Below are 56,629 nucleotides of genomic sequence, written 5' to 3' on the forward strand. Positions count from 1 at the left end.
CATTCTGGCCGAACTGGCCGGCGTCGGCTTGTCGGCGGATGCGTCCGATATCGTGGCCCCCACCGTCGAGGGTCCGGCCGCAGCCATGACCTCCTGTTTGCGCGATGCCGGTCTGGCGCCGGAAGACATCGATTATCTCAACGCCCACGGCACCGGCACATCAGCCAACGACCAGATCGAAACAACAGCGATCAAGCGCGTATTCGCAAACGCGGCCGCTGCCTTGTCCGTCTCGTCCACCAAATCCATGCACGGCCATGCGCTGGGCGCTTCCGGTGCCCTGGAAATGCTGGCCTGCGTGATGGCGATCCGCGAAAGCATCGTTCCGCCCACGATCAACTACCGCGAAGCCGATCCCGCCTGCGATCTCGACGTCACCCCCAATGTCGCCAGGGAACGTCGCGTGCGCGCCGCCCTGTCCAACGCCTTTGCCTTTGGCGGCACCAACGCCGTGGTCGCGGTGAAGGCGGTCTGAGCGCATCTGTCAAACGGCTCCGGTGAATCCTATGTCGGTGTTATTGCCGATCTCAAAAGGATTACCGATGACCGATCTGTCTGATTTTCCCGTTGCGAAGCGCTGGCCTGCCCAGCACCCCGACCGTATCCAGCTTTATTCCTTTCCCACGCCCAACGGCGTGAAGGTCTCCATCGCGCTCGAGGAACTCGATCTGCCTTACGAGGCGCATACGGTCGACATCACGAAGAATGAAACCTGGGGACCGGAATTCCTGGCGCTCAACCCCAATGGCAAGATCCCCTCGATCATCGACCCGAACGGACCGGGCGGCAAGCCGCTCGAACTGTTCGAATCCGGCGCGATCCTGACCTACCTCGCCGAAAAGACCGGCAAGCTCCTGCCGGCCGATCCCGCTTTGCGCTACCAGACGCTGCAATGGACGTTTTTCCAGGTCGGCCATATCGGACCGATGTTCGGCCAGTTCGGCTATTTCTTCGCCCATGCCGGCAAGGCAATCGAGGACAAGCGGCCGATGCATCGCTATCGCGACGAAACCAAGCGCCTCCTCGGCGTGCTGGAACAGCGCCTGGAAGGTCGCCAGTGGCTGATGGGCGATGACTACACGATCGCCGACATCGCGATCTTCCCATGGGTGCGCGGTTTGACCGTGTTCTACAAGGCCGGTGACGAGTTGGGCTTCGGCTCGCTTCGCAACGTTCAGGACTGGGTCGCGCGCGCCGAAGAACGCCCGGCAAGCCAGAAGGGCCTGAACATTCCCGCGCGAGGCTGAGCCTCAAGCCAAGGCTGGCGATAACCCGTGTTCCGCATTACCTTGATGCGGAACACGGAGGCTGCGATGTCGGAAATTGTAAGAGAAGATGGTCTGGTCCGCCTGCCCGAAGCCGTGCGCAAACAGCTCGGCATCACGCCGGGCATGGCAGTGGATTTCGAAACCGATGCCGGCGGCAAGGTGACTTTGGTGCGGTCCGAGGAGGCACCAGAAGCCGATCCCCTCGCCAAATGGATTGGCTATCTTCGTGATGGGCCGACGACGGATGAAATCATGGAGATGTCTCGAGGCGAAGTGTGACGGCTACACTGGTCGATACCAACATCTTCCTCGATGTGTTGAAGGGTGATGCTTGGGCGCAATGGTCGTTTGAGGCTCTTGCCGAAGCACGATCGCGAGGTCGGCTCCTTATCATCGACGTGGTTTACTCCGAACTTTCCGTCGGTTTTGCCAGTCGAGAGGATCTCGACGCTTTTCTAGCAGATGCAGGACCTCTGGTTCAGCCGCTTTCTCGACCAGCCCTCTTTCTCGCCGGCAAGGCGTTTCAGACCTATCGCAAGCGTGGTGGCACACGAACCGGCGTTTTGCCGGACTTCTTCATCGGCGCCCATGCTGCAATCGAGGGGCTGCCGCTGCTGACGCGCGATCCGCGCCACTACCGGACCTATTTTCCGGATGTCGAGCTCATCGCTCCGTAGGAAGCATCCTCACACTTTCACCACCTTCGCGGCGCGATCCTGTGTGCCGAACAGCTTGAGATAGCGCTCGATTTCCGCCGGCTCGCCGGTGGCCTTGTTGGGATTGTCGGACAGTTTCACGGCCGGACGCCCATTGGCCTGCGTGACCTTGCACACCAGCGAAATCGGATCGAGCCGGTCGCTGTCGACGGGCAGACAGCCTTCGAAGTCGTTGGTGAGATTGGTGCCCCAGCCAAACGACATGCGCACGCGTCCCTGGAAATGCTTGTAGGTGTCGATGATCGTGTCAACATCGAGCCCGTCGGAAAAGATCAGCAGCTTTTCGCGTGGATCGCGGCCGCGCTCCTTCCACCAGGTCAGGATCTTTTCGCCGCCCTCGATCGGCGGGGCGCTGTCGGGGCGAAAGCCGGTCCAGTCCGCCAGCCAGTCTGGCGCGTTGCGCAGAAAGGCTGTTGTGCCATAGGCGTCGGGCAGAACGATCAGCAGGTTGCCGCCATAAAGCGTGTTCCAGTCCTGCAGCACCTTGTAGGGCGCGGCTTTCAGCGCTTCGTCGCTGGTGGCAAGGGCTGACGCCACCATCGGCAGTTCATGCGCGTTGGTGCCGAGCGCTTCCAGATCGGTATCCATGGCCAGCAACACGTTGGACGTGCCGGTAAAAGCATCGCCGATGCCTTCCTTCAGCGCTTCCACGCACCAGCGCTGCCACAGAAAGGAATGGCGGCGGCGGGTGCCGAAGTCGGAAATGCGAAGATCGGGAAAGCTGCGCAGCCGCTCGACCTTGTCCCAGGTCTTGGCCTTGGCGCGGGCGTAAAGCACATCGAGGGCGAACGGTCCCATCGAGCGGATCGCGGCGCGCGACCGCAGCTCGTTGATGATCGCGAGGGCCGGGATCTCCCACAGCGTCGTTTCCTTCCATTTGCCGTGGAAGGTCAGCTCGTATTGACCGTCGCTGGAGCGCGCCAGCTCGTAGTCGGGCAGCCGGAAATCGGCGAGCCATGCCAGAAATTCCGGCTGGAAGATCTGCTTGCGGCCATAAAACGTATTACCGGCGAGCCAGATCAGCTCCTTTTTCGAGAGCGTGCGGGTGCGGGCATGGTCAAGCTGTTCGCGCAACTCGCCTTCGTCGATCACCTCGGCCAACCGCACCTTCTTGGTGCGGTTGATCAGCGAAAAGGTCGCATCCACGTCCGGATAAAGCGACCAGATCATCTGCAGCATCAGGAGCTTGTAGAAGTCGGTATCGAGCAGGCTGCGGATGATCGGGTCGACTTTCCAGGTGTGATTGTAGACCCGGCGCGCAATATCCGTTCGTGCCATGATGGCGTGTCTCCCCGCAGTTGCGTGCCGTGTTTAAGCCCGACCTTGCGGAAAGGAAAGAAGCTGGCCAAACCGCTTGCCCGCGTTGGTCCACAAAGGCTGGGCTAAAGGGGGCTACACCAGCAGAACACCGCCCCCGCGCATCTCGTCCATCATGAAGTCCAGCGAGCCGTCTAGATCGATGCCGCGGCAGGCGTCGAGCTTTACCTTGACGGCAAAACCCTGCTTCACCGCATCGATCGCGGAAAACGCCACGCAGAAATCCGTCGCCAACCCGCAAAGCGTGAGGCTGGAAAGCCCGCGCTCGCGCAGATAGCCGGCAAGGCCGGTTGGCGTCGTGCGATCGTTCTCGAAAAAAGCGGAATAGCTGTCGACCGTGGGGCGAAAGCCCTTGCGGATCACCAGTTCGGCCTTCGTCCAGTCGAGATCGGGATGAAAGGCGGCGCCTTTGCTGCCCTGAACGCAATGATCCGGCCACAGCGTTTGCCGCCCATAAGGCATCTGGACCGTGTCGAACGGCGCCCGGCCTTCATGCGACGAAGCAAAGGAGGAATGGCCCGCCGGATGCCAGTCCTGCGTCAGCACGACATGATCGGCTTCGGCGATCATCGTGTTCACCAGGGGAACGATGCCGTCGCCATCGGAAACCGCCAGCGCGCCGCCGGGGCAGAAGTCGTTTTGCAGATCAACGACGATCAGAACCTCGTTTGTCATAACAGTCTCCTTGTTCCGAAGCGGAAGGTGCAGGACGCGTTTGTTGATCGCAAGGCGCGGTGGGGCGATTTCGGATGTTTGCAGCCTCCGCCTCGTTATTCTCCCCGGCGCAGACGGCGCTGAACAATCCTTCGTGTTGGAAGGTCAGATTTCAGCGCCGCAAAAGGTGCAAATCTTGCTCCGGCCCCTATCTTCATCTAATCACGCCGCAAGCAAAGAGGCGGCGGTCTGGCCGCCGTTTTCGCGCAATGCGCGACCCGACCAGCAACTGGATGGATGCATGCAGAACGCAGCCCTGGCGCTCGACGCCAAAAGCACGGACTTCCCGATCCCCGCGAATGTTTACGCAGAGCGCGTCACGTCGGTCACCCATTACACCGACAGCCTGTTCTCGTTCCGCATGACGCGGCCGGCCACGTTCCGTTTCCGCTCCGGCGAATTCGCGATGATCGGTCTTCCCAACGCCGCCAAGCCGGTATTCCGCGCTTATTCGGTTGCGAGCCCCGCATGGGACGAAGAGCTGGAATTCTATTCGATCAAGGTGCCGGATGGTCCGCTGACCCAGCACCTCCAGAAGATCCAGCCGGGCGACACGGTGTTGCTGCGCCAGAAGTCGACGGGCACGCTGGTTCTCGATGCGCTGACGCCGGGCAAGCGCCTTTACATGATCGCCACCGGCACCGGCTTCGCACCTTTCGCCAGCCTGCTGCGCGATCCCGAAACCTATGAGAAGTTCGACGAGGTCATCGTCACCAACACCTGCCGCGACGTGGCCGATCTCAGATACTGCAACGAGCTGGTTTCCGGCGTGCGTGAAGATCCGCTGATCGGCGAACTGGTGGAAGGGCGCGTGCGCTATTACGCCACCACCACGCGCGAAACCTCGCCGCGCATGGGTCGCATCACCAAGCTGATCACCGAAGGCACGCTGTTCACCGATCTCGGCGTTCCGCCGCTCGATCGCGCCACCGACCGCATCATGATCTGCGGTTCGATGGCGATGTTGAACGACGTCAAGGATATCGCGGAAGCCGCCGGCTTCGTGGAAGGCTCCAACGCCGCTCCGGCCGACTTCGTGGTGGAACGCGCGTTCGTCGGCTAAACGAGCTTTAGCCTACAGGCCTCGGCTACAGGCCCCGCCTTATAGGCTGCGAAAGAACGCCACAACATCATCCAGCGCCGGCGCCTTGTTCCGCAAGGGCCGGCTCAGCGCCAGCACCAGTCCGGCATGGCCAAGATCGGGATAGATCTTGGTTTGAACCGAATGGCCATGCGCGCGAAGAACCTCGGCGAGCTGTTCCGTGTTGCGCGGGCGCACGGTTGTGTCGTCGGCGCCGGTGGCGAGAAAGGCAGGTGGCGCATAGGTGTCGCTCGCGATCCGGTTGATAGGCTGGCTCAAGCGCAAGTCATCCGGGCTTAGATGCCCGAAGGCGGCGATGCTGGCATCCACGTCGAGCGGCAGGAAGTCATACGGACCGGCAAGCCCGGCAAAGCCCTTCACCACATCCGGCGAAACACCGTCCGCCTGCAGGAAGTTCGGCGCGAAGGCCACCATCGCGGCATTATAAGCGCCGGCGGAATGGCCCACGAGAAAGATGCGGTTCGGATCGCCGCCGAAGCGCGCAGCGTTGCGATGCGCCCAGGCGACAACCGATGCCGTGTCCTGAACGAAGTCGGGGTAGGGGTGATCGGGCACCAGCCGGTAATCGCCGATCACCGTCACGAAGCCCTTGCTGGCAAAGGCCCGGCCGGCAAAGGAATAGTTGCTGCGCGAGCCGTTGTCCCACGAGCCGCCATACACGAACACCACGACGTCGCGCTTGCCCGTGGCCGCTTCGTTTGTCGGTGCATACACATCCAGCTTCTGGCGCGGATCGCTTCCGTAGGCGACATCAGAAGCGACCTGGCTCGAACCGGCATCCTTGGGAAGAACGGCGTTGAGCACGCCAAGCGATGAACAGCCGGACAGGCCGAGCAGGGCGGGCAGCAACACGAACAGCACTTTGGCGCGAGACAACAAGAACATGGCGGCTCCGGATTGAACGGAAAAGAAGTGCCGCTTTTTTGTCTTTCGACAACACCGCGCTTCAGCGCTCAACAACGAAAAACGGCGCGGCAAAGTTGCGCGCGCCGTTCATCATCTGCGCAAACGCTGCGTCAGCGGTTCTTCAGAACCGGGATCGTCACGTTCTGGCTGCCATTGGGCGGCGGCGGTGCCGAGATCCCGCGGATCGCTTGAACCACGGCCGCGTCGATATCCGGATTGCCGGAAGATTGGGCGACGCGAACATTGCTGACCCCGCCCGAGCTGCCGACCGAAAACGAGATCAACACCGTACCGGTGCCGCGAATGCGCCGGATGGCGCGCTGGGCGGAGCGCTGCACGAGGCGGGCAACCTGCGAATTCCAGCGGGCCGGCGACACCCTTGGCGCAGACGACGCGCGCTGCTGCGTGGATGCCTGGCTGCGCGGCTGCGGCCGGGCTTCCTGCGTGGCACGGCGTTGCGGCTGGCGCGGTTTTTCACGGCGCGGCTGTTCGCGAACCGGTTCGCGTGCCGGCTGACGGCGCACGGGCCGTTCGCGCACGGGTTCCCGAGGCGGTTCGGGACGGCTCACCGGCATCGGGATATCCGTGTCGGGCAAGGCCACCGTCGGTTCCTCGACCGCTTCCTGCGTCACTACATCGGGCTCGACAGGTTCAGGCTCAACCGTTTCCCGCTCGGCCGGCTCCGGTTCAACCGGCGTCGCATCCTCGGCGACCAACTCTTCCGGCGTCGTTTCTTCCACAACGGGGGCCTGGTCTTCCGGCTGAACGACCTCCTGCGCATCCGGTGCGGTCGCCTCGACCGGTTCTTCGGCCGCCGCCATTTCGGTCGGCTCTTCTTCGCTCAGCGTTTCGCTTTCCACCGCTTCCGGCGTGGTTTCCAGCATCGGCGTGAGGTCGACCATCATGGCTTCTTCGACGGCCGCCGGCTCTTGCTGCACGTCGAGCGTGCGCGCCAGATACCAGCCGCCGCCGGCGTGAACCGCCAGCACGACAAGGGCCGCCGAGCTCCACAGAACGAGTTCGCGCTTGAACGGTAAGCCGCTCGCTCCCGTGGTGATATCGACGGCAGACCTCATTGCGCGGCCGGAGCGCTTCCTGCTGCGGATGCGGACGATGCGCCGTCGAGGCCAACCAGCGCGACCTTCAGATAGCCGGACGAGCGCAGAAGGTTCATGACCTCCATGACCTGGCCGTAATCCACGGCGCGGTCGGCGCGCAGATAAACGCGCGTGTCCTTGTTGCCCTCGGTCAGCCGGTCGATGGTCGCACCGAAGCTGGCGCGCTGAACGGGATCGTTGCCGACGGCGAGCGAAAGATCGCGCTTGAGCGTCAGAAACAGTGGCTCGTCCGGGCGCGGCGTCGCGCTTGCGGTTGAACCCGGCAGATCGACATTGATGTCCACGGTGGCAAGCGGCGCGGCCACCATGAAGATGATCAAAAGAACCAGCATCACGTCGATAAAGGGCGTGACGTTGATTTCGTGGTTTTCCTGAAGGTCGTCGCCGCCGCTTTCGCGAATGCCGCCAGCCATGAGCTCAGTCCCTTATTCTGCTGCCACCGCAAAGGGGCGCGCGCGGAAGTCGAGGTCGCGCGACACAAGGCGTTCCACGCCCGCCGCCGCATCGGCCAGCACCTGGCGATAGCCGGTGATGGACCGGGCAAACACGTTGTAGATCACCACGGCGGGAATGGCCGCCACGAGGCCGATCGCGGTGGCAAGAAGCGCTTCGGCGATGCCCGGCGCCACGATGGCGAGATTGGTGGTCTGCGATTCACTGATCGAAATAAACGAGTTCATGATGCCCCAGACCGTGCCGAACAAACCGACAAAGGGTGCGGTGGAGCCGATCGTGGCGAGCACGCCGGTGCCGCGCGACATGCGCCGTCCCGCCTGCGCTTCGAGGCGTCCGAGCGTCGAGGCGACGCGCTCCTTCAGGCCTTCGCCGTGGTTGACGGTGCCTGCGTCGGAAGACACCGCCACTTCCTGACGCGCGGCATGCACGAAGATAGCGGCCGGGCCCTTGCCCTCGGGCAAAGCGCTAGCGGCATCTTCCAGCGTGCGGGCGTTGCGGATCGCCTTCACGGCCTTCTGCGCACGCACACGAGCGCCGGCAAGTTCGAGCGACTTGGCGATCCACACCGTCCAGGTCACCAGCGAAGCAAAGGCCAGACCAACCATCACCGCCTTCACGACGATGTCGGCCGCCATGAACATGCCCCAAGGCGACAGATTGTGCGGAATGGTGCGCGATGCCTCCGTTGCTTGCGGAGCCGCGGCCTCGTCTGCGGGCGCGAAGGGAACGGCGTTCTGGTCGACCGGCGCGGTCTCAGGCACGGATGGCTGGGCAGCCGCCGGTTCGGAAGAAGCGGGCGCGGCAGGCGCGGGCGTCTGGACCGCAGGCGCGGTTGGCGTGGCCGGTTCGCTCGTTTCCTGAGCAAAGCCAGGCGATGCCGTGGCGGACAGAACCAGCCCCAAGGCTGAAACGAAAAGCAATCTGCGCAACCGAACCCCCGGAGATCCAAGGTGAAAAACACAACAACTGCGGCTCACTAACGCAGGATCGCGGCAAGCGCGACCCCTTTCTTGAGCTAAATTGTCATATTTTGGCTGCGGGCAAGTCCCTTACTCGAAAACGATCGCCGGAGCGGCACTTTGCGTGGCCGTGCTGGCTTCCATCTGGGCGAGCACCTTGGCGGCAATGGCACGATAGGCCTCGGCCTGCGGGCCGTTCGGTTCGGCTACCGTGATCGGCGTTCCGGCATCCGACAATTCGCGGATCGCCATCACCAGCGGCACTTCGCCGAGGAAAGGCACGCCGAGACGGTTGGCCTCGCGCTGTGCGCCGCCATGACCGAAGATGTCGTAGCGCGTGCCGGTATCGGGGGCGATGAAATAGCTCATATTCTCGATGATGCCGAGCAGCGGCACGTCCACCTTCTTGAACATGTTCAGGCCCTTGCGCGCATCGATCAGCGCCAGATCCTGCGGCGTCGAAACGATCACGGCACCGGCCAGCGGCACCTGCTGCGCCATGGTCAGCTGCGCATCGCCCGTTCCGGGCGGCATGTCCACCACGAGCACGTCGAGCTCGCCCCAGGCCACTTCGCGCAGCATCTGGGTCAAGGCCGACATCACCATGGGACCGCGCCAGATCATCGGCGTTTCTTCTTCCACGAGGAAGCCGATCGACATGACCTTGAGGCCATGGCCTTCCAGCGGCTTCATCGTGCGGCCATCCACCGTTTCCGGCTTGCCGGTGAGGCCGAGAAGACGCGGCATGGAGGGGCCATAGATATCGGCATCGAGCACGCCGACCTTGAGGCCCTGCGCCTGCAGGCCGAGCGCGAGATTGACAGCCGTGGTCGACTTGCCGACGCCGCCCTTGCCCGACGCAACGGCGATGATCGAGCGAATGCCGGGCACATCGCGGCGACCGGGCTGCTGGCCCGATGGCGCATGGGGGCGCGCGGGCGCTGCCGGTTGCGGCCGGGGCGGTGCGGCGGGACGTGCCGGTGGCGGCCCGTTTTCCATGCCGCCCCCCTTCTTTTCGGCCGTCAGCACGACAACGGCGGAAGCCACGCCTGGAATGGTTTTCACCGCGCGCTCGGCTGCGGTGCGCAGCGGCTCGAGTTCCTTGGCGCGTGCGGCCGGAACGGTGATCGAGAAGAACACCTTGGCATCGGCAATGAAGATCTCGGATACGAGACCGAGCGAAACAAGATCGCCTTCAAAGTCCGGACCTTTCACGGTGCGGAGCACATCGATGACCTGTTGCTCTGTAACGGACATGATTGGCAGCCTTGCTGAAAAGGAAAGCGACGGTGTTGATCGCCGCCATAAAACAGATCGCGCCGGGAACAAACAATCCGGCGCGATCCCAACCTGCTACGAAAGCGCGCGGCGCATGGTCTGCAGGCCGTCGGCCCAGATTGCCAGCTCGTCCAGCATCGGCTTCACGCCCTGCACAATCGGCTCGGTCGGGCGGAAAACGCCGTCATCGCCGATCATCGTGCCAAACAGCGGCACCGGCAGCGCCTGCGGGATCGGCATCATGTTGAGCGTGGCAAGCAGCGGACGCAGCGCTTCGGTTGCGCGCAGACCACCGGAAATGCCGCCATAAGACACAACGGCAGCCGGCTTGCGGCCCCATTCCAGCACGAGATAATCGAGCGCGTTGATCAGCGAGGACGGCGGATAATAATTGTATTCCGGCGTCACGAACACGAAGGCATCCGCAGGCTCGATCGCCGCGCTCCACTTCTTGGTGTGCTCATGCTGGTAATCGCGCGCACGCGGATGCTTGGGCTCGTCGAACACCGGCAGGTTGAAATCAACGAGATCGAGCAGTTCGACCTCGAACTTGCCGTGTTCGCGCGCAGCCCCTTCGAACCAGGTGGCGACCTTCGGTCCAAGGCGCGTGGGACGCGTGCTGCCGATGATGATCTTGAGCTTCAATGTCATGGAGTATCCTTTGATCCTGCAAAGACCTTGAGGTAGGCGCCTCGGGCTTGCTCGGCAAGCGCTTCGGCTGAACGGATTGTCGTGATCGCGCGATGAGCCTGTTTTCGGCGAACCCGCGCTCGGCTACGGTGCCTGCATGATCGACAAGCTCGAATTCTTCATCATGCTGGCGCGCCACCAGCATTTCGGCCGCGCGGCGGAAGAAGCGGGCGTGACGCAGCCCACTTTGTCGGCGGCGATCAAGCAGCTGGAAGAACAGCTCGGTGTCAGCCTGGTGCAGCGCGGCTCGCGCTTCCAGGGCCTGACGCCGGAAGGCCAGCGCGTGCTCGATTGGGCGCGCCGCATCGTCGGTGACGCGCGAACCATGCGCGAGGAAATGCGCGTGGCACGGCGTGGCCTGTCCGGCACCTTGCGCATATCCGCCATTCCCACGGCGCTGGCGATGGTGGCGCGGCTGACGACGCCGTTTCGCGAGCGCCATCCCGACGTCACCTTCTCCATCCTGTCGCGCACCTCGGTGGAAGTGCTGGCCGATCTCGATCATCTCGAAGCCGATGCCGGCCTGACCTATGTCGACAACGAGCCGCTCGGCCGCGTCACTATCCTGCCGCTTTATTCCGAGCGCTACCAGCTCATCACCGCCTTCGGAACGCCGTTTGCAGACCGCGACAGCGTCAGCTGGGCGGAGGTCGCGACCCTGCCGCTGTGCCTGATGACGCCCGAAATGCAGAACCGGCGCATCATCAACAAGCATCTCCTGGCAGCCGGCGTTCAACCATCCGCCACGATGGAATCCAACTCCACTATCGCCCTTCTGTCGCATGTGCTGACCGGCAAATGGGCGTCGATCATGCCGTTCGATCTGGCCCTGCTCGGCCTGTCGGCGACGCTGCGCGCCATTCCGATCACCGAGCCCGATGTCAGCCACCGCATCGGCCTCGTGGTGCCAAAGCGCGAGCCGCACACGCCGCTGGTCGCCGCCCTGCTTCAGGAAGCGCGGCTTCTGGCTGCGGAAACGGCCGGTTCGTGATAGATTTGTTCTATCGCGTAACGGCAGCGGCTTATTGAATAAAGCCGGCTGATCTGTTTCTTCGCTGGGAAGAGGACACTGGGAGGGCGCTGCACATGATGCAGGCGGCAGGTACCGAAGTGATGCAGCGCATAACCGACGTGGTGGACGCGCTGAAGGAAAAGGACGGCGCGCTGCTGCCGATCCTGCATGGCATCCAGGACGAGTTCGGCTATGTGCCCGACGAAAGCGTGCCGGTGATTGCCGATGCGCTCAACCTGTCGCGCGCCGATGTTCATGGCGTCGTCACCTTCTACCACGATTACCGCAAGCATCCGGCCGGCCGGCACGTCCTCAAGATCTGCCGCGCCGAAGCCTGTCAGGCGCTGGGCGGCCAGGCTCTGGCCGAGCGTGCGATGGCCTTGCTCGGCATCGGCTTTCACGAAACCACGACCGACAATGCCTTCACGCTGGAACCCACCTTCTGCCTCGGCCTGTGCGCCTGCGCGCCCGCCGCCATGCTCGACAACCAGCTCATCGCCCGCTTCGACGAAACCAAGCTTGCCGAGATCGTCAAGGAGATCCGGTCATGAGCCAGCGCATCTATGTGCCACGTGATTCCTTTGCGCTCGCCCTTGGCGCCGACAAGATCGCCGCCGTTATCCAAAACGAGATCGCCGCGCGCGGTCTCGATGCGCTCGTCGTGCGCAACGGTTCGCGCGGCATGGCCTGGCTCGAGCCGATGGTTGAAGTCGAGACCGCCGGCGGGCGGATCGCTTATGGTCCCGTCACCCCCGCCGATGTCGCATCCCTGTTTGCTGCCGGATTGCTCGAAGGCGGCGATCATCCGCTTTCCCTTGGTGATCCCGAACAGATCCCGTTCCTGAAGCGTCAGCAGCGGCTGACCTTTGCCCGCTGCGGCATCATCGATCCCCTGTCGCTCGAGGACTACGAAGCCCATGGCGGCCTCGCCGGTTTGCGCAACGCGCTCGCCATGCCGCCGCTCGAAATCGTCAAGCAGGTCACCGAATCCGGTTTGCGCGGGCGCGGCGGCGCAGGCTTCCCGACCGGCATCAAGTGGCAAACGGTGCATGATGCCAAAGCCACGCAGAAATACATCGTCTGCAACGCCGACGAAGGCGATTCAGGCACCTTTGCCGATCGCATGATCATGGAAGGCGATCCCTTCGTTCTGATCGAAGGCATGATCATCGCCGGCATCGCGACTGGCGCGACCCATGGTTATGTGTATATCCGCTCGGAATATCCCGAAGCGATCAAGGTGATGGAAGAAGCCATCGGGATCGCGCGGCACGCCGGTCTGCTCGGCTGGAACGTGCTCGGCTCGCCCAACCTGTTCGACATGGAAGTCCGCGTCGGCGCCGGTGCCTATGTCTGCGGCGAGGAAACCGCTCTGCTGAACAGCCTGGAAGGCAAGCGCGGCGTGGTGCGCGCCAAGCCGCCGCTGCCGGCGATCGAGGGCCTGTTCGGGAAGCCGACCGTGATCAACAACCTGATCTCGCTCGCTTCAGTGCCGATCATCTTGGACAAGGGTGGCGCCTATTACCGCGACTTCGGCATGGGCCGTTCGCGCGGCACGATCCCCATCCAGATCGCCGGCAATGTGCGTTATGGCGGATTGTTCGAGGCAGCCTTCGGTTTGACCTTGGGCGAAATCGTCAACGACATCGGCGGCGGCACGGCCACGGGCCGGCCGATCAAGGCGGTTCAGGTCGGCGGCCCGCTCGGCGCGTATTTCCCTGAAAAGCTGTTCGACACCCAGTTCGACTATGAAGCCTTCACGGCGGTCGGCGGCTTGATCGGCCATGCCGGCATCGTGGTGTTCGACGACACCGCCGACATGCTCCATATGGCGCGCTTTGCCATGGAATTCTGCGCAATCGAAAGCTGCGGCAAGTGCACGCCATGCCGCATCGGATCCACACGCGGCGTGGAGGTGCTCGACAAGGTCCGCGCCGGCATCGAGCCCGAGCGCAACCTCGCTTTGGTCACAGATCTCTGCAACACCATGAAGTTCGGATCGCTTTGCGCGCTGGGCGGCTTCACGCCCTATCCCGTGATGAGCGCGCTGACGCATTTTCCCGATGATTTCCGGCCGCAGGTGCTGCCGGTCGCGGCCGAGTGAGGAGGAGGAACGATTATGGGCCTGATCCACGAAATCGACTTCGGCACCCCCGCCGCCCTTTCCGACAAGACGATCACGCTGACCATCGACGGCCGCGAAATCACCGTGCCGGAAGGCACCTCGATCATGCGCGCTTCCACCGAGGCCGGCATTCAGGTGCCGAAGCTCTGCGCCACCGACATGGTGGATGCGTTCGGCTCCTGCCGCCTTTGCCTGGTGGAGATCGAAGGCCGCAATGGCACGCCGGCTTCCTGCACCACGCCGGCAACTGATGGCATGGTGGTTCACACCCAGACCGGGCGCTTGAAGGACATCCGGCGCGGTGTGATGGAGCTTTATATCTCCGACCATCCGCTCGACTGCCTGACCTGTGCTGCCAACGGCGATTGCGAGCTGCAGGACATGGCGGGCGCGGTCGGCCTGCGCGACGTGCGCTACGGCTATGACGGCGACAACCATGTGCGCGCCAAAAAGGACGCCGGCATCAACGCCAAGTGGATGCCGAAGGACGAGTCCAACCCCTATTTCACCTATGACCCCTCGAAATGCATCGTGTGCTCGCGCTGCGTGCGCGCCTGTCAGGAAGTGCAGGGCACCTTTGCGCTGACCATCGAGGGCCGGGGCTTCGATTCACGTGTGTCACCCAGCGCCCACGAACTGTTCGCGGATTCCGAATGCGTGTCCTGCGGCGCCTGCGTGCAGGCCTGCCCCACCGCGACGCTGACGGAAAAGTCGGTGATCGCCATCGGCCAGCCCGAACATTCCGAAGTCACGACATGCGCTTATTGCGGCGTCGGCTGCTCCTTCAAGGCCGAAATGCGCGGCGAAGAACTGGTGCGCATGGTGCCGTGGAAAGACGGCCAGGCCAATCGCGGTCATTCCTGCGTCAAGGGCCGCTTCGCCTACGGCTATTCCACCCATAAGGACCGCATCCTCAACCCGATGATCCGCGACAAGATCACCGATCCGTGGCGCGAAGTGTCGTGGGAAGAGGCGCTCGCCCACACCGCATCCGAGTTCCGCCGCCTGCAATATCAGTATGGCCGCGCGTCCGTCGGCGGCATCACCTCGTCGCGCTGCACCAACGAGGAAACCTTCCTCGTCCAGAAGCTGATCCGCGCCGGCTTCGGCAACAACAATGTCGATACCTGCGCCCGCGTCTGTCATTCGCCCACCGGCTACGGCCTCGGCCAGGCTTTCGGCACGTCCGCCGGCACGCAGAACTTCGATTCCGTTGAACACAGCGACGTTATCGTCGTGATCGGCGCCAACCCGACCGATGGCCATCCCGTGTTCGGCTCGCGGCTGAAGAAGCGGCTGCGTCAGGGTGCGCAGCTGATCGTGATCGATCCGCGCCGCATCGACCTCGTGAAGACGCCGCATGTGAAAGCAGCGCACCACCTCGCGCTCAAGCCCGGCACCAATGTCGCGGTGATGACCGCACTGGCGCATGTCATCGTCACCGAAGGTCTCGCAGACGAGCAGTTCATCCGCGAACGCTGTGACTGGTCGGAGTTCGAGGACTGGGCCGAGTTCGTGTCCGATATCCGCCACAGCCCGGAATCCACCGAAACCTCTACAGGCGTGCCGGCAGACGACCTGCGCCGCGCCGCGCGGCTGTTTGCTACCGGCGGCAATGGCGCGATCTATTACGGTCTTGGCGTCACCGAACACAGCCAGGGTTCCACCACGGTGATGGCGATCGCCAACCTCGCCATGGTCACCGGCAACATCGGTCGCCCCGGCGTCGGTGTGAACCCGCTGCGTGGCCAAAACAACGTGCAGGGCTCCTGTGATATGGGCTCCTTCCCGCACGAACTGCCGGGCTATCGCCATGTGTCGGATGAAGCCGCACGTGACGTGTTTGAAAAGATGTGGGGCGTGACGATCTCGTCCGAGCCCGGTTTGCGCATCCCCAACATGCTGGATGCCGCCGTGGAAGGCTCCTTCAAGGGCCTCTACATCCAGGGCGAGGACATCCTGCAATCCGATCCCGATACCAAGCATGTCGCGGCGGGACTGGCCGCCATGGAATGCGTGGTGGTGCAGGATCTCTTCCTCAACGAAACCGCCAACTACGCCCATGTCTTTCTGCCGGGCTCGACCTTTCTGGAAAAGGACGGCACTTTCACCAATGCCGAGCGCCGCATCAACCGCGTGCGCAAGGTCATGACGCCGAAGAACGGGTTCGCCGACTGGGAAGTCACGCAGAACCTCGCACGCGCGCTGGGCCTCGACTGGGACTACACCCACCCCTCGCAGATCATGGACGAGATCGCCGCCACGACGCCGTCCTTTGCCGGCGTCAACTATCCCTATCTCGATCAGGTCGGCTCGGTGCAGTGGCCCTGCAACGAGCACTTCCCCGTTGGTTCGCCGATCATGCATGTGGATGGCTTCGTGCGGGGGCGGGGCAAGTTCATCCGCACCGAATATGTCGCGACCGACGAGCGCACCGGTCCACGCTTCCCGCTGCTTCTCACCACCGGCCGAATCTTGAGCCAATACAATGTCGGCGCGCAAACGCGGCGCACGGACAACGTCGTCTGGCATCCCGAAGACAAGCTCGAAATCCATCCGCACGATGCCGAACAGCGCGGCATTCATGAAAACGACTGGGTCAAACTGTCGAGCCGTTCGGGCGACACGACGCTGCGCGCCACCATCACCGACCGCGTCGCGCCGGGTGTGGTCTACACTACCTTCCACCACCCCACGACGCAGGCCAACGTCATCACCACCGATTATTCGGACTGGGCCACCAACTGCCCGGAATACAAGGTGACGGCGGTGCAGATCTCGCCCTCCAACGGTCCGTCGGACTGGCAGGTCGAATATGACGAACAGGCCCGTCAGAGCCGCCGCATCGCCGGTCATCTCGAAGCGGCGGAGTAAAAACAGAGCAGGCATGACGCGTCCCCCGATCACCAGCGTTTCCCGTTATGCGCAGCGCCGCGATGGCAGTGCCCAAGCCGATCGCTTCGTGCCCGAAGAAGTGCCGATCGCACTGTCTTATGCCGGCACCACCCATGCCGTGATGATGGGCTCTCCCGCCGATCTCCATGACTTCGCGCTTGGTTTCAGCCTGACGGAAGGCATCATCGCCAGCGTCGATGAAATCGACACGATCGAGGTCGAGGATGCCGGTGCCGGCATCGACATCCAGATCCGCTTGAAGGATCAAGCCAACACCCGCTTTCAGGCCCGCCGCCGCCGTTTGGCCGGCCCGGTCGGCTGCGGATTGTGCGGTATCGAATCCATCGACGAAGCCATGCGCAGCGTGCCGCACACCCACGGCACCCTTCAGCTGTCGCCGCTCGCGATCACCGACGCCGTGCGCGCGCTGTCCGACCATCAGGCGCTGCATAAAAAGACCGGAGCGGTTCATGCCGCAGGGTTCTTTCAGCAGGCCAACGGCATCCGCGCCGCGCGCGAAGATGTCGGCCGCCACAATGCGCTGGACAAGCTCGCCGGCGCACTCGCCGCACAAGGCGTTGCGGGTAGTTCGGGCGCCGTGATCGTCACCAGTCGCGTGTCCGTTGAGATGGTGCAGAAAACCGCGGCTATCGGCGCGCCCTTCATCATCGCCGTGTCGGCCCCGACCGCGCTTGCCATTCGCACGGCAGAAGAGGCTGGCCTGACGCTGATCGCGCTGGTGCGCGGCGATGAATATGACGTCTTCACCCATCCCGAGCGCGTCGCCGAGAACGCTGCCGAACCGGTGCGAGCCTGAACCATGAATGTCGATCAGAAGCTGGTTTACATGGCCAACCAGATCGCCACCTTCTTTGAAAGCCAGCCGAAGGAGGATGGGCCGCAAGGTGTGGCGATCCACATCAACAAGTTCTGGGAACCGCGTATGCGCACCAAGCTGTTTGCGATGCTGGATGCGGGCGGCGAGGGCTTGAAGCCGCTGGTGCTCGAAGCCGCTCCTCATATCCGCCGCCCCGGTGCCGATCCCGACACATGTGCCGGCACAGGGCGCGATGCCACCGCAGGCGCACCGGAAGGCCGCGGCACGGCGGCGGGCGAAGCCAAGTCCGAGACCGACTTTCCTGAACATCCGCAAACCTGAATCCGGCTAACGATCGAGCTCGATCCACACCGGCGCATGATCGCTGGCCTCAGGCCGTCCACGCACCTCGCGATCTACGCCCGCATCGGTGAGCTGTCCGGCAAGGTCTGCCGTCAGCAGGAAATGATCGAGCCGCAAGCCGGAATCGCGCTCGTAGCGGTTCCTGAGATAGCTCCAGAACGTATAGATCCGCTGGTCGGGATAGTGCGCCCGTAACGCATCCGTCCAGCTGCGCCCGACGAGCTTGCGCCACGCAGCGCGACTTTCCGGCTGGATCAGCGCATCATCGTCCCAGGAGCGGGTGGGATAAATGTCGATGGCCGTCGGCGCCACATTGTAATCGCCCGCCAGCACCACTGGCGCACCGGATTTGCGCAAGGCGGTGGCATGGCGATGCAACCGTTCCAGCCATTGAAGCTTGTAGTCGAATTTCGGTCCCGGCTGCGGATTGCCATTCGGCGCATAGATCGACGCCACCAGCACGCCGCGCACCGCCGCTTCGATATAGCGGCTTTGCGCATCGTCCTTGTCGCCTGGCAGCTGGTCGCGCGTCATCACCGGCTCGGCGTTTCGCGCCAGGATCGCCACGCCGTTCCACGTCCGCTGCCCCTTCCACACCGCGCCGTAGCCCGCCGCCTCGATGGCCTGGAGCGGAAACGCCGTCTGCTCGGCCTTCAGCTCCTGCAGGCAAACGACATCCGGCTGCGTCTCTCCGAGCCACTGCAGCAGGTTTTCCAGCCGCTTGTTGATGTTGTTGATGTTGAAGGTAGCTAGGCGCATGATGAACTCCGCACAGTCAACGACATTCCCGGCTTGAGGTTCAACTTCACGATCTTGCTATGAAAAGGCCGATTGAAATCGATTTCATTCGCCTTTAACGTGGCTTTATCGGATGCATTCTCCTGGGAGGAACAGAATGAAGAAGACCTTTGCGCGCGCCCTTGGCGCCGTTGCCGCTCTCGCGCTCACCGCTTTCGCGGCGCAGGCGGAAGACTACAAGATCGGACTGTCCAACGGCTGGGTCGGTTCGGAATGGCGCACTCAGATGATCGAGGAAGCGCAGGCCGCAGCCGCCGCCTGGAAAGACAAGGGCGTCAATGTCGAGGTTGTCGTGCAAAGCGCCAATGTCGATGTGCCCGGCCAGATCGCGCATGTCCGCAATTTCATTTCGGAAGGCGTGGACGCCATCATCATCAACCCGAACAGCCCGACGGCCTTTGATCCGGTCTTCGCGCAGGCCAAGGAAGCCGGCATTCTGGTGATCGCCACCGACGCCGAAGTCTCGTCGCCCGACGCGCTTTATGTCGGCATCGACCAGAAGGCCTATGGCGCTGCCGGCGCCGAATGGCTGGCCAAGACGCTCGACGGCAAGGGCAACATCGTCGCCATCAACGGCGTCGCGGGTCACCCGGCCAACGAGCTGCGCGTTGCCGGTTACAAGGAAGTGCTCGCCAAGCATCCCGACATCAAGCTCGTCAACGAAGTGAACGCCAACTGGGATCAGGCGCAGGGCCAGCAGGCCATGCAGAACCTGCTCGCCACCTATCCCGACATCAACGGCGTTCTCGTGCAGGACGGCATGGCGGCGGGCGCCTGGAAGTCGATCATGGACGCCGGCAAGACCGACCAGATCGCTGCCACCGGCGAGATCCGCAAGGACTTCATCGACCTGTGGACGAAAGACAAGCTGAACTCGGGCGCGACCGTGAACCCTCCCGGCGTGATGGCCTCGGCGCTCAACGTCGCGGTTCTGATGCTGCAGGGCAAGGAACTGAAGGAGCCGGCAACGGCGGGTCAGTACGAGAACGCGATGTATCTCGACATCCCGTTCATCGACTCGTCCAACCTGGCCGAAGCCGCCAAGCAGCTTGAAGGCAAGCCGGGCTATTATTCCTATACCGACCAGCTTTCGATCGCCGACGCGGAAGCGCTGTTCAAGTAACCGCTGCCTCAGCCACCTGAACTCCCGGCTCGCGTTCATGCGCGAGCCGGCTCTCCGCGCACGCCGTGTTTTTCGGCGCCCTGAAGGACCGTTTCCTTGGCCAGACTCGCCGCCAAAGCTGTCAGCAAGACCTATGGAGCCACAAAGGCCCTGCGCCGTGGCGACCTCGAGGTCGAGGCCGGCGAAGTGCATGTGCTGATCGGCTCGAACGGGTCCGGCAAGTCCACCTTGTGCAAGATCGTGGCCGGCAGCGTGCGGCCCGATAACGGCGAGCTCCTGTTTGAAGGCCACCCGATGGTGGTGTCCGGACCAAACGCCGCGCGCAAGATCGGCATCGGCATTTTCTACCAGGAACTCAGCCTCGCGCCGCATCGCACGGTGGCCGAAAACATCCTCCTGTCGGACCTGCCGGGCGGTGTGTTCGTGGACCGCAAGGCGTTGAACACCAAGGCGCAGCGCTATATCGACCTGTTCAAGAACGTGACCGGCGATAACTTCCATGCCGGGGCGATCGTGGAAACGCTGCGGCCCGACCAGCGCCAGCTGGTCGAGATCATGAAGGCGCTGTCTTCGGAAGCGCCGATCCTGATCTTCGACGAACCGACCTCGGCGCTCGATCGCGCGCAGGTCGACCGCTTCTTTGAAATCCTGCGCGAGCTGAAAGACGACGGTCGCTCCATCGTCTTCATTTCGCATCGCATGGACGAGATCTTTGCGCTGGGCGACCGCGTCACCGTGATCCGCGACGGCGAAACGGTGGCCACCAAGCGCATCGCCGAGACCGATGCCGCCGAGGTGATCCGCCTGATGGTCGGCGGCGATGAAACGCTGACAGCAGCCGAGCCGCACCAGCCAACCGCAGTGGCTGCCACGGCCAAGACGGTTCTGGCGGTTGACGCGCTGTCCGGCGACGGCTTCGGCAATGTTTCCTTTAACGTCGCTGCCGGCGAGATCCTTGGCCTCGGCGGTTTGCACGGGCAGGGACAGTCGGCCGTGTTGCGCGCCCTGTTCGGCGCGACCCCGCCGACATCAGGCACGGTTCTCCTCAACGACAAAGCGCTCGCCTCCTCCAGCCCGCGCGCCACGATCAATCGCGGCCTCGCCTATATCTCCGGTGACCGCCGCCGCGACGGCGTCATTGCCGGCCGTCCGATCCTCGAAAACGTCACGCCGGTTCATGCACTGAAGCAGCGCCTGTCGCTCGCCACACCATCCTCCCTGCGCGAAAAAGCGAAGCCCGCGCTCGAAGCGCTCCGCACCAAATTCGCCGGCTTCTCGCATCCGATCGGCTCGCTTTCGGGCGGCAACCAGCAGAAGATCGTGATCGCGCGCTGGCTGATCGACCGCCCCGACGTGCTTCTGCTCGATGACCCCACCAAGGGCATCGACCTCCAGGCCAAGACCGACCTGTTCCAGCTCATCCGCAAGCTGGCGGCTGAGGGCATGGCGATCGTGCTTTATTCCTCCGAGGATGCCGAACTGCTCGGCAATGCCGACCGCATTCTCGTGTTCAACGGCGGTTCGGTCACGCGCGAACTCACCGGCGCGGACCGCACCCCCTTCAACCTTTATCAAGCCGCTTACGAGGCAGCATGACAACCGATCTCGTTGCGGCTCAGCCCGCGCGCGGCAATGCGCTGAAGCGCGCCGTCGAGCGTTTTCCCTTTCTTCCGGCCCTGATCATCCTGGTCGTGCTGCTTGTTCTGAACGGGCTTTACCAGCCGCGCAGCGTGTCCTTCATCGGCCTCACCGGCCTGATCAAGACCTATCTCGCGCTGATGCTGCTGGCGATCGCCCAGACCTATGTCGTTTACGCCGGCGACATCGACCTGTCGGCAGGCGCAATCGTGTCGCTGGTCAACGTCGCCATCATCACGGCCATGGATGCGCTGGGCGGCGGCACCGGTGCGGTTCTGGCCGGCCTCGGCATCGGTCTCCTCGTCGGGCTCGCTTGCGGCATCGTCAACGGCATCGTCGTGGCGACCCTGCGGTTGCAGGCGATCGTCGCGACCTTCGCCACCTCGATCTTCTTCACCGGCCTTGCGCTTTATGTCATGCCGGTTGCCGGCACGCCCGCGCCCACCGCTTTCTGGCGCACCTATGGCGGGCGCATCCTCGATATTCCCTTTGTGCTCTATGCCGTGATCGTGCTGGCCGTGCTGCTTCTGGTTCTCGCCCGCACCAAGCTGGCCCTGCGCCTTTTGAGCGTGGGCGACGATCAGCAGGCCGCCTTCCAGAGCGGTCTGCCCGTCACCCGCATCCGCTTGCAGGGCTATGCGCTGTGCGGATTGTTCGCCGCACTCGCAGCTTTCTGCATCACCGGCGACACCGCCAGCGGCGATCCCCTGGTTGGCGGCAAGATGACGCTGAACTCGGTGGCGGCCGTTGTTCTCGGCGGCACCGCACTCGCCGGTGGCTTCGGCACGGTTACGGGTTCGGTGATTGGCGCGCTGATCATCGGCCTGATCGGGTCGCTCGTGTTCTTTGTCGGCACCCCGTCCGAATGGCAGAACCTCGTTCAGGGCGTGGCGATCCTGCTTGCGCTGATGGCCGGCATTCTGGTGGGACGGAGGGCCAGCCGATGAGCACGATGGATCAAACGCCCCGCAGCCGTTTCTCCGTGATCGACATCGTCAAAACGCCGCTCGTCGTGGCAGTCGCGCTGATCGTCTTCCTTCTGTTTCTAGGCGAATATCTTTCGCCGGGCTTTGCCTCGGGCCAGCAGATCCTGCGCCTCCTCATCGTCGCGGCCCTCATGGGCATCGTCGCGGCCGGCCAGAACCTTGTGATCCTCGGCGGGCGCGAAGGCATCGACCTGTCCGTCGGCGGCGTCGTGTCGCTTGCCGCCATCATTGCCGGCAACCTGATGGCGGGCGAGAACTCGGGCATCGTTCTGGCGATCGTCGGCTGTCTTGCCGCCGGTGCCCTTGTCGGCCTGATCAACGGCATCGGCGTCACGCTTCTGCGCATCCCGCCTTTGGTGATGACGCTCGGCATGCTCGGCGTGTTGCAGGGTCTTCTCGTGGTGATCCGCAACGGCATCCCGTCCGGCCGTGCCGCGCCCGGCCTGTCGCAATTCGTGACGCAGCCCTTTCTGCTCGGTCTGCCCGGCATCATCTGGCTATGGATCGTGATTGGCATTTGCATGGCCTTTCTGCTTGGCCGCACCATGATCGGCTACCGCATCTATGCGATCGGCTCCAACGAACAGGCGGCCTTCATGGCCGGCATGCCGGTGAAAACCACCCGTATTCTCCTGTTCGTTCTGTCCGGCATGTTTGCGGCGGTCGCCGGCATCTGCCTGCTCGGCTATTCCGGCTCGTCCTTCGCCAATGTGGGCGAGCAATATATGCTGCCGTCGATCATCGCCGTGGTGTTCGGTGGAACGCCGCTATCGGGCGGCAAGGGCGGTTACACCGGCACGATGGCGGGCGCGATCCTGCTCACCGTGCTGCAAAGCATCCTCACCACGATCAACATCGACGAATCCGGCCGCCAGATGGTGTTCGGCGCCACGCTTCTCCTGCTCATGCTGTTTTATGGCCGGGGCAAGGCCTTGCGGGCCTGAGCTGATGGCGCCCACCGGACGCGTCAAGATCACCGACATCGCCGACAAGCTCGGCGTGTCTCCAGCCACCGTGTCGCGCGCCTTGTCGGATAGCGGTCTCGTCGCCGAACCCACTTTGTCCCGCATCCGCGAAGCAGCGGCTGCCATGAACTACCGCCCCAATGTCAGCGCCCGCAACCTGCGCACCCGCCGCTCCAAGGCGGTGCTGATGGTGGTGCGCGATGTCGGCAATCCCTTTTATCTCGACGTTCTCAAAGGCGTGGAAGCCGCTGCGCGTGAGGCTGGCTATGCCGTTCTCATGGGCAACACCGAAAACGATCCGGAGCGCGAAACCGGCTTTTTCGACATGCTGCGCGATGGTCAGGCCGATGGCATGGTCTTGATCACCGGCCAGATGCCCCAGGCCGGGCGCTACAAGGAAGGTTTGCCGGACAACCTGCCGGTAGTGGTTGCGCTCGAGATGATCGACGGAACCGGCCTGCCGCATATCCAGATCGACAACCGCGCCGCCGCAAGCGATGCCGTGCAGCACCTGATCGGCCTCGGCCATACGCGCATCGCTCATATTTCCGGCCCGCTGCCCGAGCAGATGTCCGAACTGCGCCTTCGAGGCTATCGCGATGCCATGGAACGAGCAGGACTGCCGATCCCGGAAGGTTACGAGCAGCGCGGCGATTACCGGCTCGTATCGGGCAAGCGCCTGTGTTGTGCGCTGATGGATCTGCCCCAACCGCCCACCGCGATCTTTGCGGCCAACGATGAAATGGCCTTTGGCGTCATCGCCGCCGCCCACGAACGTGGCCTCGCCGTTCCCGGCGATCTTTCGGTGATGGGCTTCGACGACATCTATCTGTCGGAAGCCTTCCAGCCGCCTTTGACCACGATCAGCCAGCCGCGCGCCGATGTCGGCCGCGCCGCCATGACCGTGCTGCTCGACATTCTGGACGGACGCGGCGCACCCGATCAGCCGATCATCCTGCCGACCACCTTGGCAGTGCGCGGCTCCACCGCCGCACCGCAAATACTGAACCAAAGAAGGAGTGCCTGATCATGACCGACCTGCCAAAACCCCGTTTGCGTGTTGGTTTCGTCGGCACCGGCTTCATCGCGCATTTCCACCTGAAGTCCCTGGTCGGAGTGCGCAATGTGGATGTCACGGGCGTTTACAGCCGCAGCGCCGATAATCGCGACCGGCTGGTCAAGGCCGTGGACGAGCTTGGGCTTGGGCTTTGCCGCTCCCATGACAGCTTGGAATCCCTGTTCCAGGCCGATGATGTCGACGCGATCTGGATCCTGTCGCCCAACTACACTCGCCTCGATGTGATGCGCGTGCTGCATGCCGAGGTCACTGCCGGCCGCTCCAAGGTGTTCGCCGTTGCCTGCGAAAAGCCGCTGGCGCGCACCGTGCGCGAAGCCCGCGAGATGCTGCGCCTGGCCGACGACGCCAGGCTCAACCACGGCTATCTCGAAAACCAGGTCTTCTGCACGCCCGTTCTGCGCGGCAAGGAAATCATCTGGCGCCGCGCCGCCTCGACCACGGGCCGTCCCTATCTCGCGCGCGCGGCGGAAGAACATTCCGGCCCGCACGAGCCCTGGTTCTGGCAGGGCGACAAACAGGGCGGCGGCGTTTTGTCGGATATGATGTGCCATTCGGTCGAAGTCGGCCGCCATCTGCTGACCGCCCCCGGCGCGCCGCGGTCCTCGCTCAAGCTGAAATCGGCCAACGGCCAGGTCGCCAACCTCAAATGGACGCGCCCCCATTACGCCGACCAGCTGCGGACCCGGTTCGGCGTCGATTACCGCAACCGCCCTTCGGAAGATTTCGCGCGGGGCACGCTGACCTTCGAAGACGAGGACGGCAACACGCTGATGGTGGAAGCCTCGACCTCCTGGGCCTATGTCGGCGCCGGTCTGCGCATCCAGCTCGAACTGCTCGGGCCCGAATACGCGATGGAGTTCAACTCGCTGTCGACCGGCCTCAAGATCTTCATGTCGCGTGAGGTGACGGGTTCGGAGGGCGAAGACCTCGTTGAAAAGCAGAATGCCGAACAAGGCCTGATGCCCGTTCTCGAAGACGAAGCCGGCGTTTACGGCTACACCGACGAGAACCGTCACATGGTGGAATGCTTCCGCACCGGCCAAACGCCGCTCGAAACCTTCGAAGACGGTCTGGGCGTCGTGGAAATGCTGATGGGCCTGTATCTCTCGGCCGAAACCGGCCGCACCGTGCATTTCCCCGAAGCCGAGCTCGAAGACTACGTCCCGGTCGTGGCACGCCCTCATGGCTGAGTTGCCCGGCCTCACCACCTTGCGCGCCGAGATGGCCCGACAGTTCAGCGATGGCCTCCAAAGTCATGCGCTGGCGCATCCGCAGGCCGTCCCCATCGCCGCGCGCATCCGCCAGACCGGCAAGCTCCTGATGCTCGGCATGGGCGCTTCGCATTGGGCAAACCGCATGGCGCTGGCCTCCTATCGCGAAGCCGGCATCGATGCCGCCGCCGAAGTCCTGTCGGAAGCCATGCGCGCGCCGCAGCCCGACCGACCGCGCGTCACGCTTCTCACCTCGCAATCCGGCAATTCGGGCGAGATCGCTGCTTATCTCGAGCGCATCCGCGATCACGCCGATCATGTCGGCCTGACGCTTAATGCGGACTCCACGCTTGGCCGTGCCGTGCCGTGCTTGATCGGGCAGGGCGGTCGCGAACAAGCCTTCGCCGCCACCCGCAGCATCCTGCTCACGCTGTGCCTCCATGCCGCGATCCTCCAGGAACTCGGCATCAACATCAGGCCGCTGCTCGATCTACTGGAAACCGCCGATCCCCTCGGCGTCGCCCCACCACCCGAAGCGATCGAGCGCCTGCGAACCTGTTCGCTTCTGGTTCTGTCCGGCCGCGCCCAGCCGCATAGCGCGCTCGAAGCGGCCGGCCTCACCTTCACCGAACTCGCCCGCACGCCGTCGCTGGCGCTTGAACTCGGCCAGCTCCTGCATGGACCGATGGAGATGCTGGGTCCGGACATGGCGCTTGTTCTCGTTCGCCCCACCGGTGGGGATACCGCCGCCGTTACGCGCGTTGCCGAAGCCGCTTTGTCTTATGGCCTGACGCCGATCCTGTTCGATCTCGGCGCGCATTCTCCGGTGAACGGCGCGATCACCATCGCCTTGCCCGACCACGCGGGCCTTTGTGCCGTCGCCACACTCCTGCCCGCCGTGCAGCGCCTGGCGATCGAAGCGGCCGCCGCCCGGATCGGCGAAGGCTTCGGGTCGCCCCTTCGGTCAACGAAGGTGACAAACGGCGAAGCGCCATGACGACGCCCGCTTTGCTTGTGCTCGGCAATGCCAATGTCGATCTCGTTTTGGGCGAGGTCGATGGCTGGCCGGCGATCGGCACGGAAGTGGTGGTGCAGCGCTCCGAACAGCGCGCCGGCGGCTCTGCCGGAAACACGGCGCTCGCGCTCACCGGCTTGCGTGTGCCGCATCGCTTCATTGCTTCCACCGGCACGGACCCCAATGGGTTGTGGCTGCGCGCGCAGTTCGATGGACAAAGCAGCGTCTGGATAAACGATGCTGCCGACACGACGTTGACGGTCGGCATCGTGCACAAGGGCGGCGACCGCGTGTTCTTCACCACGCCGGGGCATCTGCAAAGCGCCCGACTGGAGGATCTGACCGCCCACATCCCTGAAGCACCGCACAGCCAGGCCCATGCCATTCTGTCCGGCAACTTCCTCATGCCCGCCATTGCCGCCGGCACCGTTGCGCTCCTCGACCAGCTGAAAACGAAAAACTGGCGAACCGCCATCGATCCCGGCTGGCCGGTGGAAGGCTGGACCGCCGCCAATCGTGCCAGCTTCCAGACCTGGCTGCAAACAGCCGACATCGCCCTCATCAATGCGGAGGAAGCCAAGGGCTTCACCGGCCTCGATGATCTCGACGTAGCTGCCGAAACCTTGGCAAAGACCTTGCAGGCCCACCAGCGTCTCGTGATCAAGCGCGGCCCCGATGGCGCGTCCGCTTACACGCGCGACACCGTGGTCCACGTGCCCGCACCGGACGTCACCGTGATCGACACGGTGGGCGCCGGCGACACGTTCAACGCCGCTTTCCTTGCGGCTTTAAGCGAAAACAACACGATCCAGGCCGCTCTCGAACACGGCGTTGAAACGGCCGCACGCGCGATTTCCACCTTTCCGCGCCGCTACGCCTGACCGGGCTCGGGCAAAAAGGTTTCCGCCGTCAGTGTATCGCGCAAGGTGGCGGCACGGTCACGGATCTGCTGCATCTCGTGCGGATCCTTGCGCGCAAGGTTCACATAGGGCCCGCGCATGCGTGAATTGCCGGCCAAGCGTTCCTTGTGGCGATGAAGAAAATCCCAGTAAAGCGTGGTGAACGGGCAAGCCCGCTCGCCGACGCTGAGGCCGGGATCATAGCGGCAGCGCCCGCAATGATCGCTCATGCGGTCGATATAAGCGCCCGACGCCGCATAAGGTTTGGTGCCCATCACGCCGCCATCGCCATGCTGGCTCATCCCCAGCGTATTGGGCAGCGACACCCAGTCGATCGCATCCCAGAACATCGACATGTGCCAGCGATGCACGTCATAGGGCCGGACGCCGAGCAGCAAACAGAACTGCCCCAGCACCATCAGGCGCTCGATATGATGGGCATAGGCATGGTGGATCGTGTGGCCGATCGCATCCGCCAGACAGCGCATGTCGGTTTCGCCGGTCCAATAGAAGCGCGGCACGGGCAGGTCGGCATCGAGCGCGTTTCGCTGGGCGTAGTCTGGCATCAGCTGCCAATAAATGCCGCGCACCCATTCGCGCCAGCCAAGCACCTGCCTGACAAACCCTTCCACCGCATTCAACGGCGCGTTCGAGGGGTTGGCGAGCACCGCATCGATCACTTCGCGCGGGTTCAGGAGATGCAGGTTCAAGGGGCCGGACAGAACCGAGTGAAACAAAAAGGGCTGTCCGCCCGCCATCGCGTCCTGATAGCGGCCGAAGTCCGGCAGGCGATAGCGCACGAAATCCTCCAGCGCCTGCAACGCGTGGTCGCGCGTCACCGGCAGGTCGAAGCGCGCGAGCGATCCGGGATTGTCTGGAAAACAGCGCTCCACCAGCGCCAGCACGTCTTCGGTGGTTTCGTCCGGCTTGAAGATGGGCTTCGGCGGCAGAAGCGGCGGCCCGTTGCGGCCAAAGCTCTTGCGATTGTCCTTGTCGAAATTCCACTGCCCGCCGACCGGCTTGCCGTCCTTCATCAGGATATCGTGCTTCACCCGCATGGCGCGGTAGAAGTCTTCGAGGATCATCGTCGGCTGGTCTTCGCGCATGGCAGCGAAGGCATCGCGCGAACACAGGAAGTGCCGGTCCTCGCGAAACTGAACCGGCAGTCCTGACGCTTGCAGGCTTTCGCGCACCCGGTCATCGCCGGGTTCGAGCACGATCACCGCGCCATCCGGCTTGATCTGTTCGAAGCGCCGCTGCAACTCGCCAACAAAACTGCCGGCATTGCCGGGTTCGTCCAGCTCCGAATAAAACACCGTTCTGCCCAGCGCCCGCTGTTCGGCGCAGAAGTGGCGCATGGCCGCGAAGAAGAAGGCGATGCGCCTTTTGTTCTGCGGGATCGTGTCGGCTTCTTCGCGCAGCTCCATCATCAAAACGATGTCGTTCACCGGATCGAAGCCGTCGAAAGCCGCGGACGCACCATCCAGCTGGTCACCCATGACCAGAACGAGATTGCGCGGCGGCCTGACTTTCTTTCGGATCAAGGAGCGTCCTCGGATGATGACGATGCGCGTTTAAGATGGCAGAGGGCGACGTGGTTCCGGGCTGACGCGACTCTCTTGCCAGTACCCGCTTTGTTCACATAAGGCACGCGAAGGAGGACTGCCATGCGCGAAAACAATCATCATCGACTGGATGTCGCCGGCGTCAGCCTGGTGCTCGACCTCACCAACGGCCACATCGCCGCACTGGATGTGGAAGCGGAGGGCCGGGTGCTTCATCCGCTGCATCGCGCGCCCTGGATCGACAGCGGCGAAAACCTGCCGGAAAACACCCCGAGCGGCCTTGCGCGGCTATCCGGCGATTTCTTCTGCGCGCCGTTTGGGCGCAACGATGTGGAAGACGCACCGGGCCACGGCTGGACCGCCAACGCACCGTGGTCGCTTCTGTCCGACGAACGGATCGACGGCGGTCGTGTTGCCACCTTCCGGCTAAGCCGCCCGGTATTCGGCGCCACCGTCGAAAAGCGCATCACCCTGCGAGACAATCACCCCTTCATCTACCAGGAACACCGCTTGATCGGCGGGCAGGGCGGTGTTTCCGTTTCGCACCACCTGATGACCCACATGCAGGCCGGTGGTTTGCTCGGCTTTTCGCCCAAGCGCTTCGCGCTGACGCCCGACACCTCCCTGGAGCCTGACCCGGCGCGCGGCCGCTTCGTCCTGGCCTATCCCGCACAAGCCGATCTTACCGCCTTTCCGCTTGAACGTGGCGGCACGACCGATCTGCGCATCTATCCGCCCGCCGAACGCCACGAAGACTTCCTCACGCTCGCGGAAGCGGAAGGCGCGTCGCTCGGCTGGACCACGATCAGCCGCCATGCCGAAAGGGACATGCTGATCGTTTTGAAACAACCGGATGTCTTGCCGGTCACCATGCTCTGGATGTCGAATGGCGGCCGCGATTATGCGCCCTGGAACAGCCGACACATCGGCGTGCTCGGCATCGAAGACGCCCGCGCCAGCGCCTCCGGCCATGCGGCGTCGCTCGGCGAAAACGCCCTGACACAACAAGGCATCCCCACCGCCTTCCCGCTCGGGCAGGGCGATGTCATTGTGCGCCAGACCTTCGGCGTCACGCCGTTGGCCGACACGCACAACCCCGTTCAAAGCGTGCGCGCAGGCGACAACAAGCTCACCGTCATCTTCCAAGACGGTGAGCAGCTGAGCCTGCCTTACGACGCAAGCTTTCTCGGCTAGGCCGCGACCTGTCGCCGGCCGACCGTGGCTGCGGCGAGTTCGCGGATACCCGGCTCGATCTGCTGCAAGCCGATCGATGATATGCCGAGCCGCATGAAGCGTTTCGGCTTGTTTTCTCCCACAAAGAAGCGGTCGCCGGGTTCAACCAGAACCGAACGCTGGGCGGCGGCTTCGGCCACTGCGCGCGTATCGGTATCGCCAGGACCTTCCAGCCACACGGAGGTGCCGCCGGCCGGATCATGCGTTTGCCAGTCCGGCAAAAAGGTCGAGGTCGCCTGCACCAGCCGCTGGCGGCGCTCTTCATAAGCGTTCGACATGCGGCGCACGAGCGCTTCATGGTGGCCGAGCGACAGGAAAAGGGCCACCGCACGCTGGTTATTGGCCGGCGGATGGCGCATCATGAAGCGCCGCAGCGCCCGCAATTCCGCGATCAGATCGGCCGAAGCCACGATGTAGCCAAGGCGCAAGCCCGGCGCCAAGGTCTTCGACATCGAGCCGACATAAACCACGCGCCCCGAGCGATCGAGGCTCTTCAAGGCCTGCTGCGGCGCCTGGTCGACGAGCTGGCTGTCATAACCGTCTTCGATGATGATCTGGTCGTTGGCGATCGCGCTGGCAATCAGCGCCTGCCGCCGTTCCTGCGTCATCGGCACCATGGTCGGGCAATGATGGCTGGGGGTGGTGAACACGAAGCCGCTGTCGTCGGGAATGTCGGACACAACCAGCCCGTTTGCATCCACCGGCACCGGGTCGATCGCCGCACCCGCCAGCGTGAAGATCGCGCGCGCATCGGGATAGCCCGGATTTTCCATGGCAACCCGCGAGCCCTTGCCCATTAAAAGCGTGGCCAGCATGTAGAGCGCGTTCTGCGCGCCCAAGGTCACGATGATCTCGTCGGGATTGGCGAAGATGCCCTTGCGCGGCAGCAAACGCGCCTGGATCTGCTCGATCAGAAGCGGATCGTCGCGATCCACCACATCGGACGCCCAGTTGCGGATTTCGAGCACCGCAAGCGCCATGCGGTTGCATTCGCGCCATTCGGCGGTGGGAAAAAGGTTGGGATCGAACTGGCCGTACACGAACGGATAGGTCGAAGCGATCCAGTTGTCGCGCTTGAGCGGACGCGGCATATCGCTCGCCGCCACGCGCCGCCGCGCTTTCCAGTTGATGCCTGATGGCGCGATGTCGGTTTTTGCCGCCGGCTTGCCGGGCGTCGCCAGCACCTGCGGGTTGACGAAGTGCCCGCGCCGTTCGCGCGCAACGAGGAAGCCCTGATCCACCAGCTGCTGAAACGCGATCACCACGGTTCCGCGCGCGACCCCCAGCTTGTCGGCCAGGATGCGGCAGGACGGCAGCGGCATGGACGCCGCGATCTGGCGATCGAGAATGGCGGCGACGATGGCCTGTCGGATCTGCGCCTGCAGGGTCTGACCCGAATCCGCTGAAATTCGAAACAAGCCCGACCAAAGAGCGGCGTCATTGCGATGCGACATGATATTTCCCTCCGAACTGACGCTATGGGAGGGGGTGATCTGGATCAACCCTGGACCAATGCACTAAGCCACCAATTCTTTTGATGGATGCTTCAGCAACAGGAATAGGTTGCTAACTATCAGGATAAAACTGGCGCTGAGGGGCGGCCGCGATATATGCAAAAACCCTGCATTGCGATGCGAACAAGGAGCGTTTTATGTCCAAGCCGCATGTTGCCGAAGCGATCACCGCGTTGCGCGCGCATCGCCAAACCCTGCCCACCGACATGCGCGCCCTGTTTGCCGGCGATGCAAACCGCTTCGCCACCCTGTCCGCGTGCTTCGAGGACATGCTGCTCGACTGGTCCAAATGCGCCGTGACCATCGACACGATGCAGCTCCTCCACAAGCTCGCCGATGCCGCAGGCGTTTCCGAGCGCCGCGATGCGATGTTTGCGGGTGACGTCATCAACACAACCGAAAACCGCGCCGTTCTTCACACCGCCCTGCGCAACAACGGCAGCGATCCGGTTGTGGTCGACGGGAAGAACGTTCTGCCCGATATCGCCGCCGTGCTCGACGCCATGGGCACCTTTGCCGATGGCATCCGCGATGGCTCGATCACGGGCGCGACCGGCAAGCCGATCACCGACATCGTCAATATCGGCATCGGCGGTTCCGATCTCGGCCCGGTGATGGCGACGCTGGCGCTCGCCCCCTATCATGACGGCCCGCGCGCTCATTTCGTGTCGAATGTCGATGGCGCCCATATCCATGATACGCTCAAAGCGCTCGACCCAGCCTCCACCCTGGTGATCGTTGCGTCAAAGACCTTCACCACGATCGAAACCATGACCAACGCGCAAACCGCGCGCCGCTGGATCGCGGGTGCACTCGGCGAAGACGCCGTGCCGCATCATTTCGCCGCCGTGTCCACCGCGCTGCCCAAGGTCGCAGCCTTCGGCATTCCCGAAGATCGCGTGTTCGGCTTCTGGGATTGGGTCGGCGGTCGCTATTCGCTGTGGTCGGCCATCGGCCTGCCGATCATGATCGCCGTTGGCCCGCAGAACTTCCGCCGCTTCCTCGATGGCGCGCATGCGCTCGACACCCATTTCCGCGATGCGCCGGTTGAAACCAACCTGCCGATGATCCTCGGTTTGATCGGCTACTGGCACCGCGTGATCTGCGATTATCCCGCCCGCGCGGTGATCCCCTATGAACAGCGCCTTCTGCGCCTGCCGGCCTATCTCCAGCAGCTCGACATGGAATCCAACGGCAAGCGCGTCACGCGCGATGGCGAGCCGGTGGATACGCCGACCGGCCCGCTGGTCTGGGGCGAACCCGGCACGAACGGCCAGCATGCCTTTTTCCAGCTGCTGCATCAGGGCACGGATGTCATTCCGGTTGAATTCATCATCGCCGCGCAGTCGCACGAGCCGGAGCTCAAGACCCATCAGGATCTTCTAATCGCCAACTGTCTGGCGCAGTCGGAAGCCCTGATGCGCGGCCGCACGCTGGAAGAAGCAAAGGCCCAGCTCAGCGAAAAGGGCATGGCCGCCGATGAGGTCGCCAGGCTCGCGCCGCACAAGGTCTTCCCCGGCAACCGCCCGTCGCTGACGATCGTGCACAAGCTGCTCGATCCTTACGCGCTCGGTCGCCTGATTGCGCTCTACGAGCACCGCGTGTTCGTGGAAGCGGCCTTGTTCGGGATCAACGCCTTCGACCAGTGGGGCGTGGAACTCGGCAAGGAACTCGCCACCGAACTCCAGCCGGTGATCGAAGGCAAGGCGGATGCCCAAGGCCGCGATTCCTCCACCGCCGGCCTCGTTGCCGCCATTTCTTCTCTGCGCAGCTGAGGGCCGACCCATGGCAATCAAGGCGATCCTGTTCGACAAGGACGGAACCCTCATCGACTTCGAGGCGACATGGCGCGCCATTGCCGAAAACATGGCGATGAAGGCCGCAGACGGCGACCGGGCCGAAGCCGAACGGCTGCTGGATGTCGCCGGCTACGATGCGGAAAACCGCCGCTTCAAGCCCGATTCCGTGTTTGCCGCGGGCACCAATGCCGAGCTCATCGCGCTCTGGTATCCGCAGGCGAACGAGGAAGAGCGCCATGCGCTCGTGGCGAGCTATGATGATTTCACCGCCCAGGAAGGTGCCAATCATGCGGTGCCGCTCGATGGCGTGAGGGAAGCGCTGACGGCTCTTCACGAAAACGGGATCAAGCTCGGCGTCGCCACCAACGATTCGACGCTCGGCGCGGAAAAAACGCTGCTGGCGCTCGGCATCGCGCAGATGTTTGCGGCCGCCTACGGCTATGATGCTGTGGCCAATCCAAAGCCCGCACCCGATGTGTTGCATGCCTTTGCCGACATGAACGGTCTGCGCCCGAGCGAAGTGGCGATGGTGGGCGACAACCGCCATGATCTGGAGATGGCGCGCGCCGCCGGTGCCGGTCTGGCGGTGGGTGTTCTCAGCGGCACGGGCTCGCGTCAGACCCTGGGCAGCCTGGCCGATGTGATCCTGGGTTCCGTTGCCGATCTTCCGGCCTATATCAAGGCTAATCCGTAAGCGGCGGGTCTTGGCGATGGTGATCGACCAGGAGGGTTCAACAGGCTGGTTCTAGCCCGTAAGGACGACTGACACCTCAAGGCTGCCGCTTTAATTATCCCAGTTCCAAAGGGAGCAACAGCCATGATGATGCATCTGCTGACCGCCGCATCGATAGCCCTTGCCGCCGCCGCCATTCCTGCCGCAGCCGGCAGCGGCGACATCTTCAGCAAGTTCCTTTGGAAGCGCCGCGTGGTGCTGGTGTTCGGCGACCAGATGAACCAGGACGTCGCCAACCAGACCGATGATCTTCAGGCTGTTCGCGAAGAGGTAGAAAACCGCGATCTCACCATCCTGACGATCGTCGGCGGCACCGTTTCGGATGGCGGCCAGCTCGGCGGCCTGCCGCCCGCCGATGCCCTGCGCCGCCGCTTCAAGGTCGACGATCAGCAGCGCTTCACGGTGATCCTGCTTGGCAAGGATGGCCAGGAAAAGCTGCGCGACAGCAAGCCCGTTTCACCGGACGCCCTGTTTGCCCTGATCGACTCCATGCCGATGCGCCAACGCGAAGCGCGCGAAAACGACTAGCCGCTGAACACACAGCCAGCCGCTTCCAACCTCCCACTTAAGGGGAGGTCACGCAGCAGGCGCGAGTGGGAGATTCTGGCACCGAGACCTCCCGCTCTGATCCTCGCCGGCTCAGTTCCGCAGATCGCGCCGCAGGATCTTGCCGACAGCCGTTTTCGGCAGGTCCGCACGAAACTCGACATGGCGCGGCCGCTTGTAGCCGGTCAGGTTTTCGCGGCAGAACTCGCGCAACTCTTCTTCGGTGAGGCTGTCGTCCTTTTTCACCACGAACAGCTTCGGCACTTCGCCGGCTTTTTCATCCGAAACACCGATCACCGCCACTTCCAGCACCTTGGGGTGGCGCGCGACGACTTCCTCGATCTCGTTGGGATAGACGTTGAAGCCCGAAACCAGGATCATGTCCTTCTTCCGGTCAACGATCTTGGTGTAGCCTTCCTTGTTCATAAAGCCGATATCGCCGGACTTCAGGAAGCCGTCCGCCGTCATTACCTTGGCCGTTTCCTCCGGCTGGTTCCAGTAACCCGACATCACCTGCGGTCCGCGAATGCAGATTTCGCCGACATCGCCGAGCGCGACCTCGACGCCGTTTTCATCGCGGATCGAGACTTCCGTCGATGGCAGCGGCAGGCCGATCGTGCCCGAAAACGTGTCGGCATCGAAGCGGTTGGCCGTGGCGACGGGCGAGGTTTCCGACAGGCCATAGCCTTCCGCGATGGTCGAGCCGGTCAGCGCCTGCCAGCGCTCGGCAACCGCCGGCTGCACCGCCATGCCACCGCCAAAGGTCAGCACGAGCGACGAGAAATTCAGCTTCTGGAAGTCCTTGTTGTTCAACAGCGCGTTGAACAGCGTGTTGAGGCCGGGGAAGATGTTGAACTTGGTGCGCTTGAGCACCTTCGCGAAAGCGGGAATGTCGCGCGGATTGGGGATCAGCACGTTATGCGCGCCCTGCTGCATGCCCATCAGGGCGTTCACCGTCAGCGCATAGATATGATAAAGCGGCAGCGCGCAGACATAAACCGGACGTTCCGGGCGTGCGCGCTTGTTATAGGCGCTTTCCAGCCAGGCCGCGTTCTGCGCGATGTTCGACAAAACATTGGCGTGGCTGAGCATCGCGCCCTTGGAAACACCGGTGGTGCCGCCGGTATATTGCAGGAAGGCGAGATCCTGGGGCGCAACCGCCACCGGGTTCAGCTTGGCGGAGCGACCGGCTTTCAGCGCGGCATTGAAGCCGACATGGTTCCTCAGGGTCCATTTCGGCACCATCTTCTTGACGCGCCGGACAACCAGGTTCACCGCAATGCCCTTGAGCCCCATGAGGTCGCCGAGGCTCGCCACCACCACATGCTTGATCGACGTGTTGTTGATCACGCTTTGAAGCGTATGGGCGAAGTTCTCCAGGATCACGATGGCTTCGACGCTGGCATCCTTGAGCTGATGTTCCAGCTCACGCGCTGTATAAAGCGGATTGACGTTGACCACGGTGTAGCCCGCCCGCAGCGCACCCATCAGCGCGATCGGATATTGAAGCACGTTCGGCATCATCAAGGCGATGCGCGCGCCTTTGCGCAGGCCCTTGGATTGCAGATAAGCGCCGAAGGCGGCTGATGCTTCCTGCAGTTCCGCGAACTTCATGTCCCGACCCATGCAGGAAAACGCGATCCGTCCGGCATAGCGCTTGCAGGCATTGACCATCAGGTCGCCAAGCGAATCCGCCGGCAGGCCCGGAATGACGCTCGGCACGTTGGAGGGATAGCTCGCAAGCCAGGGCTTCTCGGCCGAGGCCGATTTCGGCGCATCCGCCGGCGATGCGGATATGGCAGCATCACCCGCGTCCGATGTGCTTTCAACGGAAGCCGTTTCACTCATGGCTTCGGCCGGCGAGGACGCCTCCGCTGGCGTGCCAGCGGTCGAGGTTGCTTTTGTCTCGACGGGAGCAAGGGCTTCCGTAGCGTTAGCCGGTGAAGCCGTGTCGGACGTCTCGTCGCTGCTGGAACCAACGGAAACCGCGGCATTCCCCGCATTGGCCACCGATACGGTGTTCGGCTCCTGATCGGCGCTCGATGCGCTTTTACGCACCCGGCTTTTCGCCGCGGGCTTTTCGACAGGAGCGGCGGCGGCTTTGCTTGTTTTCGCCTTGGGCTTCTTTGCAGCGCCGCCAGCAGCCTGCTTCATATCGCCAGTGTCTGTTGAAACCGCGTCCTGATCTGCGGTCTCGGCCTTCGACTTGTCGGCCTTGGCCGCATCCGCCGCCTTGCGGGTGCGGGGCTTGGTCGCCTTGTCCGTTGCGCTTCCATCGGCTGCGCTGGACTTGGCGCGAGACCGCGGTGCCGGCTTCGCCGCTTCAGCCGCAGTGACCGTATCAGCCTGTGCGCTATTCCGGACGGCCTTTGCGCGACCGGCAGCCTTCGGCTTGACCGCGGCTTCGCTCGATGCGGCCTGATCAACGGCAGCCGTCTTGCGAACGCGCTTCGGCTTGTCCGATGCCGTGTCTTCCATACCCGGTTCTGCCTGCGCAGCTTTAACCGCTTTCGCCATTTCGGGTCCCTCCGCCGATCCTGCTTTTAAGTCCAGTTTACCGGCAGCGCCGGAACAGACGCAAGATCAACTGGCAACAAGGCTTATTGTCCGAAGCCTTCATGTTCGGCAAGGAAGGCGAGCTCCTGCGGCGTGCTCTCCCGGTTCAGCGCCTTGTTGCGGTGCGGATAGCGTCCGAAGCGCGCCAGAATATCGCGATGCTCGATCGCGGCCTTCAATCCACCCTCGTGGCCGAGCCCCTGAAACAAGGCCACGCACCGCTCGCCATCGGCCAGAACTTCCGAATGTTCGAGCGGCAGGTAAAGAAACAGCTTCTCATTCGTGCTCATCGCCTGATCGAGATCGTGGTCGAGCACCTGCCGCGTGATCGCCAAAGCGAGATCGTCGCTCGCGAACGCCTTCGCGGTTCCACGAAACAGATTGCGCGAAAACTGATCGAGCACGATGATCGCCGCCAGCGCCGTTTTCGCATCGCCGACAACGTCCTTCGGCAAGACGCCGCTGAGCTCGTCATGAAGGATCGAAAAGCGGTCGCGGATCCGGTCGTCGACAGCCGTGCCACCGGCGAACCAGTCGTCCGGCTTCAGCTCGTCAAACCAAAAAGTGAGAACGTCGTCGGCCCATTGCGGGCGAGTGGCGGGGGAGGCGTTTTTCAGGTCTGTCATCTCCCCGATCTAGGTTTTAAGACCCGATTTTTACAGCTTTCTGCGCTGCCAAATGCGCAAATCGTGCAGCCAAATGCGCAAATGGCGCTCCCGCTTGACCCCTTGGACATGCGCAAAGAGCCGCTCGATCGTTGCCCCCATGCGCCAAGCTGGCTAGAAGGCGCCAAGCGCTGCCGCACCAGCCGATGCCAATCCGGCCGTCGCTTTCACGTGAATCCGGACGTTTTTCATGCCTGCTACCCCGCCCCGATCGCGGTCATCTGCCTTGTCCATGCCCATGCTCAAGCGCTTCTTCAGCTATTACACGCCGTGGAAGGGCTTGTTTTTGTTGGACTTTGGCTGCGCGGTGCTTGCCGGCCTGTTTGAACTCGGCTTCCCCATGGCGGTGCGCGCCTTTATCGACGATCTGCTGCCCACCGAAAACTGGACCCTGATCCTCCTCGCCTCCGCAGCCCTCCTCGTCATCTACGCCATCAACGCCGGCCTGATGGCCGTCGTCGTTTATTGGGGCCACATGCTCGGCATCAATATCGAAACCGAAATGCGCCGAAAAAGCTTCGATCACCTTCAAAAACTGTCGTTTCGCTTCTACGACAACCATAAAACCGGCCACCTCGTGGGCCGCGTGACAAAGGATCTCGAGGAAATCGGCGAGGTCGCGCATCACGGTCCGGAAGACCTCTTCATCGCGCTCATGACCCTGATCGGCGCTTTTGCCCTGATGTTTTCGGTCAACTGGAAGCTCGCGCTGATCGCTGTCGTGATCGTGCCGTTCATGGCCTGGGTCACCAGCCGCTACGGCGCCCGCATGACGCGCAACTGGCGCGCCCTTTACAGCAGCGTCGGCGACTTCAACGTCCGCATCGAGGAAAATGTCGGCGGCATGCGGGTCGTTCAGGCCTTCGCCAACGAGGACCACGAGCGCCAGCTGTTTGCGCGCGACAATGCAAGTTATCGCTCTACCAAGCTCGAAGCCTACAAGCTGATGGCCGCTTCCACCTCGCTGTCCTACATGAGCATGCGTCTGATCCAGCTCGTGGTCATGGTCGCCGGCGCCTATTTCGTGCTGGAAGGCGAACTGACGGCCGGTGGCTTCGTGGGCTTCCTGCTGCTGGTCAACGTGTTCTTCCGCCCGATCGAGAAGATCAATTCGGTAATCGAAACCTATCCGAAAGGCATTGCCGGCTTCCGTCGCTACACCGAACTGCTCGACACCGAACCCGACATCGCAGACCGAACCGATGCAAGGGAAGCGCCGGCGCTTAACGGCCGGATCGACTATCACGATGTCAGCTTCGGCTATGGCGGCACGCCCGTTCTGTCCGGTGTCAATCTCGCCATCGAACCCGGCACCACCGTCGCCTTTGTCGGCCCGTCCGGCGCCGGCAAGACCACGATCTGCTCGCTTCTGCCGCGTTTCTACGAGACGCAGGATGGCACGATCACGGTGGACGGTATCGACATCCGCGACATGACACTGCGATCTCTGCGCGGGCAGATCGGCATCGTTCAGCAGGATGTGTTTCTGTTCGGCGGCACGATCCGCGAAAACATCGCCTATGGCCGCCTCGATGCGGCGGAAGCCGACATCGTGGAGGCAGCGCGGCTGGCGCGGCTCGACAGCGTCATCGCCCAGATGCCGGCCGGCTATGACACGATCATCGGCGAGCGCGGCGTGAAGCTTTCGGGCGGTCAGAAGCAGCGGTTGGCGATTGCCCGCATGTTCCTGAAGAACCCGCCGATCCTGATCCTCGACGAGGCCACATCGGCGCTGGATACGGCAACCGAGCGCGAGATCCAGAAGTCGCTGGCCGAACTCTCGAAAGGCCGCACCACGCTGGTAATCGCACACCGTCTGGCAACCATCCGCAACGCCGACAAGATCGTCGTGGTGGATCGCTCAGGCGTAGTGGAAACTGGCACACATCGCGAGCTTCTGGCTCTGGATGGTCTTTATGCCCGCCTGCACATGGCGCAGGAACTGGAGTAAATGTCGAATCCCTGGCGGTAGGCGCTTGCCTCAGTGTGGCAATCAGGTGACCGTGCCGGATCGCCGGCCGACGTCGAAGGATCTCGCTTGCAGCCACCGCGCCTCCACAAACGCTATTCGGCGCTGAGCCTTCTTCGCGAGGGGCTGCGCGGTCATTCCGGCTGGCAGCAGGCCTGGCGCTCGCCCGAACCGAAGCCCGCCTACGACGCCATCATCATCGGCGGCGGCGGGCAGGGGCTCGCAACCGCTTATTACCTCGCGAAGAACCACGGCATGACGAAGGTCGCCGTGATCGAAAAGGGCTGGATCGGCGGCGGCAATACCGGCCGCAACACGGCAACCATTCGCTCCAACTATTTCTATCCCGAAAGCGTGGCGCTCTACGATTATTCGCTGAAGCTCTATGAAACGCTGGGGCGGGAACTGAACTACAACATCATGTTCTCGCAGCGCGGCGTCGTTACCGTCGCGCATTCCGACGCCGAGATGGAAATTGCAGCCCGCATCGTCAACGCGATGCAGATCAACGGCACCGATGCCGAACTCTTTTCGCGCACACAGGTTCTGGAAAAAGCACCGCTTCTGAACAGCGGCGACGAAGCGCGTTATCCGATCTTCGGCGGCGTGTGGCAGGGCAGGGCCGGTGTCGCCCGCCATGATGCGGTTGCCTGGGGCTATGCCCGCGCGGCGGATGCCCGCGGCGTCGATATCATCCAGGATTGCGCCGTGACCGGCTTCCTCATCGAAAAGGGCCGCTGCGTCGGCGTTGAAACCTCGAAGGGTGAGATCCGCGCCGAAGCCGTGGGCATCGCGACCGCCGGCAATTCCGGCGTGATGGCGGATATGGCCGGCTTCACCCTGCCCATCAAATCCTATTCGCTGCAGGCCATGGTGTCAGAGCCGGTAAAACCCTGCCTCGACACGGTCGTGCTTTACCTCGGCACGGGCACCTACATGTTTCAGTCCGACAAAGGCGAGATCGTGGTAGGTGGCGGCATCGACCGCATCCCGTCCTACGCCCAACGCGGCAATCCGCCGGTTCAGGCAACGGTGCTGTCGGGCATGCTCGAGATGTTTCCGTCTTTCGCGCAGCTCAAGATGCTCCGGCAATGGGCCGGCGTGGTGGATGTTGTGCCGGATTCGTCGCCCATCATCGGCCCGTCTCCCGTGCCCGGCCTTTATCTCAACTGCGGTTGGGGCACTGGGGGCTTCAAGGCCATTCCGGCCGGCGGCGTGGTGTTTGCGCATCTGCTGGCCACCGGCGAGCATCACGACATCAGCCGTCCCTTTGATCTGGATCGCTTTCGCACCGGCCGCTTGGTCGACGAGGCGGCCGGATCCGGCATCGCGCATTAGGAGGCGATCATGCAGCTTTTCTCCTGCCCCTTTTGCGGTCCGCGTGACGAAACCGAGTTCACCTTCGGCGGCGAAGCCGGCAAGATCCGCCCGGAGCCTGCGCCAGAAGTTTCGGCCGAAGACTGGTCGAAATATCTCCACCGGGTGGGAAATCCGCGTGGCGCGACGAGCGAGATCTGGGTGCATCAGACCTGCGGCGAGTATTTTCTGATGGAGCGCGATACGGTCAGCCATGTGGTTTCCACCACAAACGCGCTGCGGAAGAGCTGAGCATGACAAGCCATCGCATCGGTTCGCTTGCCAATGAAACGCTGCACTTTACCTTCGACGGCACGCGCTATGATGGCCGGCCCGGCGATACGATCGCTTCCGCGCTGCTGGCCAATGGCGTGCGCGTGGTGGGGCGCTCTTTCAAATATCATCGCCCGCGCGGCATCATGGGCTATAGCGTCGAGGAGCCCAATGCGCTCGTCGATGTCACGCTGAACGGCGTCACCACACCCAACCTGCGCGCCACGACGGAAGCTTTGGTCGATGGCATGGTGGTGCGCGCGGTGAATGCCAGCCCGACTGCGGCTGGTGATCGCAAGGGCTTCCTTGATCGCTTTGCGGCGCTTCTGCCGGCAGGTTTCTACTACAAGACCTTTATCTGGCCGGATTGGCACCGGTTTGAGCCTTCCATCCGCGCAATGGCGGGGCTTGGGCGGCTTGATCCGACAAACGAACCGCCTGCGCAGAACCCGCAGATAGCGGCCCATTGCGACGTGTTGGTGATCGGCGGCGGCCCTGCCGGCCTTCATGCCGCCACACAGGCAGCAAGCGAGGGCCGCTCGGTGATGCTGGTGGATGATCAGCAAACGATCGGCGGCTCGCTCCTGTTTCGTCATGCCGAGATTGACGGCAAGCAAGGTGGGGAATGGGCGTCGGCAGTTGCCGCCGAACTAACGGCGCAGGGGCATCGCGTTCTTGCAAACACCACGGCGTACGGCGTTTACGACCACAATCTCGTCGCCCTCTGGCAGCGCCGCCTGGGCCAGCCTGATGCGCAATGGCGCGTGCGCGCAAGACGGATCGTCCTCGCCGCCGGCGCCATCGAGCGGCCGCTTCTGTTTCCGGACAATGACCGCCCGGGCATCATGCTGGCCGATGCCGCGCTGAGCTATCTTGCGCAACACAAGGTGCTGGTCGGCCGCCGCATCGTGCTCGCCACCAACAATGGCCGCGCTTATCCTGTTGCCGAGGCGCTGCGTGCTGCCGGTGCGGATGTGACGATCGCCGATCTGCGGCAGCAGGCCCATGACGGCGCAATCGCCGGCGCGCGGATCGAGGCAGTGCATGGCAGCAACGGCGTTGAAGCCGTCACGGTATCCGGGCAGCGCCTTGCGGCCGATTGCCTGCTGATGTCCGGTGGCCTTACGCCGAGCGTGCATCTTTATTGCCAAGCCGGCGGCAAACTTGCTTACGACGAAACGATCGCCGCCTTCGTGCCGCGCGAAGACCTGCCCGGCATGCGGGTGGTCGGCGCCGCATCCGGCCATTATTCGCTTGCGGAGATCCTCGGCGGCGACGGGCCAATCCATCCCTACGCCATTGCCCCCGCTTGGCCTGAAGCTGGCGTTCAAGGCCGGCAATGGGTGGATTTTCAGAACGACGTCACCGTCAAGGATATCGCGCTTGCCGAACGCGAGAACTTCCGCGCCGTTGAGCATCTTAAGCGCTACACCACGCTCGGCATGGCGACCGATCAGGGCAAGACCTCGAACATGAACGGTCTCGCCACCATGGCGGCGCTGACCGGCCGCACCATTCCGCAGACCGGCACGACGACCTACCGACCGCCCTTTGTGCCGGTGCCCTTCGGCGTTGTGGCGGGACGACGGCGCGGTGAGTTTTTCAACCCTGTGCGCCGTCTGGTGCTGGAGAACGAGCATCGCGAAGCAGGCGCGACCTTCCGCGAATATGGCGGCTGGCTGCGTCCCGCCTGGTTCGGCGGCGCCAACGGCGCAGCCAATATTCGTCGCGAAGCAATCGCCGCGCGCACAGCGGTTGCCATTCTTGACGGTTCGCCGCTCGGCAAGATCGAGGTGATCGGCCCCGATGCCGGCGCGCTGGTGGACTACAATTCCTACAACACCCTGTCGACGCTGAAGCCCGGCCGCATCCGCTACGGGTTCATGCTCACCGAAAGCGGCGTGATCTATGATGACGGCGTCACCACGAAGATCGCCGACGATCATTACGTCGTGTCCTGCTCATCCGGCCATGTCGCGGGCGTGGTCGCGCGTCTCGAAGAATGGCGTCAGGACCGCTTTGATCCCGCTCGCGTTTTCGTTCATAACTCCACGCCGCAATGGGCAACGCTCACCGCCAGCGGTCCGAGAGCCAGAAAGCTCGTCTCTTCCCTTAGCCTCGGCGTCGATCTTGACGACGCGGTTTTGCCGCACATGGCCTTTGCTGACGGCCAGTTCGATGGGGCAATGGCGCGCGTGTCACGCGTCTCCTTCACCGGCGACCGCTCCTATGAGATTGCCGTACCCTCATCCAAGGCTGCAAACCTGCTTGCGGCCATGCGCGAAGCGGGCAAGGAGCTCGATGCGGTCCTGATGGGCTCCGAGGCTCTGCTCTTGCTGCGCGCCGAAAAAGGCTATCTCATCGCCGGCAAGGACACGGATGGTACAACCATGCCGCATGATCTCGGCATTACCGGGCCTATGAACAAGCGGCAGAATGAATATGTCGGCCGCCGCTCGCTCTTCACCGATAACGCCCAGCGCGCGGACCGGCAGCAGCTGGTTGGATTGACCGTGGAAGGCCAAACGATGCTCCCGGTCGGGACGCACGGTGTTGAGACGGTGAACAACACGCGTCGCTCAATCGGGTTTGTGACGTCCAGTTATGAAAGCCCCACCCTGAACCGACCGATCGCGCTCGGCCTCATTGAGCGCGGCATGGAGCGCAAGGGCGAGATGATAGACCTCGTGCATCTCGGCCAGGTGTTCCGCGCCGAAATCACGGATCCTTGCGCTTTCGATCCGGAAGGAGCGCGCCTCAATGCCTGATCATCGGCCGCAAACCATGCTCGATCGTGGCGCCTTTTGGACGCCGGTGCCGGACTGGAGCACTGCGACACTCGACGGTAATGGCTGGAGCGCACGCGTCGTGCCGAACCTTCACCGGCTGCTTGTCAGCGGGAACCTTGAAACAGCTTTGGCGAACCTCGCACCAGACACACCGAGTATCGGTCTTTGGCAGATCTCCGAAGGAAACATTCAGGCGCTGCGGATTGGCCGCGACCGCATGCTACTCACCTCCGTCGACCCGCTCGCTGCCGAGCCGGGCTGGAATGCAGAGGGTTACGCCGTCAGCCTGGCTGACGACGCTTATTGCACGCTTGAGCTGCAAGGTCCGAAGCTGCGGAGCCTCCTGGAAGAAATGACCTTTGTCGATCTGGAAGGGGAAAGCTCGTCAGCTGCAACGCTGGTGTGCGGCCAGCTCGCTTTATTGCATAGCACGGCAGACAAGCAGGTATGGGTTCATGTTGAAACCCCGCTTGCGACCTTCATATGGCATTGGCTGGAACGCCGTTAAAACACGTGTTTGATATGGGCGTGCGCGAAGATCACATACGCTGTAGAGGTCGACCTAGGCGATAATAGACCAATACACGTAATTGAAAATAACAGCCAGGAAGCAGAGCCCCCAGATTTCATAAACGGGCTCCGGCCCATCCACATCAAACTTCATGGTCGCGACCCTGTCGAAGATCTACGCGCTCGGTATAAACCCTGTGTCGTTGCAGATAGGTAAATTCCTATGTAATTTTGACGTAAAAGCAGAACCTCTGCGTATCTATTTCGTATCGTCTTAGTGGAAGTTTGCCGAAGGGCTGCTGGCGGACACGGCGCATATGGCATCCTCGGTCCGTATTTCGCGCATCTTCATGGAAGTAATGGGGTTGCCAAAGATGTCCTGGTAAGGGACTGCCTCGATCTCGGCTCTTTGCTGTTCCTTGATTTCCATGCCGCGCTGCATCCCAGACAGATAGGCCTGATAAACTTCGGGAGCGTATTTCTCGCCGGTCTTCGTGACCTTTCTGGCAAGTCGTCTTTCAAGTCGCCGATCCTTGGCTCGTTTACGACTGCGCATGTTTCCTCCCCCTGCGAGTTGCGATGCTCGAACATCTGCAAGGCACAGTGGCAGGAAAAGTCTTCAACTTTCAATTCGAAAATCAGGGAAACGGCGGCCGAAGTCGTGCAACTTTAGGCTTAGACGGTCTCCGGTTCAGCCAGATCAGGATCGTCGAAGCGCATCTTGTAGGACTGAATCAGTCGATCGATGGCTTCACGCGTGACGCGGTTATAGCTTTCCGAAAAGCCCAACGTGGCAACCAGTTTCCAATGTCCCTGGATCAGGCTGGAAAACAGGAATGCGATTTCGGTGCAGGCACGTTGGCTGAGATCGGGATTGCTGATCTGCACCTCGTGCGCAATCGTATGCTGCAGGAGATTGTAGTGGTCTTTGAGCGTGTTCCGCACTGCCGCCGACCCTGTCGCAAGCGACATGACGGCATCATAGACGGCCGTATCCGCAGGCTTGGATATTCCCTGCTTGGTCAGAAGATTGAAGTAGTAATCCAGAAACAAGGGCAGACGCTCGGTCGAGTTCGCCTGATGAATACCGCGCAGGAGCAGCATGCGATGTGCCGAGGCCAGGGCCTCGCACACCGCGACCATCAAGGCTTCCGGCTCCGGGAAATAGTGGCGGATGAGCTGGCGTGACATGCCAGCCTGTTCCGCAATGCTGTCATATGACGGCATCGGCAGGCCGTTTTCCGAGATTGCCTTGATTGCGGCCTGCACGATCTCGGGGCGGCGAACATCACAGAGCGTCTTGCGCATGGCGTTTCAAAGACCTGTGTTGTGCCGGCTGATTTTCGCAGCTGGCAAAACGATGCGCGGCATCGCAGAAGTCTGAATGGCTTCAGTTTGCCCCATCTAGACTGTGACCGCTAGCGCCCTTCAATAGGGCCAGGATCGTTCGGTTAACCGGAACGTCGATGCCGTGCTTTTCAGCGGCGGCAACCACCGCTCCCGTAATGAACGCATATTCGAGGGGCCGGCCGGCCAGCCGATCGTAAAGCATCGATGATCCACCTGTGGGAGAGCCGGCCAAGCGCGCCAGCGGCCCTTCGATGTCGCCGTCGCTGAGCTTCGCGCCAGTAGCCTTGGCCACAGCCACGACCTCGCGGCCGATCGCTCGAGCCAGTTCCGCAACCTGGCTGTCTGCCAGAACCGCACTGCGGCGCAGGGTCAGCGAAGTAATTGGATTTACCATGGCGTTGGTCAGCAGCTTGCCCCAGGCGACCGTCAGGAAGTCATCTTCGCCGATGATCTCGAAGGCGCTGCCGGAAAACAGGGCGGTAAGCTCATCGGCAATCGGGCCTCCTGGCACGCTGATCTTGGCGTGGCCGTGATGAAGGATGTGCCCGGGCGCCCGGCGCTCCACCGCGCAGATGATGCTGGACGGCACAACCGTCGCGTCTGCCGGCAAGAAGGGGCGCACTCGCTCTTCATGGTCGATGCCGTTTTGCACCACGATGATGCGGCTCTCAGGGCCCGTAAGGTGCTCCAGCCAGGGAGCGGCACTCGGCACGTCCTGCGCCTTTGTGGTCACCAGGATCCACTTGGCCGGCTCTTCCGCAGAAGGGTCCGTGGCGATGCGAACAGGCACTGTTGTTTCCGAGCCGTCTTTTGCTTCGGTAATCACAAGCTTGTCGAAGGGTGTGCGCGCGCACAAGGTGACATCATGGCCGGCGGCATGAAGTTGTCCTGCCAGATAGCCGCCGATCCCGCCGCTGCCGATGATTGCAATCCGCTCGCTGGGCTTTTGTTGCTGCACCATGCTTGTTCCCTGCTGTTCTTCTTGAGAGCCGCCTGTATGCGGCAAGTTGCACAAAGGAACAACCGCCGCCTTGCCTTGGCGGCTGGCTTGTCCAATTTGATCTCAGCGAACACGAGAAAAAGCGAGACGTGCATGAGCATCGGACTGTTGGGGCTGCTTGACGATATAGCAGGCATCGTCAAGGTTGCGGCTTCTTCGGTCGATGATGTCGCCGGTATGGCCACCAAGGCAGGCGTCAAGGCCAGTGCCGCCGTGATCGACGATGCCGCTGTCACGCCGCGCTACCTCGACGGTTTTGCCGCCAAACGGGAATTGCCGATCGTCGGCAAGATCGCTGTCGGCTCACTCAAGAACAAGCTCCTGTTTCTTTTGCCGGCAGCTTTGATACTGAGCTTTTTTCTTCCCTCGGCCATCACGCCGCTTCTTATGCTCGGCGGCGCTTATCTAGCCTATGAAGGGGCGGAGAAAGTGTTCCACGCTCTGGCGCCAAGCCACGCGCAAGGCCATGAAAACAAGCTCACGCCGGTCGCAATGAATGCGGCGAGCCGTGAGGATGAGCAGGTTGCAAGCGCCATCAAGACCGACTTCATCCTTTCCGCCGAGATCATGACGATCGCGCTGGCCGCCATCGAGGTCGACAACTTCATCATGCAGGCTGCCGTGCTGGCCATTGTCGGCGTCGGCATCACCATGCTTGTTTATGGCGCCGTGGCGCTGATCGTTCGCCTGGACGATATGGGTATCTATCTCGCACGCAATGCTTTCACCGGCTTTGGCCGCGGTGTCGGGCGCGCAATGGTCAAGAGCATGCCGACCATCATGCTTGTTCTGGGCGTCGTTGGCACGGCTGCGATGGTCTGGGTCGGCGGCAGCATCGTCGCGCATGGTATGCACGAATTCGGCATCCATGGTCCGGCGGCAGCGATCGAGCATGTGCATGAGCTTGCCGGTAACGCGGCTGGACCGATCGTCGGCTGGTTTGCTGAAACCGCTGCCTTCGGACTATTCGGCCTGGCGCTCGGCACTGTGCTGATACCGATCGCAAGCATGATCATCTCTCCCGGCTGGAAAGCCGTAAAATCCGCCTTCGGGCAGTGAAATAGATCAGAGCGCCAACGGACAGCATCCTGAAGCGCCACTATTCAGCAAGCACTTAGCGCCACAGGTGTTTGAAGCTCGTCAGAAGCAGCAGGCCTGCGTTGATGCCGGTTCGAGCAAGCAAGTCTTTAGTTAGGAGAGAAGCGACATCGCTCGTCATGAGCGGTGAACACTGCAAGCTAAGAAAATGGTTTGGTTGATTAGCTTGCAGACCAACATCCTGTGAGGTGATGGTGCCTAGGAGAGGACTAGCCTTCAAGAGGCTGAGAGCCTTGCGCTACAAGGGTTGCACGGGGCTCAAGCCGGGTGCTGTTGTACAGTCTTGTTGTAGAGGCGTGGCCGTGCCATGGCAACCCACGGGACGCATCGGCTGGACGGGCAAAAGCCCCAGGGCTCCCGTTGTCTGTCACTCCGTTGCGTCCGCAAGTTGCGGGGAGCTGCAAACTGCGGTTAGAAGTCGCTCGGGTCGGTCCGGTAGTCATGGCCTGCGTCTCCGAACCCGCACTTTGCGGGGTGTAAGACATGCGGGTTTATCGCCCCTCGGTCCTTCCATGCCCGGAACTCTTCAAGCTCCTCCAGTTCCACCTTCATGAACCCTTGCTCCTCCACCATGGACGCGAAGCGGACCTCGCCAAGGTAGCGAACAAGAGCCTCGCCCATCATCTCGGGGTGCTGGTGCGGATGCTTGCCCAGGGCCTTGCCTAGCTTGTCCACCATTTGTCCGATCATCGCGTCTCGCATCTCCTTCGTGAACTCCTTCTTCTCTCCTCGGTCCGCTTCCACGGCCTCCCTGTAGGTGTCGAAGACCGCCGGCAGGCGCTCCCCGGTAATGTCGCAGTTGTCCCCAAAGCGAGCCTGCAACCGTCTCCAGAGCGCCCGCATGTTTTCGACGCTCTTCTTCGAAAGGCGTGAAGCCTGCACGATCGCCGCGACTGTGATCCTCGGCCGCTTCATCTCCCCGATGCACACCAGCCGCCACGCGGCTTCGTTACGTTCAGCGTTCGTCAGCCCGAGATGGGCACGGCTATTGAACTCCAGAGCTGCATGGATAGCCGCTTCAAGCGTCCCCTCAAAATGCCTGACAGGGATGCCTTCGGTGATCCCGGCTTTTTCATAGGCGGCCCTGCGGTGGTGACCGTCCACGATGTAGAAGCGCCGCCCGGCCGCGTAGACCGCGATGGGCTCCAGCTTCCGGGCCCCGGCCGGCATGGTATCGAGCTGGTGGACCAGCGCCCGTACATGGTCGCCGTTGGTCGCCCCGTTCCGATCTTCTCCAAGCCTGGGCTGGAAGACGGGTGGGCATGTATGAATGTCCCGAAGCCGCAGTACGGTCGGCCGGTCCTCACGGGTGCCGGCTTGGGCCTCCCTCTCCAGCCGGTCCTTCTCCGAAGCGGTCCCCCTCGACAGTCCCCTTCCGATGCTCAAGGGTTCAACTCCAATCGAATTACCGCAGGAAGGCCAGCCTGGACCTTCTCTGCCTCCGTCTTCGCCGAAGTGTCTGCAAGCTCGTTGTATCGGTTCCCAGCATGTCCCTGCACCCATCTGAAGCTCACGCCCGGTCGCTGCCGCTAGAGGGCCGCCAACGTCAACCATTCCCGCATGTTCTTCACGGGCTTGCCCTTGCTGCCCTTCCATCCATTCCGCTCCCATTTCGGGAGCCATTCGTTTAGCCCGTCCACGACATACTTGGCATCGCTCCAGACGGTCCCCCGAGCATCCAGTGGAAGGCTCGTGAGCGCCATGGTCGCGGCCTCTAGTTCCATGGCGTTGTTCGTCGCATGTACTGCGGAGCCGACGATAACGCGGGTCGTGATCGGCTCTCCTGGTGCGTCCCGTTCTCGCAGGACAACGGCCCAGCCGGCCGGCCCAGGGTTCCCGAGTGAAGAGCCATCCACATACGCCTGAAAGGTATCGGCGGACGGCTTTTCTCGGGTAGTGGTGGTTGTACCTTCAGGTGCCACGGAAAAGGCCTGGAGGGTGATGGTATCAGTCATGGTGGTTTAGTCCTATTGCTTGGACGCACGAACACACAGACGTCCTGGTGAGACCGGGAGCGTTGGCGGCATAGCGTCGTGATTGATGGGGCGGCCGGCTTCGCAGAAGGGGACCGAAGGGAAAAGCCCGCGAGGTTCTCGGCGGCTCTTCCTCTTGGAGTGGGGGGTATTCGATTCGACGCGCTCAGCGTCGGTGCAGTGACTGCACTTGCGCCCGAACAGATGGAGAGACAGGGGCGTCCTGTGTCTCGGGGGGGATGTTCAACCCTATAGGGTCAGGAAGAAGTCGGCCCCCTTCTCCAGAGGTGGAAGGAAATCGACGGCCTCCGGTGCAGTGACTGTACTTGTCCCTCTACGCGACCAAAAAGGTCAAAGATTCGCTAACTTAAAGCAATTCTAAAAGCTCTGACTTTCCCGTATCCCTAGCTTATTCCACCGGAGAGACCGGAACTCAGACAAGCTTCGACTAACTGGCCTCAACTATTTTCTGCTCTTCGACGCTTAGTCCGAAAAGCTCATAAGCAATAGCATCGAGCTCTGTTTCAAGCCCCTCGATTTCAGTCGCTAACTGAGTGGCCTTTTGGTCGAGACCTTTCAATTGCTGCCGTATCGCGTTGTTTTCGGTCAATCGGACGTCCATCAGTTTTCTGGCGAAGTGTTGGCTATCTAAGCTGGGATTGCGACGCAGGATATTGTTCCAACTGAACAAGATCATCTCGGCCTCATCAGCACTCACGAAGACCCCGTTAAGTACGGTCATCTCGCCGGATTTAATTGTTAGTTCGCCTTCGGTGGTGAGACCTGCTTCCAGTTTCATGTCAGGCCGCAACTGCGTGGCTAACAGTTCGTTTTGTATCCCGATCTGACGTTCACGTTCAGTTCGCGCCCATTTCGCCTGCTCCCGCTTTCCGAGCGTGGACGGAGCTTTCTTTCGGAGTTCCTTAAGAGAAGCCACTTTGCCTGGCCAAAGCCACTCCTCAGCCTTCGTGATCTTGGTGCAAGCTGCAAGCCGTCGCGAGATGTTATCGAGAAGCTCAATATTGGCAACGTGGGCTTTCGAAAGCTTATCTGAAAGATCGGAAACTCTCTTCTTGTCCTTATCACTAGCCTTTGGGATTGGTATCGGATTCAAAAACTGGCTTTCGATATCATAATAGCCACCTGCTTTCGGTCGTGCGTACTGCTTAAATACAAAAGTCGACACGCGACTATTCAGAATGGCAACTAAAAATTTCACGTCATCTGGCTTGCGCGGGAATATAGTGTATACGCGCTTGTCGTTCGTAGCGAAGACGCCCTTTTCATCTAACGCCGCCTCGATACGGGTCGCCGTCCCGGCGATCACGATTTTTGGACGAGATTGCTTTTCAAGATTCTGGTTTCGACTGTAGGCGTACCATTCATGAGCCCGAGCACCCCCGTTGCCGTTCGCACCGGGAATGTCGCTGAACTGTCCGGCGTCTCGAGCGCGTAGCTTCTTTTCATAGGTCTTCAGGTGAGCATAGGCTTTCGGAAACTTGGTGCTGAATGAACTCTCGGGTATCAGCGAAACGCGATCACCAGTCACTTTATAAGGAAAGATGATCCGGAGCTTGGTCGGATGAATGACGAAGCGGTCAATGTCGGTCGCGTTGATGAGGGCCAGGGTGGCTGCATCTTCAAGTTCAACGTCGTTCGCTACCTTTTCAACGACGGAGCGATAGCTTCCTGATTGCATCTGATGGTTGGCAAAGATGTCAAACGCGCCAGAAACAAGTCCCTGTGATACAGCCTCTGTCACGGCGGGGTCGCCCAGCCTCAGTGAGTTTGTTTTAAGCTTAGCTAGCAATTTCAGTGTGGGTTGTGATGCAAATACCCACGGGTCAGCGGCAGGAATTTGGTCGTAGCTTATCCGCCACTCTGGATCATTCCAGTCGGGAATGTCGCCCAGAGCACCATCAGGTGCGAACGCGATCTGAATGCTTTCGGAGGGGAACTTGGCATAGAACTGAAGGGCGGTATAGGTGATCGCCTCATCGAAGACCTGGAATGAGCCAAAATCAATCCAGCGATCTAGCGACCTATTCTGCTTGATGTAGGCTCGCAGAGACTTTCCATAGCCGTTAAACCGCCAAACGCTTGGCGCAATATAGCCCATACGCCCCGCGTTGTTCAGCAAGGAAATTCCGTGCTCGATGAATGGTAGGTAAAGATCGTAGCTGCCGCTCTGGCAGCTCTGATAGAGGGGAACATCGTCTTTCCCTGTTGCATTGCGCAGGAAATCTGCGGTCTCGGGATAGACCTTCTTGAAATTTTGAAGCTTTACATAGGGCGGGTTGCCCACCACGCAGTCGAAGCCCTTCCCCTCTGGCCGGCTCTTGTTGAAAACGGCTTGGAACGTAGCTTCGAAATCGAATGCGTTGATCGTCTCTCTTTTGGTCTCGTCGGCGCTCAGCAAATCCTTCTTGAATTCATATACCTCCGGTCCGACTAACGAATTGCCGGTCACGATGTTGGAATCAAGGTTCGTGAGCGGCTGGTTGGACTTCGCTGTGTGGAGCCAGAGCGCCAGCCTTGCGATCTCCACAGATGCCGGATTGATATCTACACCAAAGATGTTCGAGGAAAGGATGCTGCGAACCGCTTCGTCCGACTTGAACTCAAACAGCGCAGCGCCCTTACCCCCAGTGACAAGCGCAAATTCGCGCTCGACGCGCTGACGTTCTCGCAGCAGATATTCCAGCGTATGAATTAAGAACGCTCCCGAGCCGCAGGCCGGGTCTAAAACTGTGAAGGTTTCGAGCCGAACCCTGAATTGCTCGACCGCTTTAACATGTCGGACAAACACCTGACTTCTCTTCGAAGGGGATAGATCTACCTGTGCCTTGATCGCGTCTTCATCACCCTCAAGCTGGAAGCTCCAGCCGAGATTGCGCCGAATGTCATCCAGCCGCGTACCAACGGTTTCCGAGACGACTTTTTCGACTACCCACTCGGGAGTGTAGTAAACGCCATCGCGTTTACGCTTGGACTCTTTCGTGATTGATGGGCGGTTTTCGGCCTCCGCTTCCAACGCTTCGAGTTCGGTAATTGACTGTTCGAAGATGCGTCCAAGCGTAAAAAGCGTGATCGCTTTTCCCTCGCGCTTCATGGTGCCGAAGTTATACGAGCCGGAAAAATACAGGAGTGTCAGCGGGGAAGAACGCAAGGTGGTGTCGTTCTCGCCTTGCATGGTAACACAAAACGCTTCGTTCGGAATACGAAGCGCCTCTAGTGCATCATCCTTCGCGAACAGGCCCCCGTTGAATCGGTTGAGATTGCGCGACCGAAATTTGGTCCCGTCATTCATGGCGGTGAACAATTCTTTGAGCTTGTTCCAAGCATCGAACTCGGAAGGTTCGAAGGTCGTCGCTTTACTCAGTTCTGCGAGATAGTCGCGGAGGGCGTTAGGAGGAAAGCTCAACTGCTCTCCCATGTCCTCACAAAACATGATGAAGATACAACGGTCGATCAGCTTCTGGGCTAGCCGGACCAACTTTCCGCGTGTTCCTGAGAAAGCCGTATTGTTGATGATGATGAGCTCGATGAGTTTCTGCCGATAGGCGCTGTACTCCTTGTAAAACTTGCTCTCGATGTCCTTCTCTCGGAACCGCTGATCCTTAAGAAGGCGCTGGAGCAGAGAGGCCCCGCCGGTCGTTAACAGCGTGTCAGCATGAAAGAGTTTCTGGAATAGAAATCGCTGAAAGCTGCCAGCTTCCGTGTCGTCGAGCAACGACACGCCTGCATCAGTGGTCGCCTTCTTAATGATGAAGCGCTGATATTGGGTCGGAATCGTGTTCCGCCAGTAGAGTCGGAACTCATTCATATCTGTCACGATGGCCCAGGTAGGCAGAACCGCCTCATTACCGAAATGAGGCTTCATCGCTTCGCGCAGATAATCAGCGCACTGTTTGACTGGTGAACGATTGTTCCCCTTGCGCTTCTGCGGAGCGTCAAGGTTTGACCGAACATCCTTGAATTCGCAAACTACTTGCGGGGTAGGCGGAACAACGGGATCGTTGAAGTACCCTAGCGCCGCGTCAGCTTCGCCAGTCCCGCCACCTTGACCGGAACCGCCAATCGCGAACTTGGGGTAGCAGGTATAGCCACTGCCGGATGCCTTACCACTTTGGACGTAGCCCCAGGTCTCATCGAAGAAGATATTGACGAAGGCAATCTCTGACGTTGTCTCCTTCTGGAAGGACTTCGACGCCCATTTTTCAAGCCGCTCACGCAGTTTCTGTTCATCCGCGCTGCCACGAAACGCCTGATATTCCTGATGAAAGACCGAGAGAAGATAAGTGTCTGCAAACAGATATTGATACGTCATTTTCATCAAATGGTGCATCCCCGCAAGTGCCATCCCGGCATCATCAGCATAGCCACTATGTAGAATGCTGACTACTAAAACGGCCGATCTGGTCGCGGGGGGCAGCGAAATTTAGAGATAAGGCGCTTGAAGCGCAAAATTCTGTTAAACTGCTAGCCTCAAAACAGCCCTGCTCTGCCGTCCGTGAAATACCGAGCCAACGGTAATCTTTGGGCGGCAAGGAGAGCATGCGGAAGGGCGACAATGAGGTCGAAAATAACTAATCTGTTCGCTTGCTTCTGCTACCTATGTCAGCGCAAGTGCGGCCATGCCGTCCCTCTTCGTGCTCAACATCCTCTAAGGGCTCTCTCTCTCTCTCTCTCTCTCTTGGCGCTGCCTTCAGGCCCATGCCGCTAGGGCCGCTTGCGCCGCTACCGGATCGTCCTTGATCCGGTAAACTGTCTGTCGGGACAGGCCCGTGGTCCTGGCAATCTCTGCAACGCCCATGTTCTTCCCGGTCATGTCCTGCACCAGAGCGACATGCTCCGCCGAGAAACTTGGCTTGCGGCCCCGGTAGGAGCCTATTGCTTCTACCCCTTGTTTAGCTCGTGCCGCTGCGATGCCAGCCCGTTGGGCCTCTTTCGTAGCCTCCGCCTGCGCTTCACCCATAGCAGCCATGAAACCCACCAGAGCGTCCCTAACGGCCGCTGACATTGGGTCCTTCGGCTGTCCGTCGAAGACCATCCCATTAATGACGGTCCGCACCGTGACACCCCTACGGATGAACTCGCGAATTGTGTCTGTCACATCGTCATAGTTTCGGCCCAGCCGGTCAATCCAGCGGACCACGAGGGTGTCTCCGGCGCGGAGCATGTCGAAGAGCCGCTTGCCCTCCGGCCGGTCCCTCATCTTCACGGCCACTCCAGACACGCCATGGTCTGCGATGACGTGATCGAAGATAAACCCTGCGGCTTCGGCCTGGATGCGCTGGTGGTCGAGGGTTTGTTCTGCGGTGGAGACGCGAGCGTAGAGGAAGGTTGCCATAGAGTTGTCCGGAGTGTCCGTTGTGGTTATGTCCGAATAGATGTCTGTCCACATAGAAGAAGTCAACCCTAACGGACGCTATTTCGTCCGTTTGAGATGTGACCGATGGGTGTGCCCTATCGGACAATCTCCCGGCTAGCTTGCCGTCCACCTTATCAGTCTGCCAGGACTGCCGCGATGAACTGAAGCGTGAAGCCTAGCTTGGTTCGCTTGAGCCATTCCCGGTGTCCCTCGGCGGCAGGGCAGGGTAGGTGGGTGGCCCTGGGGGCATGGGGGAGCACGCATCTGCGTCCACGTAGAGTAGGGGTCTCGCGGTTTTTCCCAAAAAATACCTGGCCCGTCGAGCCAGCACTAAACTGTGGAATGGGGAGAGTGGCCTATTTATCGTGTTCGCACCTTGTGCCAGCTTGATGTCGTACAGCTCCGCCCGCTCTTCTGCGGACCGGTCTCTTTGCATCGCTTAGTTTAAAACGCTGACGGCAATCTCATGCGAGAGCGCCGTAAACGGAGATGCGACAGCGACTTCCATGACTTCGGTCCAGCGGACTGTTCATGGTGGCCGTGGTGGGGAAGCCCACATTCGTTCCGCAGCGCCAGGACTTGGCAGGCCTCATGTCCCGTCTAACTCAAGGGAGGCTAGTATGCATTGTGGAGACGCGGTGTCGCCGGGGGACCGGGGGCGGAGGGCGCACAGCGTGCGCTTCCTGTTGCCGTTGGTGCTTGCAATTTGGGCCGTCGCCTTGTATGGTGAAGGTGCCGAATTGCGTGTCGCCGCCGGTGGTTGGGCGGTCTCGATTTCGAGGTCATCCAAACCTAACGAGATTGGTCGCGAGGCTCAGGCTTCGGCAATCTCATGCGAGAGCGCCGTAAACGGAGATGCGACAGCGACTTCCATGAC

49 protein-coding genes (1 of these 49 running past the window's edge) are annotated in these 56,629 nt (G+C 61.9%); 29 read left to right on the forward strand and 20 right to left on the reverse strand.

What is annotated here, in order from left to right; translation table 11 throughout:
• The 4 genes from JYU29_RS14495 to JYU29_RS14510 all read left to right on the forward strand — a co-directional run.
• Positions 1-475 carry the end of a beta-ketoacyl-[acyl-carrier-protein] synthase family protein gene (locus JYU29_RS14495; protein ID WP_213985504.1) on the forward strand. Its footprint begins 737 nt before the window's first position, so the window shows 475 of its 1,212 coding nt (coding positions 738-1,212); the start codon falls outside the window, past its left edge; its stop codon occupies positions 473-475.
• Between the two features lie 67 nt (positions 476-542).
• Positions 543-1,247, forward strand: a complete 705-nt coding sequence (locus JYU29_RS14500; protein ID WP_213985505.1) for a glutathione S-transferase N-terminal domain-containing protein — start codon at positions 543-545, stop codon at positions 1,245-1,247.
• Between the two features lie 27 nt (positions 1,248-1,274).
• Complete coding sequence (locus JYU29_RS14505; protein ID WP_213985506.1) at positions 1,275-1,547, forward strand: AbrB/MazE/SpoVT family DNA-binding domain-containing protein; 273 nt, start codon at positions 1,275-1,277, stop codon at positions 1,545-1,547.
• On the forward strand, positions 1,544-1,945 hold the full coding sequence (locus JYU29_RS14510; RefSeq protein WP_213985507.1) for a type II toxin-antitoxin system VapC family toxin: 402 nt from the start codon (positions 1,544-1,546) through the stop codon (positions 1,943-1,945). The genes JYU29_RS14505 and JYU29_RS14510 overlap by 4 nt, the downstream gene beginning before the upstream one ends.
• Positions 1,946-1,954: 9 nt before the next feature.
• On the opposite strand, the gene pncB is transcribed toward JYU29_RS14510, so the two are convergent.
• A complete protein-coding gene (pncB, locus tag JYU29_RS14515) occupies positions 1,955-3,262 on the reverse strand; it encodes a nicotinate phosphoribosyltransferase (RefSeq protein ID WP_213985508.1) in 1,308 nt (435 codons plus the stop codon).
• Between the two features lie 114 nt (positions 3,263-3,376).
• Positions 3,377-3,976: a bifunctional nicotinamidase/pyrazinamidase gene (pncA, locus tag JYU29_RS14520; protein WP_213985509.1), complete on the reverse strand. Its 600-nt coding sequence runs from the start codon at positions 3,974-3,976 to the stop codon at positions 3,377-3,379.
• Positions 3,977-4,256: 280 nt separating this feature from the next.
• On the opposite strand from pncA, the gene JYU29_RS14525 reads away from it, so the two are divergent.
• Complete coding sequence (locus tag JYU29_RS14525) at positions 4,257-5,078, forward strand: ferredoxin--NADP reductase (protein WP_213985510.1); 822 nt, start codon at positions 4,257-4,259, stop codon at positions 5,076-5,078.
• 39 nt (positions 5,079-5,117) lie between these two features.
• Here JYU29_RS14525 and JYU29_RS14530 read toward each other — a convergent pair whose 3' ends face one another.
• From JYU29_RS14530 to JYU29_RS14555, 6 genes are all read right to left on the reverse strand, one after another.
• A complete protein-coding gene (locus tag JYU29_RS14530) occupies positions 5,118-6,002 on the reverse strand; it encodes an alpha/beta hydrolase (protein ID WP_213985511.1) in 885 nt (294 codons plus the stop codon).
• A gap of 131 nt (positions 6,003-6,133) precedes the next feature.
• Complete coding sequence (locus JYU29_RS14535; protein ID WP_213985512.1) at positions 6,134-7,099, reverse strand: energy transducer TonB family protein; 966 nt, start codon at positions 7,097-7,099, stop codon at positions 6,134-6,136.
• Positions 7,096-7,554, reverse strand: coding sequence for a TonB system transport protein ExbD (gene exbD, locus JYU29_RS14540; RefSeq protein WP_213985513.1), 459 nt, complete (start codon positions 7,552-7,554; stop codon positions 7,096-7,098). Before exbD ends, JYU29_RS14535 begins: the two co-directional genes overlap by 4 nt.
• 12 nt (positions 7,555-7,566) lie before the next feature.
• The gene (gene exbB / locus JYU29_RS14545; protein WP_347879905.1) at positions 7,567-8,517 is read right to left on the reverse strand and encodes a tonB-system energizer ExbB; all 951 of its coding nucleotides are present in this window, start codon (positions 8,515-8,517) and stop codon (positions 7,567-7,569) included.
• A 129-nt stretch (positions 8,518-8,646) separates the two neighbouring features.
• Complete coding sequence (locus JYU29_RS14550) at positions 8,647-9,813, reverse strand: Mrp/NBP35 family ATP-binding protein (RefSeq protein ID WP_213985515.1); 1,167 nt, start codon at positions 9,811-9,813, stop codon at positions 8,647-8,649.
• Positions 9,814-9,909: 96 nt separating this feature from the next.
• Entirely contained in the window at positions 9,910-10,485 is a 576-nt protein-coding gene (locus JYU29_RS14555; RefSeq protein WP_213985516.1) for an NADPH-dependent FMN reductase, read from the reverse strand.
• A gap of 136 nt (positions 10,486-10,621) precedes the next feature.
• On the opposite strand from JYU29_RS14555, the gene JYU29_RS14560 reads away from it, so the two are divergent.
• The 6 genes from JYU29_RS14560 (at position 10,622) to JYU29_RS14585 (ending at position 17,715) form a co-directional block, all read left to right on the forward strand.
• Positions 10,622-11,515, forward strand: coding sequence for a LysR family transcriptional regulator (locus JYU29_RS14560; protein ID WP_213985517.1), 894 nt, complete (start codon positions 10,622-10,624; stop codon positions 11,513-11,515).
• Between the two features lie 98 nt (positions 11,516-11,613).
• Complete coding sequence (locus JYU29_RS14565) at positions 11,614-12,087, forward strand: formate dehydrogenase subunit gamma (protein WP_213985610.1); 474 nt, start codon at positions 11,614-11,616, stop codon at positions 12,085-12,087.
• A complete protein-coding gene (locus JYU29_RS14570; RefSeq protein WP_213985518.1) occupies positions 12,084-13,640 on the forward strand; it encodes a formate dehydrogenase beta subunit in 1,557 nt (518 codons plus the stop codon). The genes JYU29_RS14565 and JYU29_RS14570 overlap by 4 nt, the downstream gene beginning before the upstream one ends.
• 15 nt (positions 13,641-13,655) lie before the next feature.
• A complete protein-coding gene (gene fdhF / locus JYU29_RS14575; protein ID WP_213985519.1) occupies positions 13,656-16,535 on the forward strand; it encodes a formate dehydrogenase subunit alpha in 2,880 nt (959 codons plus the stop codon).
• Between the two features lie 13 nt (positions 16,536-16,548).
• A complete protein-coding gene (gene fdhD / locus JYU29_RS14580) occupies positions 16,549-17,373 on the forward strand; it encodes a formate dehydrogenase accessory sulfurtransferase FdhD (protein WP_213985520.1) in 825 nt (274 codons plus the stop codon).
• A gap of 3 nt (positions 17,374-17,376) precedes the next feature.
• Complete coding sequence (locus JYU29_RS14585) at positions 17,377-17,715, forward strand: formate dehydrogenase subunit delta (RefSeq protein WP_213985521.1); 339 nt, start codon at positions 17,377-17,379, stop codon at positions 17,713-17,715.
• A gap of 6 nt (positions 17,716-17,721) precedes the next feature.
• Here the strand turns inward: JYU29_RS14585 and xth are convergent, their stop codons facing one another.
• Positions 17,722-18,495, reverse strand: coding sequence for an exodeoxyribonuclease III (gene xth, locus JYU29_RS14590; RefSeq protein ID WP_213985522.1), 774 nt, complete (start codon positions 18,493-18,495; stop codon positions 17,722-17,724).
• Positions 18,496-18,631: 136 nt separating this feature from the next.
• Between xth and JYU29_RS14595 the strand changes: the two genes are divergently transcribed.
• From JYU29_RS14595 to JYU29_RS14630, 8 genes are all read left to right on the forward strand, one after another.
• Positions 18,632-19,657 (forward strand): ABC transporter substrate-binding protein, encoded by a 1,026-nt coding sequence (locus JYU29_RS14595; RefSeq protein WP_213985523.1) that lies wholly within the window; start codon positions 18,632-18,634, stop codon positions 19,655-19,657.
• Between the two features lie 96 nt (positions 19,658-19,753).
• Positions 19,754-21,253, forward strand: coding sequence for a sugar ABC transporter ATP-binding protein (locus tag JYU29_RS14600; protein ID WP_213985524.1), 1,500 nt, complete (start codon positions 19,754-19,756; stop codon positions 21,251-21,253).
• Positions 21,250-22,242: an ABC transporter permease gene (locus JYU29_RS14605; RefSeq protein ID WP_213985525.1), complete on the forward strand. Its 993-nt coding sequence runs from the start codon at positions 21,250-21,252 to the stop codon at positions 22,240-22,242. The genes JYU29_RS14600 and JYU29_RS14605 overlap by 4 nt, the downstream gene beginning before the upstream one ends.
• A 5-nt stretch (positions 22,243-22,247) precedes the next feature.
• Positions 22,248-23,225, forward strand: a complete 978-nt coding sequence (locus tag JYU29_RS14610; RefSeq protein WP_213985611.1) for an ABC transporter permease — start codon at positions 22,248-22,250, stop codon at positions 23,223-23,225.
• Between the two features lie 4 nt (positions 23,226-23,229).
• Positions 23,230-24,273 carry a LacI family DNA-binding transcriptional regulator gene (locus JYU29_RS14615; protein ID WP_213985526.1) on the forward strand — a complete coding sequence of 348 codons (1,044 nt, stop codon included), beginning with the start codon at positions 23,230-23,232 and terminating at the stop codon, positions 24,271-24,273.
• 2 nt (positions 24,274-24,275) lie between these two features.
• Positions 24,276-25,514 (forward strand): Gfo/Idh/MocA family protein, encoded by a 1,239-nt coding sequence (locus JYU29_RS14620; RefSeq protein ID WP_213985527.1) that lies wholly within the window; start codon positions 24,276-24,278, stop codon positions 25,512-25,514.
• Entirely contained in the window at positions 25,507-26,532 is a 1,026-nt protein-coding gene (locus tag JYU29_RS14625) for an SIS domain-containing protein (protein WP_213985528.1), read from the forward strand. The genes JYU29_RS14620 and JYU29_RS14625 overlap by 8 nt, the downstream gene beginning before the upstream one ends.
• The gene (locus JYU29_RS14630; RefSeq protein ID WP_213985529.1) at positions 26,529-27,431 is read left to right on the forward strand and encodes a carbohydrate kinase family protein; all 903 of its coding nucleotides are present in this window, start codon (positions 26,529-26,531) and stop codon (positions 27,429-27,431) included. The genes JYU29_RS14625 and JYU29_RS14630 overlap by 4 nt, the downstream gene beginning before the upstream one ends.
• Here the strand turns inward: JYU29_RS14630 and JYU29_RS14635 are convergent.
• Positions 27,422-28,948, reverse strand: a complete 1,527-nt coding sequence (locus JYU29_RS14635; protein ID WP_213985612.1) for a cryptochrome/photolyase family protein — start codon at positions 28,946-28,948, stop codon at positions 27,422-27,424. The two genes, JYU29_RS14630 and JYU29_RS14635, sit on opposite strands and share 10 nt — an antisense overlap.
• 168 nt (positions 28,949-29,116) lie before the next feature.
• Here JYU29_RS14635 and JYU29_RS14640 point away from each other — a divergent pair, with 168 nt between their 5' ends.
• Positions 29,117-30,208, forward strand: a complete 1,092-nt coding sequence (locus tag JYU29_RS14640) for a hypothetical protein (RefSeq protein ID WP_213985530.1) — start codon at positions 29,117-29,119, stop codon at positions 30,206-30,208.
• Here JYU29_RS14640 and pdxR read toward each other — a convergent pair.
• Entirely contained in the window at positions 30,205-31,701 is a 1,497-nt protein-coding gene (gene pdxR / locus JYU29_RS14645) for a MocR-like pyridoxine biosynthesis transcription factor PdxR (protein ID WP_213985531.1), read from the reverse strand. The genes JYU29_RS14640 and pdxR overlap by 4 nt on opposite strands.
• Before the next feature lie 197 nt (positions 31,702-31,898).
• Between pdxR and pgi the strand changes: the two genes are divergently transcribed.
• From pgi to JYU29_RS14660, 3 genes are all read left to right on the forward strand, one after another.
• Positions 31,899-33,536 carry a glucose-6-phosphate isomerase gene (pgi, locus tag JYU29_RS14650; protein WP_213985532.1) on the forward strand — a complete coding sequence of 546 codons (1,638 nt, stop codon included), beginning with the start codon at positions 31,899-31,901 and terminating at the stop codon, positions 33,534-33,536.
• A gap of 10 nt (positions 33,537-33,546) precedes the next feature.
• Positions 33,547-34,254 (forward strand): HAD family hydrolase, encoded by a 708-nt coding sequence (locus JYU29_RS14655; protein WP_213985533.1) that lies wholly within the window; start codon positions 33,547-33,549, stop codon positions 34,252-34,254.
• Positions 34,255-34,377: 123 nt separating this feature from the next.
• On the forward strand, positions 34,378-34,821 hold the full coding sequence (locus tag JYU29_RS14660; protein WP_213985534.1) for a DUF4174 domain-containing protein: 444 nt from the start codon (positions 34,378-34,380) through the stop codon (positions 34,819-34,821).
• Between the two features lie 111 nt (positions 34,822-34,932).
• Here JYU29_RS14660 and JYU29_RS14665 read toward each other — a convergent pair whose 3' ends face one another.
• Both JYU29_RS14665 and JYU29_RS14670 read right to left on the reverse strand, forming a co-directional pair.
• Positions 34,933-37,356: a long-chain-fatty-acid--CoA ligase gene (locus JYU29_RS14665; RefSeq protein WP_431192865.1), complete on the reverse strand. Its 2,424-nt coding sequence runs from the start codon at positions 37,354-37,356 to the stop codon at positions 34,933-34,935.
• 83 nt (positions 37,357-37,439) lie between these two features.
• Positions 37,440-38,021 (reverse strand): DUF924 family protein, encoded by a 582-nt coding sequence (locus JYU29_RS14670; RefSeq protein ID WP_213985535.1) that lies wholly within the window; start codon positions 38,019-38,021, stop codon positions 37,440-37,442.
• A 277-nt stretch (positions 38,022-38,298) separates the two neighbouring features.
• Between JYU29_RS14670 and JYU29_RS14675 the strand changes: the two genes are divergently transcribed.
• The 5 genes from JYU29_RS14675 to JYU29_RS14695 all read left to right on the forward strand — a co-directional run bounded on the left by JYU29_RS14675 (position 38,299) and on the right by JYU29_RS14695 (position 44,955).
• Complete coding sequence (locus tag JYU29_RS14675) at positions 38,299-40,011, forward strand: ABC transporter ATP-binding protein (protein WP_213985614.1); 1,713 nt, start codon at positions 38,299-38,301, stop codon at positions 40,009-40,011.
• Positions 40,012-40,098: 87 nt separating this feature from the next.
• Positions 40,099-41,367, forward strand: coding sequence for a sarcosine oxidase subunit beta family protein (locus JYU29_RS14680; protein ID WP_213985536.1), 1,269 nt, complete (start codon positions 40,099-40,101; stop codon positions 41,365-41,367).
• A 9-nt stretch (positions 41,368-41,376) separates the two neighbouring features.
• Positions 41,377-41,637 (forward strand): sarcosine oxidase subunit delta, encoded by a 261-nt coding sequence (locus tag JYU29_RS14685; protein WP_213985537.1) that lies wholly within the window; start codon positions 41,377-41,379, stop codon positions 41,635-41,637.
• 2 nt (positions 41,638-41,639) lie between these two features.
• A complete protein-coding gene (locus JYU29_RS14690; protein ID WP_213985538.1) occupies positions 41,640-44,426 on the forward strand; it encodes a 2Fe-2S iron-sulfur cluster-binding protein in 2,787 nt (928 codons plus the stop codon).
• Positions 44,419-44,955 (forward strand): hypothetical protein, encoded by a 537-nt coding sequence (locus JYU29_RS14695; RefSeq protein WP_213985539.1) that lies wholly within the window; start codon positions 44,419-44,421, stop codon positions 44,953-44,955. Before JYU29_RS14690 ends, JYU29_RS14695 begins: the two co-directional genes overlap by 8 nt.
• 276 nt (positions 44,956-45,231) lie before the next feature.
• Here JYU29_RS14695 and JYU29_RS14700 read toward each other — a convergent pair whose 3' ends face one another.
• The 3 genes from JYU29_RS14700 to JYU29_RS14710 all read right to left on the reverse strand — a co-directional run bounded on the left by JYU29_RS14700 (position 45,232) and on the right by JYU29_RS14710 (position 47,268).
• Complete coding sequence (locus JYU29_RS14700; protein ID WP_213985540.1) at positions 45,232-45,513, reverse strand: hypothetical protein; 282 nt, start codon at positions 45,511-45,513, stop codon at positions 45,232-45,234.
• A 119-nt stretch (positions 45,514-45,632) separates the two neighbouring features.
• Positions 45,633-46,265: a TetR/AcrR family transcriptional regulator gene (locus JYU29_RS14705; protein WP_213985541.1), complete on the reverse strand. Its 633-nt coding sequence runs from the start codon at positions 46,263-46,265 to the stop codon at positions 45,633-45,635.
• Positions 46,266-46,347: 82 nt separating this feature from the next.
• Positions 46,348-47,268, reverse strand: a complete 921-nt coding sequence (locus tag JYU29_RS14710) for a 2-dehydropantoate 2-reductase (protein ID WP_213985542.1) — start codon at positions 47,266-47,268, stop codon at positions 46,348-46,350.
• A gap of 132 nt (positions 47,269-47,400) precedes the next feature.
• On the opposite strand from JYU29_RS14710, the gene JYU29_RS14715 reads away from it, so the two are divergent.
• A complete protein-coding gene (locus JYU29_RS14715; RefSeq protein ID WP_213985543.1) occupies positions 47,401-48,366 on the forward strand; it encodes a DUF808 domain-containing protein in 966 nt (321 codons plus the stop codon).
• Positions 48,367-48,816: 450 nt separating this feature from the next.
• Here JYU29_RS14715 and JYU29_RS14720 read toward each other — a convergent pair whose 3' ends face one another.
• The 4 genes from JYU29_RS14720 to JYU29_RS14740 all read right to left on the reverse strand — a co-directional run bounded on the left by JYU29_RS14720 (position 48,817) and on the right by JYU29_RS14740 (position 55,731).
• Positions 48,817-49,791, reverse strand: coding sequence for a ParB/RepB/Spo0J family partition protein (locus tag JYU29_RS14720; protein WP_213985544.1), 975 nt, complete (start codon positions 49,789-49,791; stop codon positions 48,817-48,819).
• Between the two features lie 143 nt (positions 49,792-49,934).
• Positions 49,935-50,360, reverse strand: coding sequence for a ribonuclease H family protein (locus tag JYU29_RS14730; protein ID WP_213985546.1), 426 nt, complete (start codon positions 50,358-50,360; stop codon positions 49,935-49,937).
• A gap of 466 nt (positions 50,361-50,826) precedes the next feature.
• Positions 50,827-54,741, reverse strand: coding sequence for an Eco57I restriction-modification methylase domain-containing protein (locus tag JYU29_RS14735; protein ID WP_213985547.1), 3,915 nt, complete (start codon positions 54,739-54,741; stop codon positions 50,827-50,829).
• Positions 54,742-55,086: 345 nt separating this feature from the next.
• Positions 55,087-55,731 carry a recombinase family protein gene (locus tag JYU29_RS14740; protein ID WP_213985548.1) on the reverse strand — a complete coding sequence of 215 codons (645 nt, stop codon included), beginning with the start codon at positions 55,729-55,731 and terminating at the stop codon, positions 55,087-55,089.
• Positions 55,732-56,629: the final 898 nt, after the last annotated feature.

Source organism: Tianweitania aestuarii, from assembly GCF_018457165.1.
GTDB classification, from domain to species: Bacteria; Pseudomonadota; Alphaproteobacteria; order Rhizobiales; family Rhizobiaceae; genus Tianweitania; species Tianweitania aestuarii.

What these genes read in the sequence shown, in the direction of transcription:
- exbD (WP_213985513.1), bottom strand. Translation starts at nt 7,554, where the DNA reads ATGGCTGGCGGCATTCGCGAAAGCGGCGGCGACGACCTTCAGGAAAAC.
- JYU29_RS14640 (WP_213985530.1), top strand. Translation starts at nt 29,117, where the DNA reads ATGCGCGAAAACAATCATCATCGACTGGATGTCGCCGGCGTCAGCCTG.
- JYU29_RS14530 (WP_213985511.1), bottom strand. Translation starts at nt 6,002, where the DNA reads ATGTTCTTGTTGTCTCGCGCCAAAGTGCTGTTCGTGTTGCTGCCCGCC.
- fdhD (WP_213985520.1), top strand. Translation starts at nt 16,549, where the DNA reads ATGACGCGTCCCCCGATCACCAGCGTTTCCCGTTATGCGCAGCGCCGC.
- JYU29_RS14555 (WP_213985516.1), bottom strand. Translation starts at nt 10,485, where the DNA reads ATGACATTGAAGCTCAAGATCATCATCGGCAGCACGCGTCCCACGCGC.
- xth (WP_213985522.1), bottom strand. Translation starts at nt 18,495, where the DNA reads ATGCGCCTAGCTACCTTCAACATCAACAACATCAACAAGCGGCTGGAA.
- JYU29_RS14620 (WP_213985527.1), top strand. Translation starts at nt 24,276, where the DNA reads ATGACCGACCTGCCAAAACCCCGTTTGCGTGTTGGTTTCGTCGGCACC.
- JYU29_RS14710 (WP_213985542.1), bottom strand. Translation starts at nt 47,268, where the DNA reads ATGGTGCAGCAACAAAAGCCCAGCGAGCGGATTGCAATCATCGGCAGC.
- JYU29_RS14610 (WP_213985611.1), top strand. Translation starts at nt 22,248, where the DNA reads ATGGATCAAACGCCCCGCAGCCGTTTCTCCGTGATCGACATCGTCAAA.
- JYU29_RS14525 (WP_213985510.1), top strand. Translation starts at nt 4,257, where the DNA reads ATGCAGAACGCAGCCCTGGCGCTCGACGCCAAAAGCACGGACTTCCCG.
- pncA (WP_213985509.1), bottom strand. Translation starts at nt 3,976, where the DNA reads ATGACAAACGAGGTTCTGATCGTCGTTGATCTGCAAAACGACTTCTGC.
- JYU29_RS14735 (WP_213985547.1), bottom strand. Translation starts at nt 54,741, where the DNA reads ATGGCACTTGCGGGGATGCACCATTTGATGAAAATGACGTATCAATAT.
- JYU29_RS14635 (WP_213985612.1), bottom strand. Translation starts at nt 28,948, where the DNA reads ATGGGTGACCAGCTGGATGGTGCGTCCGCGGCTTTCGACGGCTTCGAT.
- JYU29_RS14665 (WP_431192865.1), bottom strand. Translation starts at nt 37,356, where the DNA reads ATGGCGAAAGCGGTTAAAGCTGCGCAGGCAGAACCGGGTATGGAAGAC.
- pncB (WP_213985508.1), bottom strand. Translation starts at nt 3,262, where the DNA reads ATGGCACGAACGGATATTGCGCGCCGGGTCTACAATCACACCTGGAAA.
- JYU29_RS14705 (WP_213985541.1), bottom strand. Translation starts at nt 46,265, where the DNA reads ATGCGCAAGACGCTCTGTGATGTTCGCCGCCCCGAGATCGTGCAGGCC.
- JYU29_RS14630 (WP_213985529.1), top strand. Translation starts at nt 26,529, where the DNA reads ATGACGACGCCCGCTTTGCTTGTGCTCGGCAATGCCAATGTCGATCTC.
- JYU29_RS14585 (WP_213985521.1), top strand. Translation starts at nt 17,377, where the DNA reads ATGAATGTCGATCAGAAGCTGGTTTACATGGCCAACCAGATCGCCACC.
- JYU29_RS14605 (WP_213985525.1), top strand. Translation starts at nt 21,250, where the DNA reads ATGACAACCGATCTCGTTGCGGCTCAGCCCGCGCGCGGCAATGCGCTG.
- pdxR (WP_213985531.1), bottom strand. Translation starts at nt 31,701, where the DNA reads ATGTCGCATCGCAATGACGCCGCTCTTTGGTCGGGCTTGTTTCGAATT.
- JYU29_RS14700 (WP_213985540.1), bottom strand. Translation starts at nt 45,513, where the DNA reads ATGCGCAGTCGTAAACGAGCCAAGGATCGGCGACTTGAAAGACGACTT.
- JYU29_RS14730 (WP_213985546.1), bottom strand. Translation starts at nt 50,360, where the DNA reads ATGACTGATACCATCACCCTCCAGGCCTTTTCCGTGGCACCTGAAGGT.
- JYU29_RS14685 (WP_213985537.1), top strand. Translation starts at nt 41,377, where the DNA reads ATGCAGCTTTTCTCCTGCCCCTTTTGCGGTCCGCGTGACGAAACCGAG.
- JYU29_RS14655 (WP_213985533.1), top strand. Translation starts at nt 33,547, where the DNA reads ATGGCAATCAAGGCGATCCTGTTCGACAAGGACGGAACCCTCATCGAC.
- JYU29_RS14535 (WP_213985512.1), bottom strand. Translation starts at nt 7,099, where the DNA reads ATGAGGTCTGCCGTCGATATCACCACGGGAGCGAGCGGCTTACCGTTC.
- JYU29_RS14625 (WP_213985528.1), top strand. Translation starts at nt 25,507, where the DNA reads ATGGCTGAGTTGCCCGGCCTCACCACCTTGCGCGCCGAGATGGCCCGA.
- JYU29_RS14740 (WP_213985548.1), bottom strand. Translation starts at nt 55,731, where the DNA reads ATGGCAACCTTCCTCTACGCTCGCGTCTCCACCGCAGAACAAACCCTC.
- JYU29_RS14565 (WP_213985610.1), top strand. Translation starts at nt 11,614, where the DNA reads ATGCAGGCGGCAGGTACCGAAGTGATGCAGCGCATAACCGACGTGGTG.
- pgi (WP_213985532.1), top strand. Translation starts at nt 31,899, where the DNA reads ATGTCCAAGCCGCATGTTGCCGAAGCGATCACCGCGTTGCGCGCGCAT.
- JYU29_RS14675 (WP_213985614.1), top strand. Translation starts at nt 38,299, where the DNA reads ATGCTCAAGCGCTTCTTCAGCTATTACACGCCGTGGAAGGGCTTGTTT.
- JYU29_RS14670 (WP_213985535.1), bottom strand. Translation starts at nt 38,021, where the DNA reads ATGACAGACCTGAAAAACGCCTCCCCCGCCACTCGCCCGCAATGGGCC.
- JYU29_RS14560 (WP_213985517.1), top strand. Translation starts at nt 10,622, where the DNA reads ATGATCGACAAGCTCGAATTCTTCATCATGCTGGCGCGCCACCAGCAT.
- JYU29_RS14660 (WP_213985534.1), top strand. Translation starts at nt 34,378, where the DNA reads ATGATGATGCATCTGCTGACCGCCGCATCGATAGCCCTTGCCGCCGCC.
- JYU29_RS14570 (WP_213985518.1), top strand. Translation starts at nt 12,084, where the DNA reads ATGAGCCAGCGCATCTATGTGCCACGTGATTCCTTTGCGCTCGCCCTT.
- fdhF (WP_213985519.1), top strand. Translation starts at nt 13,656, where the DNA reads ATGGGCCTGATCCACGAAATCGACTTCGGCACCCCCGCCGCCCTTTCC.
- JYU29_RS14690 (WP_213985538.1), top strand. Translation starts at nt 41,640, where the DNA reads ATGACAAGCCATCGCATCGGTTCGCTTGCCAATGAAACGCTGCACTTT.
- JYU29_RS14550 (WP_213985515.1), bottom strand. Translation starts at nt 9,813, where the DNA reads ATGTCCGTTACAGAGCAACAGGTCATCGATGTGCTCCGCACCGTGAAA.
- JYU29_RS14695 (WP_213985539.1), top strand. Translation starts at nt 44,419, where the DNA reads ATGCCTGATCATCGGCCGCAAACCATGCTCGATCGTGGCGCCTTTTGG.
- JYU29_RS14615 (WP_213985526.1), top strand. Translation starts at nt 23,230, where the DNA reads ATGGCGCCCACCGGACGCGTCAAGATCACCGACATCGCCGACAAGCTC.
- JYU29_RS14500 (WP_213985505.1), top strand. Translation starts at nt 543, where the DNA reads ATGACCGATCTGTCTGATTTTCCCGTTGCGAAGCGCTGGCCTGCCCAG.
- JYU29_RS14595 (WP_213985523.1), top strand. Translation starts at nt 18,632, where the DNA reads ATGAAGAAGACCTTTGCGCGCGCCCTTGGCGCCGTTGCCGCTCTCGCG.
- JYU29_RS14715 (WP_213985543.1), top strand. Translation starts at nt 47,401, where the DNA reads ATGAGCATCGGACTGTTGGGGCTGCTTGACGATATAGCAGGCATCGTC.